60 protein-coding genes and 1 pseudogene (2 of these 61 cut by a window edge) are annotated in these 56,767 nt (G+C 41.8%); 37 read left to right on the top strand and 24 right to left on the bottom strand.

All coding sequences use genetic code 11. The features are described from left to right. From GQR89_RS02145 to GQR89_RS02135, 3 genes are all read right to left on the bottom strand, one after another. A protein-coding gene (locus GQR89_RS02145) for an aldehyde dehydrogenase family protein (RefSeq protein ID WP_158768536.1) crosses the window boundary here: on the bottom strand, nt 1–555 show its 5' portion. Its footprint begins 876 nt before the window's first position; the window shows 555 of its 1,431 coding nt (coding positions 1–555); the start codon lies at nt 553–555; its stop codon lies beyond the left edge, outside the window. 10 nt (nt 556–565) lie between these two features. Then, nucleotides 566–2,206 carry an acetolactate synthase large subunit gene (locus tag GQR89_RS02140; RefSeq protein WP_158768535.1) on the bottom strand — a complete coding sequence of 547 codons (1,641 nt, stop codon included), beginning with the start codon at nt 2,204–2,206 and terminating at the stop codon, nt 566–568. Between the two features lie 181 nt (nt 2,207–2,387). Then, nucleotides 2,388–3,782 carry an inorganic triphosphatase gene (locus GQR89_RS02135; RefSeq protein WP_158768534.1) on the bottom strand — a complete coding sequence of 465 codons (1,395 nt, stop codon included), beginning with the start codon at nt 3,780–3,782 and terminating at the stop codon, nt 2,388–2,390. A 157-nt stretch (nt 3,783–3,939) separates the two neighbouring features. On the opposite strand from GQR89_RS02135, the gene GQR89_RS02130 reads away from it, so the two are divergent. The 13 genes from GQR89_RS02130 (at nt 3,940) to rpoS (ending at nt 14,719) form a co-directional block, all read left to right on the top strand. After that, nucleotides 3,940–4,539 carry a TIGR04211 family SH3 domain-containing protein gene (locus GQR89_RS02130; RefSeq protein ID WP_158768533.1) on the top strand — a complete coding sequence of 200 codons (600 nt, stop codon included), beginning with the start codon at nt 3,940–3,942 and terminating at the stop codon, nt 4,537–4,539. Nucleotides 4,540–4,612: 73 nt separating this feature from the next. Continuing rightward, nucleotides 4,613–5,254, top strand: a complete 642-nt coding sequence (locus GQR89_RS02125; protein ID WP_158768532.1) for a LysE family translocator — start codon at nt 4,613–4,615, stop codon at nt 5,252–5,254. A 42-nt stretch (nt 5,255–5,296) separates the two neighbouring features. Beyond that, nucleotides 5,297–5,800 carry a DUF2062 domain-containing protein gene (locus tag GQR89_RS02120; protein ID WP_158768531.1) on the top strand — a complete coding sequence of 168 codons (504 nt, stop codon included), beginning with the start codon at nt 5,297–5,299 and terminating at the stop codon, nt 5,798–5,800. 2 nt (nt 5,801–5,802) lie between these two features. Next, the gene (locus GQR89_RS02115) at nt 5,803–7,566 is read left to right on the top strand and encodes a TIGR03545 family protein (RefSeq protein WP_158768530.1); all 1,764 of its coding nucleotides are present in this window, start codon (nt 5,803–5,805) and stop codon (nt 7,564–7,566) included. A 218-nt stretch (nt 7,567–7,784) separates the two neighbouring features. Beyond that, entirely contained in the window at nt 7,785–8,063 is a 279-nt protein-coding gene (ftsB, locus tag GQR89_RS02110; protein WP_158768529.1) for a cell division protein FtsB, read from the top strand. A gap of 6 nt (nt 8,064–8,069) precedes the next feature. Then, nucleotides 8,070–8,765: a 2-C-methyl-D-erythritol 4-phosphate cytidylyltransferase gene (ispD, locus tag GQR89_RS02105; RefSeq protein WP_158768528.1), complete on the top strand. Its 696-nt coding sequence runs from the start codon at nt 8,070–8,072 to the stop codon at nt 8,763–8,765. Beyond that, nucleotides 8,762–9,250: a 2-C-methyl-D-erythritol 2,4-cyclodiphosphate synthase gene (gene ispF, locus GQR89_RS02100; RefSeq protein WP_158768527.1), complete on the top strand. Its 489-nt coding sequence runs from the start codon at nt 8,762–8,764 to the stop codon at nt 9,248–9,250. Before ispD ends, ispF begins: the two co-directional genes overlap by 4 nt. Before the next feature lie 5 nt (nt 9,251–9,255). Next, a complete protein-coding gene (gene truD, locus GQR89_RS02095; protein ID WP_158768526.1) occupies nt 9,256–10,308 on the top strand; it encodes a tRNA pseudouridine(13) synthase TruD in 1,053 nt (350 codons plus the stop codon). Next, entirely contained in the window at nt 10,305–11,051 is a 747-nt protein-coding gene (gene surE, locus GQR89_RS02090) for a 5'/3'-nucleotidase SurE (protein ID WP_158768525.1), read from the top strand. The genes truD and surE overlap by 4 nt, the downstream gene beginning before the upstream one ends. Before the next feature lie 75 nt (nt 11,052–11,126). After that, nucleotides 11,127–11,765 carry a protein-L-isoaspartate(D-aspartate) O-methyltransferase gene (locus tag GQR89_RS02085; RefSeq protein WP_158768524.1) on the top strand — a complete coding sequence of 213 codons (639 nt, stop codon included), beginning with the start codon at nt 11,127–11,129 and terminating at the stop codon, nt 11,763–11,765. 82 nt (nt 11,766–11,847) lie between these two features. Continuing rightward, entirely contained in the window at nt 11,848–12,789 is a 942-nt protein-coding gene (locus GQR89_RS02080) for a DUF368 domain-containing protein (protein ID WP_304611186.1), read from the top strand. Nucleotides 12,790–12,856: 67 nt separating this feature from the next. Next, nucleotides 12,857–13,675 (top strand): peptidoglycan DD-metalloendopeptidase family protein, encoded by an 819-nt coding sequence (locus GQR89_RS02075; protein WP_158768523.1) that lies wholly within the window; start codon nt 12,857–12,859, stop codon nt 13,673–13,675. 66 nt (nt 13,676–13,741) lie between these two features. After that, nucleotides 13,742–14,719, top strand: a complete 978-nt coding sequence (rpoS, locus tag GQR89_RS02070; RefSeq protein WP_158768522.1) for an RNA polymerase sigma factor RpoS — start codon at nt 13,742–13,744, stop codon at nt 14,717–14,719. 87 nt (nt 14,720–14,806) lie between these two features. Here rpoS and GQR89_RS02065 read toward each other — a convergent pair whose 3' ends face one another. Both GQR89_RS02065 and GQR89_RS02060 read right to left on the bottom strand, forming a co-directional pair. After that, nucleotides 14,807–15,184: a hypothetical protein gene (locus GQR89_RS02065; protein WP_158768521.1), complete on the bottom strand. Its 378-nt coding sequence runs from the start codon at nt 15,182–15,184 to the stop codon at nt 14,807–14,809. A gap of 15 nt (nt 15,185–15,199) precedes the next feature. Then, nucleotides 15,200–15,382, bottom strand: coding sequence for a phosphohydrolase (locus tag GQR89_RS02060; protein ID WP_158768520.1), 183 nt, complete (start codon nt 15,380–15,382; stop codon nt 15,200–15,202). 305 nt (nt 15,383–15,687) lie between these two features. Between GQR89_RS02060 and GQR89_RS02055 the strand changes: the two genes are divergently transcribed. Beyond that, on the top strand, nt 15,688–16,461 hold the full coding sequence (locus GQR89_RS02055) for a BPSS1780 family membrane protein (RefSeq protein WP_158768519.1): 774 nt from the start codon (nt 15,688–15,690) through the stop codon (nt 16,459–16,461). Nucleotides 16,462–16,605: 144 nt separating this feature from the next. Here the strand turns inward: GQR89_RS02055 and GQR89_RS02050 are convergent, their stop codons facing one another. Further along, entirely contained in the window at nt 16,606–17,001 is a 396-nt protein-coding gene (locus GQR89_RS02050) for a DUF3718 domain-containing protein (RefSeq protein ID WP_158768518.1), read from the bottom strand. Nucleotides 17,002–17,232: 231 nt separating this feature from the next. On the opposite strand from GQR89_RS02050, the gene GQR89_RS02045 reads away from it, so the two are divergent. Next, nucleotides 17,233–17,565: a PBPRA1643 family SWIM/SEC-C metal-binding motif protein gene (locus GQR89_RS02045; RefSeq protein ID WP_158768517.1), complete on the top strand. Its 333-nt coding sequence runs from the start codon at nt 17,233–17,235 to the stop codon at nt 17,563–17,565. Between the two features lie 56 nt (nt 17,566–17,621). On the opposite strand, the gene GQR89_RS02040 is transcribed toward GQR89_RS02045, so the two are convergent. After that, nucleotides 17,622–18,374: a phosphatase gene (locus GQR89_RS02040; RefSeq protein WP_158768516.1), complete on the bottom strand. Its 753-nt coding sequence runs from the start codon at nt 18,372–18,374 to the stop codon at nt 17,622–17,624. A gap of 339 nt (nt 18,375–18,713) precedes the next feature. Here GQR89_RS02040 and GQR89_RS02035 point away from each other — a divergent pair, with 339 nt between their 5' ends. From GQR89_RS02035 to GQR89_RS02025, 3 genes are all read left to right on the top strand, one after another. Next, on the top strand, nt 18,714–19,151 hold the full coding sequence (locus tag GQR89_RS02035; protein ID WP_158772103.1) for a nucleoside deaminase: 438 nt from the start codon (nt 18,714–18,716) through the stop codon (nt 19,149–19,151). A 126-nt stretch (nt 19,152–19,277) separates the two neighbouring features. Next, nucleotides 19,278–19,742, top strand: coding sequence for a hypothetical protein (locus tag GQR89_RS02030; RefSeq protein ID WP_158768515.1), 465 nt, complete (start codon nt 19,278–19,280; stop codon nt 19,740–19,742). A gap of 1 nt (nt 19,743) precedes the next feature. Further along, the gene (locus tag GQR89_RS02025) at nt 19,744–19,956 is read left to right on the top strand and encodes a helix-turn-helix transcriptional regulator (protein ID WP_158768514.1); all 213 of its coding nucleotides are present in this window, start codon (nt 19,744–19,746) and stop codon (nt 19,954–19,956) included. A gap of 142 nt (nt 19,957–20,098) precedes the next feature. On the opposite strand, the gene GQR89_RS02020 is transcribed toward GQR89_RS02025, so the two are convergent. Beyond that, complete coding sequence (locus GQR89_RS02020; RefSeq protein ID WP_158768513.1) at nt 20,099–21,658, bottom strand: bifunctional GNAT family N-acetyltransferase/carbon-nitrogen hydrolase family protein; 1,560 nt, start codon at nt 21,656–21,658, stop codon at nt 20,099–20,101. Nucleotides 21,659–22,141: 483 nt separating this feature from the next. Between GQR89_RS02020 and speA the strand changes: the two genes are divergently transcribed. Next, nucleotides 22,142–24,064, top strand: coding sequence for a biosynthetic arginine decarboxylase (gene speA, locus GQR89_RS02015; RefSeq protein WP_158768512.1), 1,923 nt, complete (start codon nt 22,142–22,144; stop codon nt 24,062–24,064). A 92-nt stretch (nt 24,065–24,156) separates the two neighbouring features. Here the strand turns inward: speA and GQR89_RS02010 are convergent, their stop codons facing one another. Continuing rightward, on the bottom strand, nt 24,157–25,302 hold the full coding sequence (locus GQR89_RS02010; protein ID WP_158768511.1) for a serine hydrolase: 1,146 nt from the start codon (nt 25,300–25,302) through the stop codon (nt 24,157–24,159). A 224-nt stretch (nt 25,303–25,526) separates the two neighbouring features. On the opposite strand from GQR89_RS02010, the gene GQR89_RS02005 reads away from it, so the two are divergent. Genes GQR89_RS02005 through GQR89_RS01995 form a run of 3 tightly spaced genes read left to right on the top strand, consistent with a single transcriptional unit; the run spans nt 25,527 to nt 28,306 of the window. Next, the gene (locus GQR89_RS02005; protein WP_158768510.1) at nt 25,527–26,900 is read left to right on the top strand and encodes an AlkA N-terminal domain-containing protein; all 1,374 of its coding nucleotides are present in this window, start codon (nt 25,527–25,529) and stop codon (nt 26,898–26,900) included. Continuing rightward, nucleotides 26,900–27,397: a methylated-DNA--[protein]-cysteine S-methyltransferase gene (locus GQR89_RS02000; protein WP_158768509.1), complete on the top strand. Its 498-nt coding sequence runs from the start codon at nt 26,900–26,902 to the stop codon at nt 27,395–27,397. The genes GQR89_RS02005 and GQR89_RS02000 overlap by 1 nt, the downstream gene beginning before the upstream one ends. A gap of 18 nt (nt 27,398–27,415) precedes the next feature. Then, nucleotides 27,416–28,306 carry a DMT family transporter gene (locus tag GQR89_RS01995; protein WP_158768508.1) on the top strand — a complete coding sequence of 297 codons (891 nt, stop codon included), beginning with the start codon at nt 27,416–27,418 and terminating at the stop codon, nt 28,304–28,306. Nucleotides 28,307–28,324: 18 nt separating this feature from the next. Here the strand turns inward: GQR89_RS01995 and GQR89_RS01990 are convergent, their stop codons facing one another. Next, entirely contained in the window at nt 28,325–29,749 is a 1,425-nt protein-coding gene (locus tag GQR89_RS01990; RefSeq protein WP_158768507.1) for a diguanylate cyclase, read from the bottom strand. A gap of 397 nt (nt 29,750–30,146) precedes the next feature. On the opposite strand from GQR89_RS01990, the gene glmU reads away from it, so the two are divergent. The 5 genes from glmU to GQR89_RS01965 all read left to right on the top strand — a co-directional run bounded on the left by glmU (nt 30,147) and on the right by GQR89_RS01965 (nt 35,584). Beyond that, nucleotides 30,147–31,505 (top strand): bifunctional UDP-N-acetylglucosamine diphosphorylase/glucosamine-1-phosphate N-acetyltransferase GlmU, encoded by a 1,359-nt coding sequence (glmU, locus tag GQR89_RS01985; RefSeq protein WP_158768506.1) that lies wholly within the window; start codon nt 30,147–30,149, stop codon nt 31,503–31,505. Between the two features lie 308 nt (nt 31,506–31,813). Then, nucleotides 31,814–32,593 carry a DeoR/GlpR family DNA-binding transcription regulator gene (locus GQR89_RS01980; protein WP_158768505.1) on the top strand — a complete coding sequence of 260 codons (780 nt, stop codon included), beginning with the start codon at nt 31,814–31,816 and terminating at the stop codon, nt 32,591–32,593. A gap of 3 nt (nt 32,594–32,596) precedes the next feature. Next, on the top strand, nt 32,597–34,429 hold the full coding sequence (glmS, locus tag GQR89_RS01975; protein ID WP_158768504.1) for a glutamine--fructose-6-phosphate transaminase (isomerizing): 1,833 nt from the start codon (nt 32,597–32,599) through the stop codon (nt 34,427–34,429). 261 nt (nt 34,430–34,690) lie between these two features. Continuing rightward, nucleotides 34,691–35,056: an MbcA/ParS/Xre antitoxin family protein gene (locus GQR89_RS21680; protein WP_158768503.1), complete on the top strand. Its 366-nt coding sequence runs from the start codon at nt 34,691–34,693 to the stop codon at nt 35,054–35,056. Nucleotides 35,057–35,215: 159 nt separating this feature from the next. After that, nucleotides 35,216–35,584, top strand: coding sequence for a hypothetical protein (locus GQR89_RS01965; RefSeq protein ID WP_158768502.1), 369 nt, complete (start codon nt 35,216–35,218; stop codon nt 35,582–35,584). Nucleotides 35,585–35,883: 299 nt separating this feature from the next. Here GQR89_RS01965 and GQR89_RS01960 read toward each other — a convergent pair whose 3' ends face one another. The 4 genes from GQR89_RS01960 to GQR89_RS01945 all read right to left on the bottom strand — a co-directional run bounded on the left by GQR89_RS01960 (nt 35,884) and on the right by GQR89_RS01945 (nt 39,467). After that, entirely contained in the window at nt 35,884–36,948 is a 1,065-nt protein-coding gene (locus GQR89_RS01960) for a hypothetical protein (protein WP_158768501.1), read from the bottom strand. A gap of 115 nt (nt 36,949–37,063) precedes the next feature. Next, the gene (locus GQR89_RS01955) at nt 37,064–37,369 is read right to left on the bottom strand and encodes a hypothetical protein (RefSeq protein WP_158768500.1); all 306 of its coding nucleotides are present in this window, start codon (nt 37,367–37,369) and stop codon (nt 37,064–37,066) included. An 89-nt stretch (nt 37,370–37,458) separates the two neighbouring features. Beyond that, nucleotides 37,459–37,752: a hypothetical protein gene (locus GQR89_RS01950; protein ID WP_158768499.1), complete on the bottom strand. Its 294-nt coding sequence runs from the start codon at nt 37,750–37,752 to the stop codon at nt 37,459–37,461. A gap of 725 nt (nt 37,753–38,477) precedes the next feature. Further along, entirely contained in the window at nt 38,478–39,467 is a 990-nt protein-coding gene (locus GQR89_RS01945; RefSeq protein WP_158768498.1) for an AraC family transcriptional regulator, read from the bottom strand. Between the two features lie 156 nt (nt 39,468–39,623). Here GQR89_RS01945 and GQR89_RS01940 point away from each other — a divergent pair, with 156 nt between their 5' ends. Further along, nucleotides 39,624–40,517 carry a TauD/TfdA family dioxygenase gene (locus GQR89_RS01940; RefSeq protein ID WP_158768497.1) on the top strand — a complete coding sequence of 298 codons (894 nt, stop codon included), beginning with the start codon at nt 39,624–39,626 and terminating at the stop codon, nt 40,515–40,517. 489 nt (nt 40,518–41,006) lie between these two features. Here GQR89_RS01940 and GQR89_RS01935 read toward each other — a convergent pair whose 3' ends face one another. From GQR89_RS01935 to GQR89_RS01930, 3 genes are all read right to left on the bottom strand, one after another. Further along, entirely contained in the window at nt 41,007–41,906 is a 900-nt protein-coding gene (locus GQR89_RS01935; RefSeq protein ID WP_158768496.1) for an SDR family oxidoreductase, read from the bottom strand. Between the two features lie 61 nt (nt 41,907–41,967). Then, a complete protein-coding gene (locus GQR89_RS21255; protein ID WP_199271363.1) occupies nt 41,968–42,144 on the bottom strand; it encodes a hypothetical protein in 177 nt (58 codons plus the stop codon). A gap of 403 nt (nt 42,145–42,547) precedes the next feature. Then, nucleotides 42,548–42,778: a hypothetical protein gene (locus tag GQR89_RS01930; RefSeq protein ID WP_158768495.1), complete on the bottom strand. Its 231-nt coding sequence runs from the start codon at nt 42,776–42,778 to the stop codon at nt 42,548–42,550. Between the two features lie 238 nt (nt 42,779–43,016). Between GQR89_RS01930 and GQR89_RS21420 the strand changes: the two genes are divergently transcribed. Continuing rightward, complete coding sequence (locus GQR89_RS21420; protein WP_233269053.1) at nt 43,017–43,334, top strand: hypothetical protein; 318 nt, start codon at nt 43,017–43,019, stop codon at nt 43,332–43,334. A gap of 54 nt (nt 43,335–43,388) precedes the next feature. Further along, complete coding sequence (locus GQR89_RS21415; protein WP_233269052.1) at nt 43,389–43,868, top strand: hypothetical protein; 480 nt, start codon at nt 43,389–43,391, stop codon at nt 43,866–43,868. Between the two features lie 29 nt (nt 43,869–43,897). Here GQR89_RS21415 and GQR89_RS01920 read toward each other — a convergent pair whose 3' ends face one another. Both GQR89_RS01920 and GQR89_RS01915 read right to left on the bottom strand, forming a co-directional pair. Next, the gene (locus GQR89_RS01920) at nt 43,898–44,422 is read right to left on the bottom strand and encodes a DUF421 domain-containing protein (protein WP_158768494.1); all 525 of its coding nucleotides are present in this window, start codon (nt 44,420–44,422) and stop codon (nt 43,898–43,900) included. 81 nt (nt 44,423–44,503) lie between these two features. Then, nucleotides 44,504–45,532: an AI-2E family transporter gene (locus GQR89_RS01915; RefSeq protein WP_158768493.1), complete on the bottom strand. Its 1,029-nt coding sequence runs from the start codon at nt 45,530–45,532 to the stop codon at nt 44,504–44,506. A 221-nt stretch (nt 45,533–45,753) separates the two neighbouring features. On the opposite strand from GQR89_RS01915, the pseudogene GQR89_RS21675 reads away from it, so the two are divergent. After that, nucleotides 45,754–45,894, top strand: a pseudogene (locus tag GQR89_RS21675) (transposase); the annotation flags it as partial. A gap of 364 nt (nt 45,895–46,258) precedes the next feature. Next, nucleotides 46,259–46,756: a hypothetical protein gene (locus tag GQR89_RS01910; protein ID WP_158768492.1), complete on the top strand. Its 498-nt coding sequence runs from the start codon at nt 46,259–46,261 to the stop codon at nt 46,754–46,756. Nucleotides 46,757–47,198: 442 nt separating this feature from the next. On the opposite strand, the gene map is transcribed toward GQR89_RS01910, so the two are convergent. The 4 genes from map to GQR89_RS01890 all read right to left on the bottom strand — a co-directional run bounded on the left by map (nt 47,199) and on the right by GQR89_RS01890 (nt 49,719). Then, on the bottom strand, nt 47,199–47,975 hold the full coding sequence (map, locus tag GQR89_RS01905) for a type I methionyl aminopeptidase (RefSeq protein WP_158768491.1): 777 nt from the start codon (nt 47,973–47,975) through the stop codon (nt 47,199–47,201). A 1-nt stretch (nt 47,976) separates the two neighbouring features. Then, nucleotides 47,977–48,183, bottom strand: coding sequence for a ParD-like family protein (locus GQR89_RS01900; RefSeq protein WP_158768490.1), 207 nt, complete (start codon nt 48,181–48,183; stop codon nt 47,977–47,979). Nucleotides 48,184–48,526: 343 nt separating this feature from the next. Then, nucleotides 48,527–48,982 (bottom strand): cupin domain-containing protein, encoded by a 456-nt coding sequence (locus tag GQR89_RS01895; RefSeq protein ID WP_158768489.1) that lies wholly within the window; start codon nt 48,980–48,982, stop codon nt 48,527–48,529. Continuing rightward, entirely contained in the window at nt 48,979–49,719 is a 741-nt protein-coding gene (locus GQR89_RS01890; RefSeq protein ID WP_158768488.1) for an SDR family NAD(P)-dependent oxidoreductase, read from the bottom strand. The genes GQR89_RS01895 and GQR89_RS01890 overlap by 4 nt, the downstream gene beginning before the upstream one ends. Before the next feature lie 103 nt (nt 49,720–49,822). On the opposite strand from GQR89_RS01890, the gene GQR89_RS01885 reads away from it, so the two are divergent. The 4 genes from GQR89_RS01885 to GQR89_RS01870 all read left to right on the top strand — a co-directional run bounded on the left by GQR89_RS01885 (nt 49,823) and on the right by GQR89_RS01870 (nt 55,703). Continuing rightward, entirely contained in the window at nt 49,823–50,392 is a 570-nt protein-coding gene (locus GQR89_RS01885) for a helix-turn-helix domain-containing protein (RefSeq protein WP_158768487.1), read from the top strand. Between the two features lie 432 nt (nt 50,393–50,824). Next, on the top strand, nt 50,825–51,256 hold the full coding sequence (locus GQR89_RS01880; RefSeq protein WP_158768486.1) for a universal stress protein: 432 nt from the start codon (nt 50,825–50,827) through the stop codon (nt 51,254–51,256). 705 nt (nt 51,257–51,961) lie between these two features. Continuing rightward, nucleotides 51,962–52,666 (top strand): DUF445 family protein, encoded by a 705-nt coding sequence (locus GQR89_RS01875; RefSeq protein ID WP_158768485.1) that lies wholly within the window; start codon nt 51,962–51,964, stop codon nt 52,664–52,666. Between the two features lie 514 nt (nt 52,667–53,180). Next, nucleotides 53,181–55,703 (top strand): response regulator, encoded by a 2,523-nt coding sequence (locus tag GQR89_RS01870; protein WP_158768484.1) that lies wholly within the window; start codon nt 53,181–53,183, stop codon nt 55,701–55,703. A gap of 20 nt (nt 55,704–55,723) precedes the next feature. Here the strand turns inward: GQR89_RS01870 and GQR89_RS01865 are convergent, their stop codons facing one another. Next, nucleotides 55,724–56,611 (bottom strand): LysR family transcriptional regulator, encoded by an 888-nt coding sequence (locus GQR89_RS01865; protein WP_158768483.1) that lies wholly within the window; start codon nt 56,609–56,611, stop codon nt 55,724–55,726. A 97-nt stretch (nt 56,612–56,708) separates the two neighbouring features. On the opposite strand from GQR89_RS01865, the gene GQR89_RS21670 reads away from it, so the two are divergent. Further along, nucleotides 56,709–56,767 carry the 5' end (the start) of a hypothetical protein gene (locus tag GQR89_RS21670; protein ID WP_158768482.1) on the top strand. Its footprint extends 106 nt past the window's final position, so 59 of the gene's 165 nt are visible here — the first part of the coding sequence; the start codon lies at nt 56,709–56,711; its stop codon lies off the right edge, out of view.

Here is a 56,767-nt window from a genome sequence, read left to right as displayed (position 1 = left end):
ACCTAATGGTGTACGACTTGCGGGCTTCATCACAAAAGCACAACCGACAGCTAAGGCCGGCGCGATTTTATGAGCCGCTAAATTCAGTGGGAAATTAAACGGTGAAATAAATGAACATGGGCCAATGGGTACACGCTTATACTTACCTTGATACCCTTTTGCACGAGGGGTAATTTCTAGATTAAGCACTTCACCTTTCATGCGCACAGACTCTTCTGCAGCAATTCTAAAGGTGTCGATTAAGCGTGTCACTTCGCCTCTAGCATCTTTAATGGGCTTACCTGCTTCAATACACAATGCGTGGGCTAGCTCATCAAAGCGTTCTTCAAAGCGCTTTACGCAGTGATTAAGTATGGCTTGTCTTTCATAAGGCGCCATTTTATTGAGCAATGGCTGGGCTTTCTCAGCAGCCGCAATGGCTTTATCAATAACGGCGGCGTCAGCCAATGCGGCATAAGTCGCTACTTCACCCGTATACTTATTGGTGATCTTCAGATCGCGATTCGCGTATACGGCTTTACTCGCCAAATAATAGGGATATTCTTTCGCTAACATGCTGTTTTCCTTATAGTTGCTGACTACGTTCGCGGATCGTCTCGTTCAACGTCTTGTCATTTAGGCTATAGTCGACCGGCACATCGATAACGTGTACACCGGGCTCTGCCAAGCAGGCTTTTACAAGAGGCAAAATTTCATCGGCCGCTTCAATTCTCCAACCTTTGGCGCCATAGCTTTCTGCGTACTTTACAAAATCAGGGTTGCCATAATCTAAACCGTAATTCGCAAATTGCATGTTGGCTTGTTTCCACTTGATCATGCCATACGCATCATCTCTTAAGATGACGACGACTATGTGCAATTTCAAGCGCACAGCCGTTTCTAACTCTTGGCTGTTCATCATAAACCCACCATCGCCACATACAGTCAACACCGGCTTGTCTGGGTGAACCATTTTAGCGGCCATCGCGGAAGGTAAACCTGCGCCCATGGTTGCCAGCGCGTTGTCCAGTAACAAGGTGTTTGTCAACGCTGCAGGATAATTGCGTGCAAACCAAATTTTATATACGCCGTTATCTAATGTGACTATGCCATCTCTAGGCATCGCTTCACGTATATCGCGCACAAAACGCTCGGGTAACACAGGAAAACGATCGTCATTTTCACTTTCCGCTTTATGCTCTAAAAATGCTTGATGTGCTTTTTTGAAAAAACTAAATTCCCATGCACTTTGTTTCTGAATTTGTTCTTTAATCTGCCAAATACTGTTAGCAATATCACCCACCACTTCAAGTTGCGGGAAGTAAACTGGATCGACAGCTGCGGTTTCAAAGTTAATATGAATGACTTCTCGACCACCGTGCTGCATGAAAAATGGTGGCTTCTCTACGACATCATGGCCAACATTGATAATAAGGTCAGAGCTGTCGATGATTCGATGCACGAAATCACCGGATGAAAGCGCGGTATTACCCATAAATAACTCATGGGATTCGTCAAGCACGCCTTTACCCATTTGGGTCGTCACATACGGAATACCTGTTTTTTCAACAAATTCCTTTAACATTTTTGACGTGAGTTTGCGATTCGCCGCCGCTCCAATAAGCAGCAACGGTGAACGGGCACCTTCAATCATCTCAATGGCTTTGTTAATCGCTTTATACTCTGCAATGGGACGTCGAGAAATACTTGGCTTAAGCAATTGAGCTTGGGTGTTTTCTGCAGCGATATCTTCAGGCAATTCAATGTGGGTCGCACCTGGACGTTCTTCATGAGCAAGTCGAAACGCTTCACGCACAACTGAAGGAATACGGTCACCACTAACAACTTGCGTAGTGTATTTAGTGATTGAACGCATCATATCGACCACATCAATCACCTGAAAGCGCCCTTGCTTGCTGGTCTTCACTGGCTTTTGCCCAGTGATCATTAGCATGGGCATAGCACCTAGCTGAGCGTAAGCACCTGGCGTAACAAGGTTGGTAGCACCAGGACCGAGCGTTGATAAACACACGCCTACTTTTCCGGTCAATCGTCCATATGTTGCAGCCATAAAGCCAGCACCTTGCTCATGGCGGGTTAATATCAATTTAATGTCTGAGTCTCGTAGAGATTCCAATAAATCCAGGTTTTCTTCACCAGGGATCCCAAAAATGTATTCAACACCTTCCGCCTCTAGGGCTTTAACGAATAAATCTGACGCTTTCATTTAATCTCCACGTTGTTGTTATGCGCATTCAGCGCGCCGGTTTTCACCGTTGTTCTTGATAATTATCTAACGTTTACTGTGCCAACCGACGAGCAATTAATCAGCTAAGCTTTTGCTATGTTGTCTAGCATGCCATTTAACAAAAAAGATTAAAGTACGAAAAATCGATTACTTAAATCGATTAATTCTTAGCACACCAAATAAGCACTCTTTCTGTTACTTCTGGTTGCAACACTATCGTACCCTGCTGAAGCAACTTAGTAAGGCCAGTGCGAAAACTACTTTCATCTTCCTGGCGAAGTACTGGCCATGGGTCATCATTGTGATTTATATCAATAGGTAATTTCAGGTCTACCAACAGGACCTTGAAAAGCGCCAACTTATTGCGTGCGCTCGCTAACCCATCATCAAAACACTCGAGTGCTTCATCTACAAAGTAGCTCAAAGACTTATCACAGGCTTTAGGCGCTTTTGACTCCTCTAGTAGCAACGCGCCAATGCCCAGTTGTAACTGCATATTTTGTTTATCATTAAGCAAGGCATTCATCGTAGACAGTAACGTAGCAGTTGAAGCCAATGTTGCCAGTTTTTCCTTGAGTTCTGATGCGTGAGGCGCACCGACAAGGAACGGGTTTTCTTCGTCGCTTAGCGCCTGCGCGCAAAGGCTTAAATCGACATTTTCATACTGCCCTATCAACGACCTTAGTTGATGGCCTAACGTTAAAATTTGTTGCTTTTTGGCCGGGCTGAATTGATTTTCAAATAGGTTTAACGTTTCCTCAGCCAATAACATACCCGCTTTAATCGTACGCCAATCATTAACGTTTTGGCTTTGATAAAACGCATCTTCACCACCTTGCCAAACCTCAAGAGACTGCTCGAGTGCAGCGATCGCACCTTGAGCCGTCGACATATTTGTGTTCATGTTGAAATTTGCTGGCGATTGGTAGCATTGCAGTGCCGCGTTATCTGCCAAGCGGTAGCCCCTAGCCGCCTTTGACTGCATACCAAAGCGTAAAGGAGTGATACAAACAAGTTGCTGGGCAATTTCAAAGAGTATTGCTGGGTCACCCTTTTTCAATTCGAGCTCGACTTCACATATATCAACACTTCGGCCATTCGCGCTAATGGTCCCTTGGTCGAATACCAACTCAACTTGAGCATCATCTGAAAATGTAATAAGAAAGGTATGGCGCAAAAAATCAGTGGAAAACATGAGATATAAATCGTTTTCTAGTGCAATTAGATCTACCGAAGCAGGCCAAATTCGTGGATCAAATAAATCTAACTTCAAGTCAGGACTAGGCAACGGTACATTATATTCTGGACGCTGGTGCATGCCCGCCACTACAATGCCCTTGGTTTTTACCGTTTGTTCAAATTCACCATTGCAACCTCGGATACGTAGGCCTATGTCATGTTTACGCAATGTTCGTTGAGGTGTTTCGAAGTAATCATTGCGCAGTTGCTTCCCAGCAGAATCAGTGTAATTTAGTTTACTTTGCGCTAACCAAGATAAAATATCTTGATATGCGCTTGGGGTTGCAAGCAACTTTAATTCAATTTCTATGTCCATAGTGATTGTCATTTAATTTTTAAAAAAGTACCTTACCTTTCCCTTTTGTACAGTACAACGCAAAGGTCAAGGTGTAAGACTAATCCGGTTCACCTATTGCCTTTCCCATAGCTAGGCCATAAGATCGAGCCAGACATTCAGAGACTATATATTTATTATGCTAAAGCGATTTTTGATCAGTGTTACCTGCGCCTTATTTTTGTTGCCTACTATTCAAGCAAGTGCTCAACAATCACAGGGTGAGACGCAATATATTTCAGATGATTTATTTACTTTTATACATTCAGGACCAGGTAGAAATTACCGTATTCTGGGCTCTATCATCGCAGGATCTGAAGTTACAGTTCTGCGCACCGACAGTGAAAGCAACTATGTTGAAATTGTCGATGACAAAGACCGCACAGGTTGGGTTGATGGTGAGTTTGTTAGTAAACAAAAAAGTTTACGTGAATTAGTGCCTGGATTACAGCAGCAACTGGCTGATGCAACCCAAAGTACCTCTGCTCAACAAAATGAAAACGATAGTTTGCGCCAGCAATTTTCTGAGCTTCAATCCCAGAACAATAGACTGACGAAGCAATTAAAAACTCTTGAAGAGCAAAATGCCGACTTTAGTCAGAAACTAGACGCAGCCGATCAAACAGCGAAAATGCAATGGTTCACACGTGGTGGTATTGTGGCACTCATTAGTTTGATTTTAGGTGTGATCGTGGCTTACTTGCCTAAAAAACGCCGAAAAAGCGATACTTGGATGTAATGTTTAGGATATTCCTCATTACTTATAAAGCCGCCCCAAGGCGGCTTTTTGTTTTTATTCCAAGGAAGTCACCATGCCATCTTTAGATATATTGTTATCGTTTTCCGTTGCAGCGCTGTTACTCAGCTTATCTCCAGGCCCCTCAAATCTGTACATCATGGCTCGCAGTATTAGTCAGGGGCATCAAGCAGGCATCGCTGCCGCAGGTGGAATGGCGGTAGGCTCTTTTGTATATGTACTGGCGACTGCATTTGGCCTAGCAGCAATTTTTATTTATTCTCCACTGGCGTTTATGTTGCTCAAACTCGCAGGTGCGGCATACTTACTTTACCTTGGTTGGTTATATCTGTTTAGTCACAAACACCGAGATGAAAACAAACCTAAAATAACAGTGATGTCGATCCCGCGCATTTTTGCGCAAAGTATTTTGGTTGAACTCACCAACCCAAAAACAGCATTATTCTTCATTGCATTTTTGCCCCAGTTCATCAAAGAGGATTCGGGCTCTGTTATTGGACAATTTGCGGTACTGGGCATTATGTATGCGCTTATCGCGTTTATTTGTGACGTATCTGTGGCTATGCTTGCTGGAAAATTGGGCAAATGGTTAAACCAACACCCTGCCTTTGAAATATGGCAAAACCGCTTTAGTGGCGGGTTGTTATTGTCGCTTGGTAGTTACATTGCAATTGACGAACTAGTTAGTGGTACATAACATTATTTTTATTTAAATTACTCTTAATACAAGGACTTACCCATGCAACTATTGGCCAAGCTTTTAAAAGCATTGAACTCGGACGACAGTCCTTGGCAACTTGCTTTTGGCGTAATGTTAGGGATGATTATGGGCTTAACCCCATTTCTCGGCTTACACAGCGTGTTCATTTTATTTATCGTACTTTTTTTACGGGTTAACCTCAGCACCTTCCTACTCGCTTATGCACTGTTTTCTGGCTTCACGCTGCTGCTGAATCCTATGATGGCAGATATAGGCGAATCCTTGCTGACATCACCAGGCCTAACGGGTTTGTGGACTAGTTTGTATAATTCGACATTTGGTCAACTTACCCAATTTTATCATACACTTACCTTAGGAAGCTTACTGTTCAGCCTAATTTTGGCACCTTTTATTCTAATATTGAGTAAAGTTTTAGTCGTTCAATATCGCGTACGCTTCATGCAATGGATAAATAAGTTGAAGATTGTTCAGTTCCTTAAAGGTAGCCGTATCTACCAAATCTACCAGACGCTAGGAGAGTAAACATGCAGAAACTTATTCGTTGGCCTGGACTCATCGCATTTTTCGTTATTACTGGGCTTATAGCCGCTATCGCTATCCTATTTTTAGATTTTTGGATTAAATTAGCCGCAGAAAAAAGTTTAGAATCAACCACCGGTGCCGAGGTCAATATTGCCCAAGTCACGCATACATTTTCTCCTTTTGGTGTCACGCTAAGCGGCATTCAGTTAACAGATCCCGCAACGCCAACTCAGAACCAAGTTCAAGCACAAGAGATTACTGCGCAAATCGAATTAACGCCTTTGTTGTTACGTAAAATAATCATTGATGATTTAACGATCAGTGGGGTGCAGTTTGCCCAGCCTAGAGAATCTGAAGGCGCGGTTTATCGCACTGCCACTACTGCGATAAAAGAAGAGTTACAAGAAGCGTTTGATCCAAAAAATCTTCCCAGTGTAGATGAAATACTTGCTAATTCGCCGTTAAAAACCACTAAAGCGGTTGAGCAAACTCAAGCCGCTTATAAAAAACACAGCGATATACTCAAAAGCAAATACACCCAACTGCCCAGTAAAGACACCTTAGAAAATTATAAGAAACGTGTAGAAGCTATTACTAATACAGATTATAAAAATCCGCTGGAACTCGCTAAAGCAAAAGAAGAGTTTGATGCCCTGCGCGAAGAAATTAAAAGTGATAAAGCCAAGCTTACCGAGTTTAAAGATGCGGCAAACGCAGCTAAAAGCGAGATGGCACCGACGTTAGCTGAACTAAAATCAGCGCCCGGGGAAGATTACGCTCAACTACAGGGGTTGATTGCCGGTGATGAAGGAGCAATCAAAGACGTAACAACCATGGTTTTTGGAGAAAAAGCAGGAGAATTTAGTCAATACGTACTCGGTGCATATGATTTAGCTGCTCCTATGCTGAGTAAAAGCAAAGAAGAACTCGCTGAAGAGCAAGCATATAATGGCCGCTGGATAGCATTTGATGACACAGCTGCGCTGCCAGATTTTTTAGTACGCAATGCTGATATATCTATCAAATGGCAGAGTGAAAACGTGCTGAGCGTATGGCACGACATTACTAATCAGCACGACAAAATCGGGCGTCCTACCACGTTCAAAGTTGACTCAAGTGCGAGCAAGTTGTGGCAGTCCCTTAAATTAAACGGCGATTTTTGGCTAAACGATACAGGTGTAAAAGCCAACCAAGATTGGAATTTACGTGGTCTGGCACTGTCTGATGTTTCGTTGTTAGACCAAGATAAGCTGTCTTCAAAATTACTTAAAGGATTGTTATCAAGCTCAGGCAAAGCCAGTATCAATCAGAACGTTGTTTCGGGCACAGGTAATGCCGCCCTTAGTCAATTACAGTTAACAGCAACCGGTAGTAATAATCTTACCAGCGTTATTGCTGAAACGCTTTCAGGCCTGTCTAACCTAACCATTAACTCCGATATTGGCGGTACATTAGGCGATATCAATTTAAGCTTTAGCTCTGATTTAGATAAACAATTAGCTACGGCTATGCTATCGAATTTGACTGGCGACCAGAACAGTAAGCTTGCTGAACTTAAGCAAAAACTCAATGCTAAAATCGAAGGGCCATTAGGCGCTACCGATTCAGAGATGAGCCAATGGTTAGACTGGGAAAAGCTCGCTGATGGCGACTTAAGCAGTATGCAAAGCATGCTTGATAGCAAGCTGAATAGTGTGGTAGACAACAAGAAAAACGAGTTAACCGACAAGTTAAAAGATAAGCTAAAAGGTAAGTTTTTTAATTAGTTTTAAACCGGCGTCTTTCGACATTTTTCGGTTTTAGGTTAATGACTAAATTCGGTAAAAAATTGTAAGGCCAGTTTTTGTTAACTGGCCTTTTTATATTGTTCGCTCATTGCCTGCTTCGCTTACAAGCAGTGTTTCACTAGCCGCGGTAACAAAACCTCGGCATAATACCTGCCAAAGATTTAATTAACCTCAGCCAACACAAGGAGCCGACAAAAATGAAAGTAGTGCCCATACTCCTTTTCGCTTTGTTGGCAGCACTACAATATCGCTTATGGTTTGGTAAAAATAGTATTCCAGAATACGTCGCTATGGAGCAGTCTGTCGCTGACCAAGCCGAGCAAAACGCTGAATTACTGCAACGTAATAATCTACTCAAAGCAGATATTAAAGATCTCAAAGTTGGTCTTGAGGCAGTAGAAGAAAGAGCGCGAAACGAGCTCGGCCTGATCAAACAAGGTGAAACCTTCTACCGTATTTTACCTAGCGAAGATTAAACATAGATGTCACTTCTCCCCCAATACACCGTAGTTGTGCCCGCAGCAGGCATTGGTCAAAGAATGAAGGCCGACAGACCCAAGCAGTACTTAACCATAGCTGGCAAAACAATTTTAGAGCACACCCTAGAGAATTTGTACGCCCATCCGCAGGTTAAGCATCTCGTGGTCGCGCTAAACCCACAAGATAACTATTTTTCAAGTTTAGCCATCGCTAGTCAACCTTGGATCACGCAAGTCGATGGCGGTGATGAGCGCGCCGAATCAGTCCTTGCAGGGCTAAGTACTATTGAAAATGAAGAATGGGTATTGGTGCACGATGCTGCTCGTCCTTGTTTAGCCCACGATGATTTAACCAAGTTGTTAGCGGTCGCGCAGTATTCAAAACACGGCGCGATACTCGCTTGCCGCGTACGCGATACCATGAAGCGGGGTGATGCTTCGCAAAATATATTACTGACTGAGAGCCGAGATAATTTATGGCATGCTTTGACGCCGCAATTCTTCCCCTTAATGACACTGCGCGATGCGCTGCGTAATGCGGCACAACAGGGTGTGCAGATCACAGATGAAGCCTCTGCAATAGAATGGGCTCAAGGCACAGTAAAGTTGATTGAAGGGCGCGCGAGTAACATCAAAGTAACCCAACCAGAGGATTTACAATTGGCGGAATTTTACTTACAACACAAGGCAAGTTTATGACTATGCGCATAGGTCACGGTTACGACGTACACAAATTTGGTGACAACGGCCCTATCACTATTTGCGGCGTTAAAATTGACTACGAGCAAGGTCTGCTAGCGCACTCTGATGGTGACGTCGCTCTGCATGCGCTATGCGACGCGTTGTTAGGCGCGCTCGCTCTAGGTGATATAGGCAAACATTTCCCGGATACGGATGCAGAATTTAAGGGTGCTGATAGCAGAGCGTTATTACTTCATGTAATGAAATTAGTGAATCAACAAGGTTATCAAATTGGCAATATTGATTTAACCATAGTGGCTCAAGCCCCTAAAATGTCGCCTCACATCTTAACGATGCGCGAAAACATCGCGCATGATGTTAGTGCTCAGTTGAATCAAGTCAATGTAAAAGCAACCACGACTGAAAAGTTAGGCTTTGCAGGACGCAAAGAAGGCATTGCCTGTTACGCGGTTGTGCTTTTAAGCACAAACGATACGGTATAACTTAAATGCAAATTGATAATTGGCGATATCTACACAGCACACCAGAAACCACTGGTATATTCAAGCAACAGCCCAAAGACTTTATCGTGCAAGAAATTCTTGGCTACGAACCTATAGGCGAAGGCGAACATATTTATTTATGGGTACGTAAAGAAGAGCTAAACACCGCATATTTAGCCGAACAAATAGCTAAGTTCGCTCAATTACCCCTACGTGCCGTAACTTACGCCGGGCGAAAAGACAAACACTCTGTGAGTGAGCAGTGGTTTGGCGTACACAAACCCGGCAAAGCAGAGTATGACTGGTCTGCCTTAAACGTGCCCGGCGCAAAGGTACTCAAAGCAATAAGGCATAATAAGAAACTCCGTACCGGTGCTTTAAAAGGCAATAAATTCACCATTTTACTACGTGACATCACCAAGCCTGATGGCATGGCCGAACGGATTGAACAGATATGTAAAACCGGTGTACCTAACTATTATGGTCCGCAACGCTTTGGTGACAGCCGTTACGATCCCAAAGGGAGTAATCTGGTTCTCGCGGAAAAAATGATTAACGGCGAAGCAATACGTAATCGCAATAAACGCTCGATGGCTATTTCCGCCTTACGCTCTTGGCTATTCAACGAAGTACTAAGTGAGCGCATTAAATCAGGCTATTTCGACACGCCTCTTGAAGGTGATGTAATGTCTTTAGCGGGCAACCACAGTTACTTCGTTAGCGAAACCATAGACGGCGATGTTAAGCGTCGTTTAGCTGAGCAAGATATCTATTTATCTGCGCCACTGTGGGGAAAGGGAGAGCTTGCCTCAACGGGAGCGGCTTTAGTTTTCGAAAAAAATGTCGTCATTAAACATCCCAAAGTGACAGAAACACTGGTCTCCTTGGGCTTAGAGCAAGAAAGGCGCCCCATTGTTTTATACCCACATAATCTTACCTGGGCATTGGAACAGAACAACTTACGTATTACCTTCGATTTGCCAGCCGGTACATTTGCCACTTCGGTGTTACGTGAAATATTAACTGTCGTCACAACTGAATTGGCGCCTGCAGAATGAGAATTCTACTGAGCAATGATGATGGCGTATTCGCCCAAGGCTTAGCTGAATTATATCGCCAATTAAGCCCAGAGCATGAGATAACCGTCATCGCCCCAGATCGCAACTGTAGTGGCGCTAGTAATGCGTTATCTTTATTGCAACCCTTACGCATAGAACAGATGGAAAGTGGCTTCTACGCAGTTAATGGAACCCCTTCGGATTGCGTACATCTGGGAGTGAACAGCTTTCTTGAGCAAGACCCCGAACTTGTTATATCCGGCATTAACCACGGCGCAAACTTAGGTGACGATGTTATTTATTCTGGCACTGTAGCAGCCGCAACCGAAGGCAGGTATATGGGATTACCCGCAATTGCGGTGTCGCTTTGTGCACACACCAGTGATAACTTTGCCGGTGCAGCTAAACTAGTTAGCCGTATTGTAAGACATTTACAAGCGCATCCGCTGCCGACTGATCAGATTTTAAACGTTAATATTCCTGATTTACCCTATGCGCAAATTAAGGGTATAAAAGTCACGCGCCAAGGTAGACGACACCGCGCTAAAACAATGATCAAAGATGTTGACCCTAGAGGTAAGCAGATTTACTGGTATGGTACGGTGGGCGACGAACAAGATGCAGGTCCAGGAACTGATTTTCACGCCATTAGCGAAGGCTATTGCTCAGTGACGCCTTTATCTGTGGATATGACCGCTCATCAATCTCTTGAGGATGTGCGACAATGGATAACAAAAATATAATAATTAGTAACGGCATAAGTACTTTATTGCTATTCACCATTTGGCCTTAATCACACACGTTGGATAAACAGTTACATGAGAGTTTCTTCACGCAAAGGGGAAAGCCTAGCCCATCTGTTAAAACAAGAAGGCATCCATAATGCTTCGGTTCTTAATGCAGTGGCCTGCATCCCTCGAGAATTATTCTTGCCTGATGCTTTACGTCATAAAGCCTATCAGAATACTGCTTTGCCAATCGGTCAGGGTCAGACGATTTCGCAACCGTATATAGTAGCAAAAATGACAGAGTTATTGCTGGCATCAAGTAATGCCCCCAAGGCTGTGCTTGAAATCGGCACCGGCTCAGGTTACCAAACCGCCATATTGGCTCAGCTCTTCGATAAAGTATTTAGCGTTGAACGAATAAAAAGTCTGCAATTTCAAGCTAAACGCAGAATGAACCAATTGGATTTGCACAATGTCTCTATGAAGCACGGTGATGGTTGGCAAGGTTGGGCAAGCAAAGGCCCATTCGATGCGATTATTGTTACAGCAGCAGCGAGTCAAGTGCCCAGTAAATTAGTTGAGCAACTCAACGATGGCGGACGCTTAATTATCCCCGTTGGCGAACAAAGCCAGCAATTACATTGCATCACTCGTGAGGGTGAAGGCTTTAGTGAAAAAATAATTGAAGCGGTACGCTTCGTACCACTTGTCGCTGGAGATATCATTTGAATGCCCTGCTCCAGTCTGGCGACATAGCCCAAGCCAATCCGTCTTGGGTATTTTTAACAAATCATTTATGGGCTGAAAAATAATGCAACTTAAACGAACATGGCGCGACTACCTAGCGTTGGTATCAAAGGGCATAATAATGGGCGCCGCAGATGCGGTTCCTGGTGTGTCGGGTGGCACTATTGCATTTATTACGGGTATTTATGAAGAGCTGATATATTCGTTAAAACAATGTGGTCCTGAAGCATTGAAGGTTCTTTTTCGCCAAGGCTTAGGCGCCATGTGGCGACATATCAATGGCACATTCCTCATTACCCTACTGTTTGGTATTTTACTGAGTATCTTGACTGTTTCCAGGATCGTATTATTCTGGCTCGACACTTACCCCGTTATGTTATGGTCGTTTTTCTTTGGTTTAATATTGGCCGCAATATGGTCACTGATCCGCCATATCGAACAATGGAAATTCAATACCGTCGCTTTCTTTCTGTTGGGCACCCTTGCTGCTTATTTAATTACTATGATTACTCCAAGCGTCATTCCGCCAACCAACCTATTTATATTTTTATCCGGTATGTTAGCCATTTGCGCCATGATATTACCCGGTATATCAGGGAGCTTTATCCTATTGCTACTGGGGATGTATACCCCCATTTTAAGCGCCGTGAAAAATCTCGAATTAGCAACTTTGGGACTTTTTGCCGTGGGTTGTGTTGCTGGACTATTAAGTTTCTCCCGCGTTTTAAACTGGATGTTTAGCGCTCATCGCACGCTTACATTGGCTCTGTTGGGTGGTTTTATGCTCGGATCACTTAATAAAGTTTGGCCTTGGAAATATACGCTTGAATCAACGGTTAATAGTCACGGCAAAATTATCCCTCTCGTGCAAGAGAATATCTTACCTGGCACTTTTGAAGTCTTAACCAGTGAGCCTTCTTACTTATGGTACGCCATAGCATTAACTATTTTTGGTGCTGGTAGTGTGTTGTTACTAGAAAAAATAGGTTCAGCATCCAGGGAGTGATCTTGTTAACCTTATTTGTGACGTTACATTTCGTTATCTTTTGTCATCATCAAGGCAAAAGTTACCAATGAAAAACGCCTACTTACTGTTGGTGCTTTTACTTTGTCTGCAGTTAGTGGCTTGTTCGGGTCGCAAGTCTCCGGCGCCTGTAGCCGAGCTGTATCAAGGGAAAACATTTCGTGATGTTAAAAAATCATCCTATAATTCTCATATTTATATCGTTGAAAAAGGAGATACGCTCTTCACAATATCGTGGAAAAGCGGTCAGGATTATCGCGATATTGCTAAATTCAACAATATACGACCTCCGTATAATATCTTCCCAGGCCAGCGCCTAACGCTCAAAAAACCACCAGTGTCAATCGTAAAAAAGTCTAATAAACATACTGGTCAGAGCTCGAAATCAAAAACAAATCAAGTAGTTGACCCCCCTAAGAAGCAGGCGTATGGTGATTCTAACGCCACTGTTAAGAAAGGGGTTGTTACCTCTTCCAGCAGTGAGTTTCCGAGTAAAATTACGGCTTGGCTGTGGCCAACTAAAAATAGTGTTGCAAGTGGTTTTTCTAACACCGAACATGGCAACAAAGGCTTAGATTTTAGCGGAACCTTAGGGTCACCTATTTTGGCGGCCGCTGCTGGCAAAGTTGTTTACACAGGGGATGCCCTGCGTGGATATGGAAAACTGATTATAGTGAAGCATTCGGACTCATTTTTAAGTGCTTATGCGCACAACGACAGTATTCTAGTGAAAGAGCAACAGTGGGTTAGGGCAGGACAAAAAATTGCGACTATGGGAAATAGTGGTTCCGATTCAGTCAAACTTCATTTTGAAGTGCGCTACAAGGGACAATCTATAGATCCGCTACGCTATCTGCCTAAACGATAATAACAATAAATAAATATAAAGTTTCAGGAGATGTTTAGGAATAAGTTATAGCTAAGGAGTCACCCCATGCGTCAGCAAAAAAGCAATACCATAGAATTAGATGTAGTTGATGATATAGAACAAGCTGTTGAAAAAGAATTAGTCAAAGCAGAATCAAAAGACAAATTTAAAGATATTGTCTCAAATAAAGAAGCCCCCAGTAAAAACCTCGATGCTACCCAATTGTATTTAGGCGAAATTGGCTTTTCTCCACTACTTACAGCGGATGAAGAGAAATACTTTTCACGCCGAGCTCTAAAAGGCGACGAAGCCTCCAGACAACGAATGATCGTCAGTAACTTGCGCTTAGTGGTTAAAATCGCGCGACGTTATAACAACCGTGGTTTAGCTCTACTTGATTTAGTTGAAGAAGGTAATTTAGGCCTCATACGTGCTGTTGAAAAATTCGATCCTGAGCGTGGCTTCCGTTTCTCAACCTATGCCACCTGGTGGATCCGCCAGACCATAGAACGTGCAATCATGAATCAAACGCGCACCATACGTTTGCCTATACACGTGGTAAAAGAACTTAATGTGTATTTACGCACTGCCCGCGAATTGGCACAAAAGCTAGATCACGAACCCACTGCTGAAGAAATTGCAGAGGCCGTGCAAAAGCCAGTTGCAGATGTGAATAAAATGCTACGTTTGAATGAACGCATTACGTCGGTCGACACCCCTATTGGTAGCGAAAACGATAATGTCTTACTCGATATCATCGCCGACGACAAAGGCCATGATCCGGAAGAAGACCTACAAGACAAAAATATAAAATTAAGTATAGTCGGCTGGCTAGAAGACCTAAACCCCAAACAACGTGAAGTGCTAGCGAGACGATTTGGCTTATTAGGATACGAACCTTCAACACTAGAAGACGTAGGCGTAGAAATTGGTTTGACACGAGAACGCGTCAGACAGATTCAAGTTGAATCACTGCGCAGATTAAAGGATATGTTAGGTCACAAAGGCTTGAATTTAGAGTCTTTATTTAATCAACTTGCTTAAATAAAACACGTTTTAAAAAAAATGCCGCTCAATAATGAAAGCGGCATTTTTGTATGGATTTTAGCTTCCTAAAGCGCAAAACTGCTATTAACAGTCAGTGTCTTCAGAACCCATTTTCGCTTTTGCATCTTCACAAGCATCTTCTAATGCATTACCAGCATCAGTCTTCATTTCGCTTGCTTTGTCTTTAGCATCTTCGTAGGCATCTTTTGATGTTTCTTTAGCATCTTCATAAGCGTCTGCACTTTCTTCTTTGGCATCTTCATAAGCATCGGCAGTAGATTCTTTAGCGTCTTCATACATGTCTTTGCTTTTTTCGCCAGCAGATTCCATTTTATCTTTGCTTGTTTGCACAGCTGAATCTACTTTCTCACCTGTTGTTGCTTCTTTGTTATCACTACATGCGGCAAGAGATAATGAGGCAACAAATATCACCATGGCTGTTTTAGTAAATGTATTTTTCATTTTAGTTCCTTGTATTTACGCTGCTCGAATATTCAAGCGATTGAGTATTACTTTTATTAAGGTATTAACCATGAATAAAATTAACCCGAAGTAACAAACTACTTTGCCAAGACCATGCACTACCCCTTCAAGCATAGCCACATTTCGCAATGTTAAAAGTGCGGTCAAAGCACACACTATGATGACGAAGAAATACATGATTGTCTCCTGTAATTTTTAACGAATATTTCCATCCAAGTAAGCATCAAACGCCCATTTGGAAAATTCATTCAATTTGATAATATCCTTTAACCAACCTAATGCGATTATCATGCCAAGTCATAAGCGATTGAAATTTCGGGTCTTTAACTAAAAATGTAATGCTAACCGCGTGTAAATGTGGGACATTGGCAACACTGAGTTACAACATTAAGCGTGGTTATTTCTTGTTCTTGCCTATTCACTTTGTCAGGATACATATCTAATCATTCTCTTTTCGAAAACAACTACGAGTAAAGTTCAGTATGCCGTCGTCTCCCTACTCTCCTTCATCGCCTGACGGCGGTGCCTATCGCCTAGTATTCCCCAAAGTATGTAAAACACGCGATGTCGTCACTTGGCTCAGGGAAGGTAAGCAACAATTTAAACGCGCGCCGGGCCCGTGGGTAACCTGCATGCTAATTTGGTTTGCCTTTTCGCTGTTGATGTCATTTATTCCCATTATTGGGCAAATTTTAAGTGGTTTATTAAACTATGTATTTATCGCGGGTTTGATGTTGGGATGTTACGAAGCACATCAAGGAGGAACATTTACCAGTCAGTATATGTTTGCAGGCTTTAAACACAATGTATCGAAGTTAGTTGGGCTTGGCGTTGTCAGTATGGTGGTTTCAGGTGGAATAATGTGGCTGGCACTTGGAGATATGTATCCGGCGATGCTCAGTGGAGACCTAGAGACTATACCAGCGGATATAGATATAGAGGGTCTGTTATTATCTATTTTGATAGCTAGCCTGTTACTTATTCCGTTAATGATGGGCTTATGGTTCGCTCCGGTCTTAATCATTAGACATGATTTATCTATCTTTGCTGCGTTACGATTAAGCTTTGTCGCCTGCTTTATAAATACTCTACCATTCTTTTGGTACGGCTTAATTTTAATCCCTATGTTGTTATTTGGAATGTTTACGCTGGGTTTGGGGTTACTGATTGTGTTACCCGTGATTATGATCAGCATATACGCGTCTTATGTGCAGATATTTTTAGAACCAGTTGTTGTCACCACACCTGTGGATTAAACAAATTCTGCTCATAAGACAGCAACCAAATCATTCAATACGTCATTCCTATCGACGTCAATAACGCCAGAGATAAAAAAGCGACAATAAAAAAGTCGCTTTTTTATTGTCTAATGTTTCATCTTAAAATATGTTGAGATAAGGTTAGATGCGTTCGTTTAACACATTAGCTATGGGTGATGACATTAGCTGACGCTCTGATACCCAAGCCCGCAAGGTCTTACCATCGCTTTCAGGTGTATTGAGTAAACTTTTTGGCATCTTCTTTATCATCAACTCCCCCGTTTCGAGTGCATTATTCAAAAAAGCAATACGGATTAGACTTTCACCATCACAGCTAATACCTGTGTAGTAATCTTGCAATTTCAGACGGTAATCGCTCTCTACCTTTTTCATTTTTTTGCGCAATTCCCCCTTATCATCTGCTTTAACTATCGTACAAATATTTTGCAAATCTTCGTTTACGTCTGCATGTGCTGATAAAGAAAATACGCAGCAAGACATAATAATAACAGCGGTGGTTTTAGCAATTTTCAACATGGTGGATCCTTGAATAAATATGAGTCGGTCTCTGATGTCGCGGATTAGACAGTAATATGATTGCCTAATAAATAACCAACAAAATACCTAGGTGTAGTTTTTTATACCTTTAATGGCAATACTTGGAGAGGGTAAATCTGCTTACCTAATAATAAATTAAGAATTGATAGGGACTTAGAGAAAAGGCTGCTAGTATCTGCGCCCATTTTTTCAACGTTTATAGGAATAAAAATGTCTAAACTTTTCTTTAAAGGCCGCATAGATCCGCGGGAGAAATATCAACACTTTGGTTATAACACCCAACGTAAAACAAAATTAGGCAGTAAAAATGCGCCTCTTATATTGAGCGTACAAACACAGGAAAGACAGCTCGAACTTGAAACTGTTCTCAAACAACACAATTTTTATGGCGAGATAATTGTCGATTCAGCCAAATCAGAAAATACCATACAACTTGATACGTTATTAAGCCTACCTGGAACCCAAACATCTGAAAAAACGCCTAACCGCAATGATCCTTGTATATGCGGAAGTGGCAAAAAATTCAAAAAATGTTGTGGATAAGGTCAGCACCTTAGCTGACCTTTCGGTCTTTTTATCTTTCAAATGGAAATCTAACGTTAGAGTGTCTTCAACCAATCCTTAAGTTCCACTGCCACAGGCTTATTGTGTTGCGCTAGAAACGCTGTGAAACTATGGGCATCTCTATTAACAATACGGTGCATCGGAAAACCCACTTCGTTCGCACAAGCCATACTTAACGCGTCATTTCCCACATCGTAAGCAACATGAGCATCGCTGGCAAAAACAATCTTCCAGTCAAGCTGATCGGTTACCTCAAGTACCTTTTTACAGTTTGGCGCACTCCCTGAGCGAGAGCCCTTGAACGAGCTATTATTCACTTCTAATACTACATTGTTGTCTTTTGCTGCTCGAACAACCTCTGCAATATCTATAGGGAAATTCGGATTGCCCGGATGGCCGATTATCTGAATATCGCCTGTTTCGATGGTCGCAATCATGGCCTTAGTATTCTGCGCTTTACTGGCTGGAGCAAAAACCGGTTCATGAAAACTTGCAATAGCAAAATCAAGAAAAGGATGAAGACCATTGGGAATATCATGGCCGCCATCTACTGGCATAATATTCGCCTCAATTGCACGTAATATAGCGACGCCGTCAACTAGCCGAGGTAACACATGACGATTTCCGAAATGCCATGGATGTGGAGAATCTGGCATAGTGGGCCCATGCTCAGTCAACGAAAACATCTGCATACCCTTGAGTTTTGCTTGTACCGCATATTCTTGTACTGTGCTATACGCATGAGTGCTTGCAACGGTATGTGAATGCGTATCAACCAATAATGTCATTCTGTTCTCCTGTATTTTATTTAATGATAACAACAGCCCATGACACTTTTTTTAAATCATGATTTAGTAATCGATAGCGGCAAAATTAAGCTACCAATTATCGCTAAATACAGAACTAAAATATAAACGAAAATAAGCAGTTCAGCTCAGCGAAGATACTAGCATAATATTTATACAGTCTTAGCCTGAAAACAAATTCCGATAATGTCTAGTTAAATGAGGAATATCGCTCATAAATCAATAGCCACGAACAGAAAATCCATCAAACACGGTTGTGAGCTTGATGCTTATTAGGCGATAATATTCTTTCGCACTAGCAAAAATAATGAGGACTGTATGATAGACAAATTTATGCAAGCTGCCATCGATGAAGCAAAAATTGGGCTTGAAGAAGGGGGAATCCCCATTGGTTCTGTATTAGTTTACAAAGGTGAAATTATAGGTAGAGGTCACAACAAGCGCGTACAAAGTGGCAGCCCTATTCTACATGGCGAAATGGATGCACTGAATAACGCAGGTCGTCAACCAGCTAGCGTATACCAAGCGTCAACCTTATACACAACTTTGTCACCTTGTAGCATGTGCAGTGGCACAATATTACTTTATGGTATTCCGAAACTTGTTATTGGCGAAAATCAGACATTCCAAGGAGAAGAAGCGCTACTGACGGCTCGCGGTGTAGCCATAGACGTGGTTCACAGCGAAGCTTGCATCTCACTGATGAATGATTTTATTCGCGATAAACCAGAATTGTGGAACGAAGACATAGGTGAGTAAAAGCGACTTTGAGAGTAAAATAATAATCACTATGCTTTAAATACCACTCATAAAGTTAAATATAATTTACATTACGAGAATTGTATTCTATATTTTTTACATATTAATTTATGGGATCGTAATCGTATGTCGTTTAAAGAGAAAAGTATTTGGGTGTCACTGGTTACAACTGTATTTATCTTTAGTTATTATTTTATAAGTTTACAAAGTTTGGCTGACCTGCCTGTCAATGAGACAAAACAAATTGCGGGTGAGTTACTTTTAAAAGCCATTATTATGATGATAATAGTTGAGATTATTTTTCATATTATCATTGCAATTTTCAATCCTGATGACGCTCAACAAAAAGCAGATGAGCGTGATAAACTTTATCAACTAAAAGCGAATAGCATTGGTTATTCCTTCTTAATTTTAGGTGTGATGATTTCCTTAGGACACATTTTATTGAACGAATTTCTCGCCCCAACTGACACATCAGAAGTCATCCAAGTATTTCCACTTTTGACGGCCCATATCTTACTGTTCAGTTTTATTATTTCCGAGTTGGCACGTTTTACGAGTCAATTATTTTTTTATAGAAAAGGTGCCTAGAGTGGCAAATGTACCCATCAAAAATAAGGTTCGAGAATTACGATTTTTTGCTGATGAAATGACGCAGAAAGAGTTAGCAGAATTGGTTGGTGTAACACGCCAAACAATTATGGCTATTGAAAAAAGTAAGTATTCACCAACGCTTGAAGTGGCCTTTAAAATTGCAGAGGTATTTGGTCAATCTATTGAAGAAGTATTTCAATACGAAGGTTAATAAAATCTTTTGTTAGTAATTACTAACAATGATATTTTTTATACATTTATAGCTAACAATAAAACATATAATATAGTCAGCACAGGAAATATTACTATCCTATGCTGACGAAAAAGTTAAATAAATAGTAAATACTTACTTACTATTCACCCTTCCATTTTACTTCATATAGGTCACGTCGGCGATCCAGATAGTTACGTACTGAACCTTCGTTTTTGAGCTGTTTCAATTTATCAAAATCAAGGTCAACTATCAGCGTCATCTCAGTATTAGGAGTGGTTTCAGATACGATCGCATCATGAGGAAACGAGAAATCAGAAGGCGAAAAAACAGCAGTCTGACCATACTGAATATCAACATTATCGACCTTAGGTAAGTTACCCACACTACCAGCAATTGCCACATAACATTCGTTCTCGATAGCTCTTGCTTGCGAACATCTACGTACCCGTAAATAACCATTTTTGGTATCCGTCCAGAAGGGTACAAATAGGATCTGAACATCTTGTTCAGCAAGTAATCTACCCAGTTCAGGGAACTCCACATCGTAGCAAATTAGAATGCCCACCTTGCCAAAATCGGTGTCAAAGGCTTGTAGTTTATTGCCCCCTTGCATGATCCAATCTTTCTTCTCATGTGGTGTCAGATGCAATTTATATTGGCTTTCTACTCGCCCATCTCGGTGACAAAAATAACTCACATTGTACAATTCATCATCTTCGATAACAGGTACCGAACCAGCAATGACATTAATATTGTAAGACACCGCCAAACGCGAAATTTCTGTGAGTATTTCATCGGTATAGGTTGCCAAATTCCATATAGCATCTATCGAAGAATCGGCGTGTTTAATACCCATCAAAGGGGCGTTAAAAAACTCGGGGAAAAGTGCCACATCACACTTGTAGTCTGACAACGCATCAACAAAGTATTCTACCTGTTGAAGTAATTCAGGAATATCGTTGAAGTAACGCATTTGCCACTGAATACAACCGATGCGCGCCGAGTTGCGTTGGCTAGCCAATGGGCCTGGCTCTTCTGCATCGTAATAGATGTTATGCCATTGCAGAAGCGTGGCATATCCTCGAGAGGCTCTATCTTCAGGGAAGTACGCTTTAAGTAATTGTTTTACTTCAAAGCCATTTGATAACTGAAAGGTTAAAATAGGATCGTGTAGGTCTTTGGACTTAACTAACTCGACATATTCGTAAGGTGACATCTGTGCTGCATGCTTGGCGTAATTTGGAATACGACCACCGGCTACAATCGATTTCAAATTTAGATTTCGACATACATCTTTACGAGCCTCGTATAAACGGCGTCCTAAACGCAATCCACGATATTCAGGGGATACAAATAAATCGATCCCGTATAATACATCTCCTTTGGGGTCGTGCGTCGACATATACGCATCACCCGTTATATCATCGTAGGTATGTTTATCACCAAATTTTTCATAATCAATAATAACTGATATGGCGGCCGCGACGACTTTGCCTTTATCTTCAATACAGATCTGTCCTTCAGGAAAAACATTCAACTGTGATTGAAAATTTTTCAAAGGCCAAGCGCCGCCAACTTGCGCATATACAATGTCCATCAACTCTTTTACATCTGCATAATCATCAATGGTTAAGTGGCGTAATTCTAATATATGTTCAGGGTCATCGACCGATGGTGTAGTGCTGTTGTTATCATGCATAAGCGTACCGTTTGGCTCCGTTTTAATAGGGTTTGTTCACGAGTAACAACCTGTACCAGCGCAGGTGTTTCGTCAAGCAATGATTGTTCTTCAGGGATGTTTTACTTGGATAATTAGCAGCGAGTCAGTTTTCAACTTTGCGCTTTTAATCGCGAGTATAGATGTAGAATTTAATAAATATACCCTTAGACCAGCAAAATACGCGCCATCCACCTTAAATCGAGAATGTTGCAATGGTTTAATGTATTTCGCTGATGAGATATGCTCGTCTGGATCTAAAGCTGAAGGTCACAGCTATAAGTATCAAAGGGTAAATTTTGTGAGAACGTTTATGCCTTTTTGTAACGGGAAATAACATCCTGTGATTGACCAGTTATTCGACAATTAAAGATTTCACTAAACTATCTTCGCCACCATAGCGCTGAAGATATTTGTTCACTATAATGCGCGACTTTAAGGTCCCGCAATTAGGTATTTAAGGTAATGGCAGAACAAACTGATTGGACAATCGATGACGCAGAGCGCGTTTACGGCGTAAAGCGTTGGGGTGCAGGTTACTTCGAGATCGGCGCTAACGGTAATTTACATATTACCCCTGATCTCGCTAATAAAAATATGCGTATCGACTTTCAATCTGTCATCGACGAGATTAAGCAAGAAGGTATTCAATTTCCCGTTGTTGTGCGTTTTCACGATATATTGCGTTCACAAGTTGCGGCACTCAATAAAACCTTTATCAATACCATCGAAGAAGCCCAGTACAAGGGTAAATACATGGGTGTTTATCCGGTTAAAGTCAATCAGATGCGTGAAGTCGTTGAAGAGATAGTAGATGCAGGTGCTCCTTTCAATTACGGTTTAGAAGCTGGCTCTAAGGCTGAGCTCATCACTGTTATGGCTTACAACACCAACATTAATTCGCTGACTATTTTGAATGGCTATAAAGACGCTGAATTTATGCGCTTAGCACTGCTTGGCCGTAAATTGGGTCGCGAAATGATTGTGGTTATCGAGAAATACTCAGAGTTGAGCTTACTAGTTAACGCAGCCAAGCAGCTAGATGTTATGCCTATCATCGGACTGCGCTCTAAAATGACGGTTAAAGGCCGTGGCAAATGGGAAAGCTCCGGCGGTGATCGCGCTAAATTTGGTTTGACCACCAGCGAAATGATTTGCGCTGCTCGCTACTTAGAAAGTGAAGGTATGGGTGATTGCTTAAAGTTGCTACATTTCCATATCGGTAGTCAGTTAACCGATATTCGTGCAGTAAAAGAAGCCATTAGTGAAGGCGGCCGTATTTACGCTGAATTACATCGCATGGGATTCAAATTAGAATATGTTGATGTCGGTGGTGGTTTAGGTATCGACTACGACGGCAGTAAATCAACTAACGACTCATCTCGCAATTACACCATGGATGAATACGTCGCCGATGTCGTTTATGGTATGCGTGAAGTGTGTGATTTAGAAAATGTACCTCACCCTACCCTCGTAAGCGAAAGTGGCCGCGCCATAACCGCTCATCACAGTTGTGTGGTTGCGCAAGTCGTCGGTGAAATCCGCGCCAATAGCGCTGAGTTACCCACAGACGAACTGCCCACAGATCATATTCTGTTAGGCAACATTCGTGAGTTAGCAGAAAGTGTTGATACACAAAACAATCTGCAGGAGATTTTTAATGACGCCTCACAATGGAAAGAGCAAGCCATTGGTGCATTCAAATTGCGGGTTATTACTCTCGAAGAATTGGCTAAAATTGAAACATTGTACTGGCAGATTATGGTGAAATTACAGCATCGCTTAAAAAATGCTGATTTTGTGCCAGAGGAACTGCAAGAACTCGATTATAATTTATCATCACAATACCTATGTAATTTTTCAGTGTTTCAGTCCGCTGCAGATACTTGGGCTATTGACCAAGTATTGCCCGTGGTGCCGATTTCACGCATGAATGAAGAACCCACAGTAAACTGTTCCCTAGTTGACATTACCTGTGATAGCGACGGCAAACTTGATCAATTCGTTGTAGAACATGGCATATCTGATGTACTGCCAATGCCGCCTCTTAAAAAGGGTGAAGACTATTATTTAGGTTTGTTCTTAACGGGCGCTTACCAAGATGTTATGGGCGACATGCACAACCTTTTTGGTCGTCTTAACGAGGTTCACATTTTTGGTGATGATGATGACCCTGAAGATTTCTACATCGAAGAGGTTGTTAAAGGCTCTTCGGTGCAAGATGTATTGTCTATCATGCAATACAATCCGGATGCCATGGCGCAATCGATGAAACGAATGATTGATCAGCATATTTCAAGTGGCGATATGAAACCACGAGAAGCCGTGAAGTGGACCGACTTTTACGAAGACTGCTTAAAAGGTTATACCTACTTAAAAACCAACTAAGGGTTGATCAACACATAATAAAAAGCCCCGTTTATATCGTTAAACGGGGCTTTTTTTATACTTAAAAAATATACTCCGTTAAGTTGCAGCTATTATGGTTTAACGCTACCGCTTAGTAATTTTTGCTTCTCATCGTATTGTTCAAAATAACTGGCCCAAAAATCGGCAGTAAAATCATTAATAAGGTTCGACTCCGCATTCATCAGCATAAAATATCCGACTTTCTGATCCGGCGCAAAAGACACAACAGCTCGATAACCTTTTACCCAGCCACCATGGTAATTCAATTTATGGCCATCAAAATCGTACACACGCCAACCAAGTCCATAGTGCGCATCTTTCAAATAGCGTTTCCACAAGCGACGATGCATTTCGCGCTTAGTTTTGACTCTGGGCTGCGTTACCTGATCAATAATTTGCGGTCCAATAATATTTGGTTTTTCGCCTAATAATGCCCCTACCCACTTAACCATATCAGCACCATTAGCGTTAACTCCGGCCGCCGGTGAATAACGATAATAATCATCACTAACCGCTACGCTGCGCCACTTATTTTTGGCTATTGCAACATGTGGCTTAGCCCAAGAGGAAGAGGCCTCAAGCCCTTTTCGTCCCACGCTTGAGCCTTTCATATTAAGCGGTAGCAACACTTCATCTTCTAATTGTTGCCGGTAAGACGTATTGTTTTCTTCAAAATATTCTTCTATCACACCGAACAGAGTATTTTGATAGGTGTAACATTCACCCGGCGTACACAAAGGCTTTAGCGCAGTTAACATATTTAACACACGTTTTACCGGATAATTGGCCTCAATTAGGTTGTCATAAGCATTCGGTGAAAAGCCACTAGATTGGCCAATCACATGGGCTAACTGTAAATTATTAGTGTTCTCAAAACTGAATTCATTGGTCATATTTGTCACTGGCGTTTGCCAACTAAGCTTGTTTTCTTCGACCATCTTCGCCATTAAGATAGACGTAAACGTTTTAGACACTGAAGCTAAACGAAATACGGTATCTGGCGTGATAGCCGATCCGTTACTAGCTGTTTTGCCCGACACCACCATTTTTGCCGGCTTACCCTCTTCAATCAAGGCAAACAAATATCCAGGCACTCGTTGTTTTGCCGTCTTGCCCTTCACGCGTTTTGCAAAGTCATCAAGCCACTCTTCACCCCACGCTTGGGAACAAACAAGGCTAGAAACGACCATACCCAACAATAAAAAATATTTAAACACGTGAAATGGTTAGCTCCAAAATAGCGATAAAAAACATAGTAACTTCCTTTTACTGACTATAGGTAAAACGGCCGCGTATTATCAGCTGTATTAGCCTTAAAATTCAACAAGCAATTACGCACCCTCTATGTGAGCGACTATTTTGCTTTGAGTTCCGCTTTCGACGCATAATAATGGCTCAGCGGATTATTATTAGTCCATGACTTAACACATTCGGTTCACTCATGCTCACGACACAACATTTTCAGCAAGCTAGATTATCCCGAGATCCTCGCTTCGATGGACGTTTTTTTATTGCGGTCAAATCAACCGGAATATTTTGTCGTCCAATTTGCCCGGCCAAACTCCCTCTAGAAGAAAATGTCGAGTACTTCACGTTGGCGCCACAGGCAATGCTCGCGGGGTATCGCCCCTGCTTACGTTGTCGGCCTGACAGCGCACCTCATTCTCACGCATGGAATGGCGTCGATACCACGGTCACTCGAGCCATGGCACTCCTTAATAAAAATTTGCACCTTAATATGAGCCAAATTGCCGCAAAACTTGGAATAAGCGATCGCTACTTGCGTCAGTTATTTATACGCCATATCGGGCTCAGCCCGAAGCAATATCAGCTATATGAACAAATTTTGTTTGCCAAGCAGTTACTTCAGCATACACAACTTCCGGTAGATCATGTTGCCGATGCAGCAGGGTTCAACGACGCCAGACGCTTACAATACAACATGCAACGTGTAATGCGTCGCACACCGAAAGAATTGCGCATAAAACCAACTGACCTACTGCAACCCATTGTAATTCCTCTTGCTTATCGCCCGCCTTACAATTGGCCCCAATTACGAGACTTTCTGGCTCGCCGTGCGATAAAAGATTGCGAATGGCTCGATAACACCAGCTATTCTCGCAGCATCCTACTCAATGGCAGCCGCGGATATTTTCACGCTCAACATCAACCTGATAAGCATCGTTTTATCGTGACCTTGAGTCTAGATAATTTGCATATGCTCAAGCCCGCACTGCACAATATAAGACGAATACTGGATTTAGATGCCGATAGCATGACCATAGATAAGCAGCTTATTCAAAGTGGTTTAAGCGAAGAGCACATCGCTCCGGGTATGCGGATCCCTGGTGTGTGGGATACCTTTGAAGCGGGCTGCCGAGCTATATTAGGGCAGCAAATATCCGTTACTGCGGCCATCAATCTGGTGACAAAACTGGTGGCTGTACTTGGCCAGCTTATTCCGCTGGCCCCAGAGAAAAGCCCCTTGATCAGACGATATTTTCCTACTGCCGAGGCAATCGCTAATAGTGACCTTAGTTTCTTAGGTATGCCAAATAGCCGCCGGGAGACCCTTCGTCGTTTTGCCTCATTTTATCAGCAACACCCCGATGCGCCTCCAGATGAATGGCTATCACTAAAAGGCATTGGTCCGTGGACGGTAGCTTATGCTAATTTGCGCGGGCAATCTCAGGCTGACATTTGGTTAAGCAGCGATTTAGTCATCAAAAAACAATTACTATTACATAGTATTGAAGCCGATAAAGCTTGCCCTTGGCGCAGCTATTTAACGTTTACCTTATGGAGTCTTGCCTGATGATCCCCCCCAAAGATTGTAATCAATCATATGACTATTTATCGACCGCAACGGGTCTATTAAAAATAAGTGCTAACGATTTAGGTATCAGCGCCATTACGTACGTTGAGCAGCAAGATCAGAAACCAAGCCACCACCCTATATTACGTAAGGCCAAGCAGCAACTGAGCGAATACTTCAATAACGAACGGGAAGTGTTCGATTTACCCTTAGCGCCAACAGGAACGGTATTTCAGTGTAAAGTTTGGCAATTGTTATGCGATATTCCCTACGGGCAAACCTGCAGTTATGGGGATATTGCTAAGCGCTTAGACAATCCTAAAGCGGTACGAGCAGTTGGCAGTGCCAATGGTAAAAATCCCATATCCATTATTGTCCCTTGCCATAGAGTAATCGGTGCTAACGGCACACTTACCGGATACGCAGGCGGCTTAAAACGCAAAGCCTATTTACTGCAATTGGAAAACTCACTATTTAGTGCACGTCATACTAAATAAGCGCAATAAGGAACATTTATGCAAGCGCGTCATTTTATTGAGCTGATTTTTCTCGCCGGTATCTGGGGTGCCGCTTTTATTTTCACTCGTACTGCAACGCCTGAGTTTGGCCCTATTAGCTTGATCACTATGCGCGCAGGTATTGCCAGTCTTATATTGCTGCCCTTTGTTTGTAATCGCCTCGCTTTGGCGCAAATAACCAAACATTGGCAAGGGATCCTTATCGTCGGACTGACCAACACCGCCATCCCTTTTTGCCTTTTCAGCTATAGTCTATTGCACATTGGGGCTGGTTACGCTTCTGTTATGAATGCCACCGCTCCGATGTTTGGCGCACTTATCGGTCTACTATGGTTAAAACAGCGTATATCAGGTTTAGCCGTTGTGGGGTTAGTCATTGGCTTTATGGGGGTGGCCATACTCAGTGCAGCTCAAGCGGCTGCGTTCAACGCACTCGCTGTTCTACCCACGCTTGCCACGCTTGGCGCCACTGCGCTATATGGTTATGCTGGCTGCTTCACAAAGCAGTATTTAAGTGATGTAAGCCCGATGGCTTTGGCCGCGGGCAGTTTATTTGCTGCGACTTTATGTTTACTGCCTTTAAACATTTGGTTTATGCCCAGCTCTTTACCCTCGTCCAGCAGCTGGATCGATGCCATTGCCTTAGGGAGTTTATGTACTGCTTTAGCCTATTTATTATATTTTCGTTTAATAGCCAATGTAGGACCAAGCAATGCTTTAATGGTTGCATACTTGATCCCAGCATTTGGCATTATGTGGGGAATTATTTTGTTAGGTGAAACGTTCACTATGTTAATGTGGGCAGGCGTTGTGTTAGTAATAAGTGGCGTAGTGTTAGCCACTGGCATTATTGAAAGACGCAGGTTAAAAATTAAACCTGCTCTTTAAATGCGTACTTGAGTGCGTTTAATGCTCCGCAATAAGCTGTAAGCGCACCACATTTCGCCCTTCTCGCTTAGCGGCAAAAAGCGCGTCGTCTGCGGCGGCAATCACCTCATTAATAGTCCGAGGAATAGCGGTGAACGAAACACCAAAGCTTGCAGTCATTTGAATGGACATACTGCCCGTGGTAATCGTCATATTGGCTAAACGATTACGCACCGTTTCTGCCACGTCAACCGCTTCATGAGGCCCGGTATTCGGCAGTAGTAATAAGAACTCCTCACCGCCCCAACGCCCCAGTATGTCTTGCTTTCTTAACTCCAACTGCAACATCGAAGCAATCTGACGCAAAACGATATCACCCGCTTTGCGACCGTGGGTTTCATTGATTGATTTAAAATTGTCTAGGTTAATTAAGACCAAACTCACAGATGATTTCTCATACATAAAGCCATCAAACATCAGTGACATACTTGCGCGGTTAGGCAGTTCAGTTAATACGTCAATCTGACGGGTTTTTTGCATGTCTTTTTTGAAGTAATACAACAAATTGTAAATAATCAAAAATAAGCCAAAAATAAGCACTAACAAGGTGACAATACTAAAAATAAAGCCACGGCTGATCTCAGTTTGACGAGACTCAAGGGGCGTCATCAAGTATAAAGTCCAATCAAACGGTTGAATATTCAATTCTGCTATTAAAAAATCATAACCATTTATTTTCACCAATAGGTTATTCAACGAGCCTTGCTGATCTTCTTCTGACAAATCTTTAAACCAAGGTAAATTGGTCAAATTAGTAAACTCTGAATTCGCTGCTACCAACTTGGGGTCCGATGACAACGTAATATTTCTGTCTTGATCGGCAAAAATAAAGTCGTAACCATAGGTTTCTTTATAGCGCGCAAAAATATCTAAAAAGCTGCGCAGGCTTTTACCCACACCAAAAAAACCAAGAAAACGTTGGTTCTCGTCAAAGACTTTTAAATCAATATAGAAGTGGGTATCTTCCCATTTTCCAATATCGGCAATTTCGTTCTGCGCTGAATCTTTGTATTTGAAATACCAACTTACGTCACCTTCTACCAGCTCAGTAGTGGTGCCATCAGAATAATACTGGCGTCTATTTTTTTCGCTCGCGATAAAAAAATTCATGCCAAATTCGCGGTGTAATCGTTTAAGACTGGCAAACACAGCATCTTCATCAATAGACTGTGCTCCCATTAAATCTTGTAATTCTTTGGCTTTTACGAGAGTTTCAGATATATGCAGTGGTTTCATCAGTTGCTGAACAATCAGCTCTAATGCGGGAGAGTGGGATTGTTGTTGAGCACGGCTTTGCTCTGCAACGATTTTAGATACACTAAAATGTACCAACGTCACTATAGATATAACGACAACGACAAATAGCAGTAAGATACTGCGATGTAAGGTCCGAAAAATATTCACAAACTACCCTGTATAAAATAAACTAAAAAACGGCTTAACTGCTTATTAGTGCACCCAGTTATTCATTAACTCCGGTGCGACTAATTAATTGCTCTCGTTAAACCAAAGACCTTTTTTTACGCAAATTATTTCATAAAAAACAACATATACACTAAGTTTTATATATTGTTCGCCACATAATCTGCTGACAATACGGTTAGGTCGGTAAATTTACCTTAATAACTCTATTATAAGCAAGCGACCAAAATAAGGACATTGTACTTTGGTTGCAAAGTTATTGTTTGGTTGCATCAATTAATAAATATTTTTACGTCACTTACCTGATAAAAGATCGAGCACTGGTAGTTTTTTCCCGCATCAGTAAAATACCCTCACTTCATTAGATTCAGGATACTTCATGTCATTTTCAGTAGTAATACTCGCAGCAGGCAAAGGGACGCGTATGAAGTCTTCAATGCCTAAGGTTTTACACCCAATTGGCGCCAAGCCAATGGTTCAACGGATTATTGATACCGTAAATCAGTTGGGGGCTAATTCTATCAACTTGGTCTATGGCCATCAGGCTGAGCAACTGCAATCTGCCCTTGGGCACAACGCGTTAAACTGGTGTTTACAGGCAGAGCAGCTTGGTACCGGTCACGCAGTGCAACAAACAGTACCTTATATCAATGATAACGAAGATGTACTTATTTTGGTTGGAGACGCGCCGCTTATAAAAGCCAATACTCTGCATAATTTATTACAAACAAAAGCCCAGGCCGATGTTGCGCTGCTGACGGTTAACGTTGCTGACCCAACAGGAATGGGCCGTATTATTCGTCAAGGCGATCAAGTGACGGCTATCGTTGAACATAAAGACGCCAGTGATGCCCAGCGTCAAATCAATGAGATTAATACCGGCATGATGGTATTAAATGGTAAAGATCTAAAACGCTGGTTAGCAAATTTGAACAGCAACAATGCTCAAGGCGAATTTTATTTAACCGACGTGATTGAAATGGCTGCCAACGAAGGCAAAATCATTAAAGCGGCGCAGCCTACCAGTGAAGTAGAAGTGGAAGGCATTAATAATCGTAAGCAACTCGCTGCCATAGAGCGCGCCTTCCAATTTGAACAGGCCGAAGAACTCATGATGCAAGGTGTGAGCTTACTCGACCCCCACCGTTTTGATTTACGTGGTGATATTATCGTCGGACAAGACATCGTCATTGACGTCAACGTGGTAATCGAAGGCACAGTGAAAATTGGTTCTAATGTGACAATAGGCCCTAACTGTATTCTAAGAGACTGTGAAATTGCCGATGGCGTCACTATCGAGGCTAACAGCATGTTAGATCAAGCCGTAGTCGGCGAAAATTGCTCTGTGGGACCTTATGCACGCCTGCGTCCCGGCACGGTTATGCATGAAAACGCCCGAGTCGGTAATTTCGTTGAGATGAAAAAAACGACATTGGGTAAAGGCTCGAAAGCTAACCACTTATCGTACTTAGGCGACACAACAGTAGGGATTGGTGCCAACATCGGTGCAGGCACCATTACTTGTAACTACGATGGGGTTAATAAATCAAAAACGATTATCGGTGACGGTGCGTTTATTGGTTCGAATAGCGCATTGGTGGCACCAGTTCAAATTGGTAATCAAGCAACCGTTGGTGCTGGTTCAGTGATAACTAAAACAGTAGCTGATGAAGAGTTGGCCATCGCTCGAGCCAAGCAACGTAATATTAGTGGATGGCAGCGTCCAACCAAGCCCTAAGGATTATTAGCGCTTAAGGCATTGCTGATAGCAACAAAACTAAACAACAAAGAAGGCTCTACTATATCAATAGAGCCTTTTTTATTATTGGTGAATCAACCACCATTTATTCAGCATGGTCACTGGTGAAGTTACAAACATGTAAGTCATTTAAAACCTTATCTGTTGACTTGAATATCCTTCGATTTAACACCGCGGCAACCAAAGCCACGTATTTACTGTATGTTTGCCTAATAACTAAGTATTCGCTTTAATAGAGACAAAATAATCCCTTTATCTTTCGTTTCGAAAGATATATATTTCGAATTATGCAAAAACGAAACACTCAACAACGCCGACGCGCAATTATCGACCGCCTACATGAGCACCGTGAAGTCATGGTCGATGAGTTGGCAAAGCTGCTTACTACTTCTGAGGTCACGATCCGCAAGGATCTGACTGAGCTCGAAAATAATGGTTTGCTACTGCGTAAATTTGGTGGTGCAGTGCCCTTGCCCCAAGGCTCGTCTGAGCTTTCCAGCGAAAAACTTTCAGCACGCAAAATTGCTATCGCTAAAGTCGCGGCCACACTTATCAAAGATCACAACCGTATTATTATTGATAGCGGAAGCACTACAGCGGCACTTATCCCTGAACTTGCGAGCAAAATTGGTTTAGTCGTGATGACAAACTCATTACATGTGGCGAATTCACTATTAGAAAGCGAAAATGAACCCAAAGTGTTAATGACGGGTGGCACTTGGGATCCACAGTCACATGCGTTTCAAGGGAAAATGGCAGAGCAAGTATTACGAGCCTACAATTTTGACCAAGCATTTATTGGGGCCGCCGGCTTGGATCTACAAAAAGGCACAACTACCTTCAATGAACTGACTCAACTGAGTCAAGTGATGGCTGAAGTGTCTAACGACGTGATCGTGTTGGCTGAATCAGAAAAGTTACAACGTAAAATACCCAATGTTGAATTGCCATGGCTGGCAATATCGATACTGGTTACTGATGACTTGATCGCTGACAGCGACAAAAAACATATTGAAAAACAGGGCGTGAAGGTAATTTGCGCACAAACTAAAAGAATTGGAGCATAACCTATGTGTGGGATAGTCGGCGCGATTGCAGAGCGTAACGTAGTAGAAATATTGCTAGAAGGTTTAAAACGTTTGGAATACCGTGGATACGACTCTGCTGGTGTTGCCTTACTCGATACCGAAGGCAATCTAACCCGAGTCCGACGCACCGGTAAAGTTAAAGAATTAGCCGATGCTTTGCACAATAATCCCGTCAAAGGCAGCGTGGGCATTGCCCACACCCGCTGGGCAACACACGGTGGTGTAACCGAAGCGAATGCCCATCCGCATTTTTCCAGCGAACGTATCGCTGTGGTACACAATGGCATCATTGAAAATTACCAGCACCTGCGCACTGAACTTTCGGCTCAAGGCTACGGTTTTAGCTCAGATACCGACACTGAGTCGATTGCTCACCAAGTGCATTACGAATTGGACCAAGGCGTTGATTTGCTGCAAGCGGTTCGCACCGCAGTAAGTAAATTCAAAGGCGCATATGGCACGGTAATTATCGATAAGCATGAACCTGATCGCATGATCGTTGCACGCTCTGGCAGTCCGCTGGTTATCGGTTTTGGTATCGGAGAAAACTTTATTGCCTCAGACCAAATGGCACTATTACCCGTCACGCGTCGTTTTATGTACCTTGAAGAAGGCGATGTAGCAGAAGTCACCCGTACCAGTGTCACGGTTTTTAACCAAAGCGGTCAGATAGTAGAGCGCGATATTGTCGAGTCTGATATTGAGCACGATGCAGGAGACAAAGCCGGTTATCGTCATTACATGTTAAAAGAAATCCATGAACAGCCAACGGTTGTGCGCAACTGTTTACAGGGCCGTTTAGGTGAACACGACATCAGCCCGAATATTTTTGGTCAAGGAGCCGATGAAGTTTTAGCGAACATAAAGCACGTGCAAATCGTCGCCTGTGGCACCAGTTATCACTCAGGCATGACGGCCAAATATTGGTTAGAGCAATATGCCAACGTATCATGCAATGTTGAAATCGCCTCTGAATTTCGCTACCGCAAATCCTTTGTTCACCCAAAGAGCTTGTTGGTTACCATATCTCAATCGGGTGAAACCGCCGATACACTGGCCGCATTACGCTTAGCAAAAAGCTTAGGCTATACCTCAAGCTTAGCTATTTGTAATGTACCTGGCTCATCATTAGTGCGCGAGTCTGACCTTGCCTTTATGACTCTGGCAGGGGCCGAGATTGGCGTTGCATCAACGAAAGCGTTCACCACTCAGCTCACCGGCTTCTTAATGCTGACATTAGCCTTAGGTAAACATAACGGTATGAGCGACGTTGACCATAAAGCAATTGTTGATGGGCTACACAGTCTACCAAGCAAATTAGAGGAAACCTTAAGTCTGACGCAAGGCATTAAGGACCTAGCCGAAGAGTTCGCAGACAAGCAACACAGTTTGTTCTTAGGCCGTGGCGATCAATACCCTATCGCGATGGAAGGCGCGTTAAAACTTAAAGAGATTTCCTATATTCACGCCGAAGCGTATGCGTCAGGCGAGCTTAAACATGGCCCATTAGCGCTGATTGACGATGAGATGCCCGTCATTGTTGTGGCCCCCAATAACGAGTTACTCGAAAAGCTGAAATCCAACGTTGAAGAAGTGCGCGCTCGAGGCGGCATCATGTATGTATTTGCTGATAAAGAAGCCCACTTTAAAAGCGATAAGACCATGCGCGTAATCAATGTGCCTCATTGTGCGGCGGCGATAGCACCGATTATTTACACATTGCCATTACAGTTGCTGTCTTATTATGTCGCCATAATCAAAGGCACTGATGTTGACCAACCACGAAACCTCGCAAAGAGCGTAACGGTTGAGTGAGAATTGGTAGATAGTGTAGGCATATTGTGCGATCGAATTAAAGTTTGAAACTTGGAATTAAAGTTTGGAACTTGGAATTAAAGTTTGGAACTGGCTCACTTGAGCTGGTTTCAACCCATTTTGATTAAAATACACCGATGTTTCGTTTATTAGAAAAATACAATTTAGATCGAAGTTGTCATTATATACTCAACGCTTGCCTGTGAATGTGAGCGCTCATTATCTGATTAGCCTGAGAGAAACGCCCTGCGAGAGGTTTATATGAGCATCGATACGGCCCCAAAAGCGATAATTGACTATAGCTTTACGTCTCAGTCGATTAGAAAGTTAGCGGCTGACTACGGTATATCACTCAAAACACTTGCCAGTATCATTGGGTGCACTTCGACGAAGATTTACAGTAAACCTATCAGGCTTCATACAGGACCGGCGCAACGCCTTTTGCAACTAACCGATTTAATGTACCTAGCGACGAACTACTTTGGCTCGGTAAGTAGGGCAAAAAAATGGTTCGTTGAATACAATTTGGGTTTAGACGCCAAACCGCTCCAGTTATGCCAAACGGAGGAAGGTATCAAGAGAGTCGAAAACTCTATTTTTAGACTTGCGACTGGAATGACGGCCTGATTACTAAGGTAGTCAGGTGCCTGTAAACTTCGAGCATTGAGATCAAGAAAAAAACTAAGCTGTTTCTGGATTACGTGTGACGATTCAATCTTTAAACTTGCTATCAAATTACTGAATGATAAGTGACCGAGAATATGTAAGATAACCTGGAACAGACCGATGGATAAGAATGGTAAGGTTGCTGTCATCGTAGGTATAAACACATTGCTTGATCGATGGGGCTTAACAGCGTCAGAAAAGACCGCAATTCTTGGTTTCGCATCAGATGCGGACCTTGACTGCTTCATTAACTCACCTTCAACCCTGAACTTATCTCCGGCCCTGGAACAACGTTTATCACTCATCCTCAATATTCACGCAGAGCTCAGGCTCATTTTCTCTAACCCAATGAACGTTTACGGTTTCATGACCATGATAAATAACAATTCACCATTTCTGGGGAAGAAGCCGATTGAGCTAGCATCTCAAAGTTTAGAAGGTCTTAATGCTGTTTATAAAGCTATATCGTTTATGGGTGGCGGTCACTAACTTAGACAATAATTAGGCAACGTCTCGTGAGAGAGCGATTGTTCCTGTGTGAATCTATCATGATTTCAAGCAAAGCAGGTCTATCAGCTGTAGTAGTGTGATTACCAAGGGATAGTGTCGGTCTAATTACCAAGCGACTTTGTCGCAACGACATCAGCAGTTGAAGTTTGTTTTGACAATCTGACAGTCTCAAATGAGCGATAAGCGGTCATTAACGCCTTGCTAAGCGGAAAATAATGGTTGGCTATAATCGCGAAGCGATGGCCAACTGTTATTTTTCCGTTTAAGCAACTTGTTAGCTACTTTAATTTTGATGTAACTGAATCGAGAATCTTTAATAGCTCTGAGCTTTTTTGCTGTTCAATTTTGGATCTTTCAATCTCTACCGTAGATTGACCTTTTTCTAAGACAAAGTTTCTCTCTGTTTTTATCAAGTTATCTACAACTTTTTCAGTAATTTCGTTATTTCCAGATTCTATAGAAAGCCTTAAACCTAGATATTTACTTTCAATATTTGTAATTTCATTTTGAAAATATTTAATCTCTGACAAGCTTTGTTTGTATAATTTCAAAAAAAAGTAAGCAAACACCTCAATTAAAATAACAAGGGAGAGCCTAGGTACAAAATGAGACGCAATCTCTATTGCATTTGTCATTAGGGGCGCTTCAAAAACTGAGTATCCAAGTATTCCTAGGCCAGTAAGAGTTGTAAAGATACCTAGGATAAGATTAACATTTCCTCTTTTTGCTAAGTTTTGAACCTCTCCCTCTAAACGAGAAGAAATTTGAGTAAATACTTCTTCTTGCCCTTTTGAACGAAGCTGCTCATTAATTACTGAAACTAAGCTCTTTTGATAATCATCCAAGGCTTCTGATTCAAGCTTAGCTTGAATTTTATCTAGAATTTCTGCTTTATCCGACTCGCCGAACAATTCACCAGTAACCGAGCCACTTTGAATTTGTTTGATAATTTTTTCAAAGCGAGTTCTAAGATCATTGTTTTGCTTTTCTATTTCTCGGTTTCTATGGCGGAGGTTATTAAATTCTTCCTTGAAGTCATTTGGTAAAGACGTTTCAAAAAACTCTCTATTTCTTGAACTAACGGGCTGTAAATACATGAAAAAAGCTAGGACGGTGGCTACGCCAATAAACCCATATGACAAAAGTTTGTATGATTCTGGAAAATCAAAAAATTTCCCTGTGATTATAAAAACAGGAGCTAAAAGAGAGATTATTACGAGAGTGACTCTACGTTGTCTTTGTTTTTTCTCTTCGTAATATCGCATTTCTAAAAGACGCTCATTCTCCATCCTTGCTTTGCGAAATAAAAGCTCTTTCTCTATATCTTTATAGTTATCGTCCATAAGTTTTCCGTGTGCTAGTAGCTAACGCTTTTTATAAATGGCGCGCGATTTTTGCGCGTCCAGTGAAGGCCGTTGTTTGGCCGTAACGATATTTAATAAACTTGTTATACGTTTATTACACCACTACATGAACTTCTCTAGCACCTGCACCAAGCGCAATTTCACGGAGGACTCGATCTTCTATTTCAGATAAACCACCTTCGAGATACTCATGAGGTTGAATAATAATTTTAGGCGCGCGCTTAAAAAAGCCAATTGCACCGAATTCTTTAACCGCATTTTTGAGACAGCTTTCTGCTACAAAAAATTTACCGATAAGTAGCCTAGTGGTTGTAAAAGGCTCTTTAGAATGAAACGTCATTTTACGACCTTCAGAACTTAGCACCATCTTGTTCGAATATATATCTACTTTGATTTCCATATCACCTCAATCTGAAAAACGTATAACGCCCCAAGCAGGGGATTTTATGAGCGTTGTTCAGCGAGTAAAATTCCCGCTGACTTGGCTTGTTAGGTGCTGCTTGGCAAATCAAATTCTTTATCATACTTTTTGTGATACTCATTAATTTGCTCAACCACTCGGTTTACTCTTTCGTATGATGCGTTTTCCTCGAAGTACAAGATGTACTTACCTGAGACATCTTCATTCGTTGAGAAAGAATACTCAACATCAAATATTTCGATAAACACGTCTTCGATGTAATCGCGATGCTCGAAATCGATTAGCTCAACAAAAGCTCCCCAAGTAGGGTGCTGACCAACATTGAGCTCAGAAAGAATATATCGAAACTCTTCAAGCATCATGGGCACCTAACGCTTATTATCGAGCATGTCGTATATGTAACTTCTCGATTCGGTAGTTTTTTTCGTCATTTTAAGTTCTTACCTTCTGATTTTATTCAGTATTTTTACTATCGTACGAGTAAAACCACTCGAAGTTGCAAAAGCAAAAGGAGACCTCGGTTTAACGAGACTTTTCTGCTTCCTATTAAAAACCATGTGAAAAATATTTTCCATAGTTAAATTAATAACTTAGCGTTTTTAAGAAAAACAAAGCGAGACCAACCAAAACTACATAATAGGAAGCGACATGGGCATTATTCACTAAATCCGATTATACCTGTTTTTTTATACAGGGCATTTAAATACGAGATAATTGGCAAGTCAGGGAATTTGTAATCCGTTTAAATGAGATCTTATGGTGCATAAAAAGCTAATGCCGAATGTCCGCAATTGGCACTGAGGCGACGGGCAACTTTGAGCCTAAAAACAGACGGTTGAGCGTTTAATCTGACGGTGAAGTTCGCTTCAAAATAGGATCTACAAGTGGCTGTTGCCGAACGATTCAAAATAGCAGATTATAGTTATTAAAGCTTGGAAGACTTTCTTAGGTTTCCAAGTAAAAAGTGTCTACAGAGCCAGGGGAAGATCACCGTTCTTTTATCATACGCTGAGACTCTTTAGCCAATTATCAGCTATGAAAAGTCCGCTCCATTTCAAAGCGGCTAAACGAGGTGAAACGACCATGTTTAGAGAAAGCGTTTTGGGCTAACGCCTATACGTGCTTTAAACACTCTGGAGAAGCTAGCCGTCTCAGTGTACCCCACTTGTCTAGCTATCTCTTCGACCGAAAGGCCGCTCTTTAATAACAATTGAGCCCTTTCCATCTTTGAAGAGAGTAATAACTCCCGAAAGCTCGTTCCTTCTTTTGACAAATTTCTTCTGAGTTGGCGACTGCTAATATTTAAACTGTGGGCTACTTGCTCAAAATTTACCGACAAACCGTATTCTTCTATCAAATCGATGACACGTCCAAGAAAGGTTTGTGAACGCTCGAGTTTTGCGAGAACTTCGTCACAATACCGTTCGCTGGCCAAGCGAATTTTTCTATTGGGTTGTGGTAACGCTCGCTTTTGTATCTCAGTGTCGAAAGAAATTTGATTAAAGGGTGCATCAAAGCACACATCGGCCCTAAAATATGCATCATAAGCCTTAGTGGGTCTGGTTGATCTCATCGAGATTGATCTGACAGACACTGGCGCTTGTAAAAGGCTGGAAAATAATGACATACAAGCAGCTAATCCCCGCTCCTGGCAAAATCGCTGACAGTCTTCCGGAACAGAACTGTCATTGACTCTAATACAAAATTCCTGCTCGGTCGATGCCAATTCGTAGCGACTAAATGACAAGCCAAACCAGCGATAACGCTCAGTAAGCTGTAGCGCTTGTTCCAAAGTGTCACAGGCTGCCATCGCTTGGCCGAGCACACCCATGGCCGAGGTATTATAGTGGCGCGCAACTATAAGGCCGAGTTCTTCATCCGTACCGCGAAATCTTTGGATGTTACGGATTAGTGTCAATTCTTGCCATGACTGTATGCTTGCTAGAGGCTCATCTAGAGAAGAGGGATCGATAGCGGTGCCGACTAGGCAGTCCGTCAAGTTCATTCCAAATTCTAGGCCTATTTTTATCAAAATCGATGCACCAGTGGTGTCTCTTAATCCTTGCCAATCAATCACACTAGCCAGCCCTATAACGGAAAATGGTGAGATGAAAGTCGTTAAACTAGCGATCTTGTCCGAAACTGTCAAATTTCGGCCATTTCCACACTGGCGTCTGTGTCTTTTTTGTTCAAGACTAAGCACCTATAACAACCGTTCTGGAGATTATTCCTTATGATTATCGCACCCAATGCAGCAACCAACAGACCATCGGCTCAATATAAACACATTGATGTTCGCCCCTTGACGGGAGCTTTGGGTGCAGAAATCTTTAACGTAAACGTTACGCAGCTAAGTGCGTCCGAAATAGCGGAAATAAAACAGGCACTATCTGATCACTTAGTCGTATTTTTCAGGGATCAGGAATTGAGTATTGAAGATCAGGAAACCTTCACCTTACATTTCGGCGATTACGGAATAGACCCGTTTGTGCCGGGTTTGGAAGACCATCCGCATGTATTGCGGCTTGTTAAGGAGGCGGATGAATCTACCGGTTACGTTTTTGGTGGGGCTTGGCATAGTGATTGGTCGTTTCAAGCAGCCCCTCCTTCGTACACTATTTTATATGGTTACGATATTCCGCCTTATGGTGGAGATACGATGTTTGCTAACCTCTACCAAGCTTATGAAATGTTATCCCCAGAGATGCGGCGCATATGCGAGTCGCTGCAAGTGACTCATAGCGCTCGCCAAGGTTATGCTCCGAGTATGGCCGGTGTTCACGACTTGTACGAAAATATGGAAGTCATTGCGAGTGAAGAAGCGTTGAACATTACTGTTCATCCCATGGTGTGCCGTCATCCTGTGACCAGTCGTAAACTGTTGTTCTTAACCGGCGTATACAGTATTGGTATTGAAGGAATGCATCAAGATGAGGCCGACACCTTACTAAATTTTCTAAAAAAACAGATAGAACACCCAGTTAATACCTGCCGCTTTCGGTGGCAGAAAGGTTCTATTGCTATGTGGGATAACCGCTGTGCCCTACACCTTCCCATGGGTGACTACCACGGTATGCGCAGGGAAATGTATCGAACGACCGTAGCAGGTAGCGTCCCCAAAAAGTAAAACTGGGGTCAGGCAGCTTAAAAGTTTTACGCCAGTGAGTTTGAGTTTTTGCACTCATTACGCACACATTCATTATGAAAGTCTTTTCGCTGATGCTTACTCTCCCACGATATATTAGACACCGCATAGTTAGATTAATGAGTTAGCATTGTTTCGCACCAATCAGTTTCAAACATTAATACCGCATATTTTAGTAAGGATTGAAGTTTAGGTTTCGATAGTTTCAAACTTTATGCAAGTGACAGAAAATTGGCCTACACAAAACCATGGGGGTTACGCAGTTTCAGTTACAAACTTGGAATTAATGTTTGGAACTTGGAATTAAAGTTTGGAACTGGAGTGGTATTCAAATAATGTCGGAACTTCTCAAATAATGTTGGAAAGTGATCTGTTCTGGCCAATTTTTCTTTGATAGCGGTATGAGACTTGAATCCCTGCTATATCATTGCAGATGCCCATACCGCCATGCTCTGATGAATATTAAAATCGTTAAGGTAGATGTTGGCCACCTGTCACACCCATGATTTCAGCTGTTACGTAACTTGATTCTTGCGAAGCCAAATACACGTAGACTGGGGCTAATTCAGCAGGTTGCCCTGGCCTGCCAATCGGAACATTCTCACCAAATTTTGGTAATTTTTTAGCTGGTTGTCCTCCACTTTGCTGCAGAGGTGTCCAAATGGGACCTGGAGCAACACCATTAACCCGGATGCCTTTATCAATCAGCATTTTTGCTAAGCCTTTAGTGAAACTGGTGATCGCACCTTTAGTTGACGCGTAATCAAGTAGCCCAGCGGAAGGCTGATAACTCTGAATTGATGTACTATTAATAATGCTTGCACCTGGCGGCATATGTTCAACCGCAGCTTTGGTTATCCAAAACATACCAAACACGTTAGTCGCGTAAGTTTGACAGAATTGTTCGGTGCTTAAATCTTCTAGGTTAGCGACAAACTGTTGTTTTCCTGCATTGTTTACCAATATATCGATTGAATCGAGATTTTCTACGCTCTGAGTTACCAAACTTTTACAGAAGTCTTCATCAGATATATCCCCTGGGATACCGTAAGCGTTACAGCCGCTCGCCCTTAAAATCTCCAGCGTATCGCTTGCGTCCTCTTCTTCACTTGGCAAATAGTTAATTACGACATCCGCCCCTTCTCTTGCAAAAGCAATGGCAACGGCTCTTCCAATGCCAGAGTCCCCTCCCGTTATTAATGCTTTTCGGTCTTTTAATCTATTACTTCCAAGATAGGTGTCTTCACCATGATCCGCTTTTGGCTGTAATATTTCATCTAAGCCGGGGTCAGGTTGATCGCTGTCTTTTTCAGTATCGCTCATTTGATATTGGCTTCTAGGATCTTGCATCGTATATTGATTGTTTTTCATTATCAAAAACTCCTTCAAACACTGTGTTTGTTATAGGTGATTAGGATCTATTCGAAAGTGATTAACGGCTTGATAATCGCTCCGAGTCACGATCTTGCAATCTGTTTCTAGGATTATTAGGTGTTGGTTTATGTAATGAGCGGATAGTACGATTGAGCTTACGAAATGTACCGTCTACATAACGTTCGATGGGCTCAATATCGACGTGAAGATTATATCTATCTTGGAATGTTTTCACTTTGCATCTCCTTCTATAGTTTAAGGTCTACAACTGTTCATATGTTTTGCATATCACTTTGAAAACAGCAATTGATGTGCCAAATGACTTGATTTGTAGTGAAAGCATTATGAAATAACGATTTTAGTGGTTCATTAGCATCCTAGCTAAATATTGAAAAAATTCGTTCGGGAGACTCCTTGTCAATAATGCTTAATGATGAGGAAAAAATTACACATTCATTCCCATCGCTAAGTTATAAATAAGCATTTTACAGGGTAGAGGTTTTGCGATTTGTGGCATAAATCACATGAGGAAAGTGATGCTAATACTGACGAACTTGTAAGCGTGCAGCGGTACGGATGATGAGCACCACAGACGCACCACTGCACTAATTGCACTTATTGCACTTATTGCACTAATACTAGTGGTGTGATTTGCTTCTTAAAATGGAGGTAATTAGTAACCCTCCTAATACTGCTAGTCCAGTGGTTTTAATCGGATTAGCCTTAACATAGGTGCTGACCCCATTTACCGTACTCACAGCTTTCTGGCGCTGATTGGAAACCGCTTTGTATAACTTGCGCTTTTCCGCTTCGCTTATGGTGTCTGCAAATGTTTCTGAAATACTATTTTTATCGAATTGATTACTCATAATGTCCTCCTAGTTATTATTTAATTTGCCGTATTAACAACGCAAACCGTATGCCACTTAGGCGTAACAACCAATTATGTCTCTTAGCGTAATGTGTTATGTATCGCGTTTATTGTGATGGCAAGAGCAATCAATGAACAAGCACAAAGCCTGTTGTTGATTCGCTTTTTTTCGTTAAAGTAAAAGATAAAGGTGGTCATATTATTGTGTGCAGAACAGAAGACTTAAGGTGAAAGACATGGCAATTACTGTTGAAGATTCAATACACGAACCTAAAGGCAATCCGTTAGAGAAAATTAATGCACAATTCCATCGCCTTTACCAAGTTGAGAAAGCAAAAGCTGTTACCAGCATTAATGATGGTGAGGTTATGTTAATTTGCCGTATTGATAGCAGACTTATCGTTAAAGAAGGGAGTAGAGTTAAAGAATATGTGATAAATGATGAACACTACCAGAGCCTCAAAGCGATGAGTCATGCAACTTTAGCGGTATACTATCAACTAAGACATTCAGTAGATGAAACCACAGTTTATCAGGTTAAAAAGTGGGTTTAACAAATTCGAAAGCAGGCCCTTACCTTACTGGGTGGCAAAGTAGCCGATATAACCATGAAACTGCTAGAACAAATCGAACATTCAAATGAGCTTTCCCACAGTGCAATGAGCATGTATCAACAAGAGCTTGAGGCTATTTATGCTAAATTGATGACCGAAGCCGTTAATGATGAAATAGACAACCTTGTAAGTAACCTCGAAAGGAGCTGCAGTAAAGCCGATTATCCTAGCTCTAAAATTTTTATGATCGTCTTCGGTGGGCACCAACCCAGATACAAGGCACTAGCGCTGCAAATTTTTAAAAAGTGGTTCGCTGGAAATAAGGATCATATCTCAAACTGTGAACATCACGTGCGTTATTGCGAAGCGGGTAAGTCATTAGATGACGCTGTGGACTTGGTAGCGACAGCAATAGTCGATAGAGAATTAGCTAAATCAACTATGGGTTACTCGGAAGCGCTTAATAGAGATGTGTTGAGTGCCGTAGCGGAAAAAGCCATTAAAGAGTATTGGGTTAAAAACCATTTACGTTAGCAAACTAGTAGACTACTAATTGTCTACTTCTACTCCCCCTTCACCATTCTAACACCTTGCAATATTTCATCAGAGCAGCTGTCGCCATGGATGACAGAAATGTCGCCAGTGGTTTCAAGTACGACAGCGCGAACTTGTGCAAGGTCTAAAACATTTGCTTCTCGAAGCTTCGCAATGAGGTCAGTTTCTGCAACACGAGTGGCTTTTAAGGCTGCATGCAATATGACCCCATCTTTCATGAGTAAAGCTGGCTGATTTTGCATTATAGACTCGAACGTTTTTGATTTTTTACGGATAGTTGCAGTTGTATATTGGACGGTGAAGAGCATCGCCATAGATAGTATTGTCTGCATAAAACTAGTCCAATCGGTTGATTGGCTTGCTCCTGCCAGTAAAGAGCCAATGGCGACCGTCATAACAAAATCAAAGTTGGTCATCTTAGAAAACGATCTCAAACCATTTACTCGCACCAGCAAGACGACCCAGAACATAGCAATTCCCGTTAACGTCACTGCTCGCAAGAAAAGGTCCACTAGTGGATCGCTAACAAACATGTCTATCTCCTTAATAACGTGCGATTTGTGTCATGCAAATTTATCGCCCAAGAAACTAAATGTAATATGCTAACTATTACCTTAATCGGTATAACCCTGAAGGCGTTTTACGTAAAGTTGGTTTGTAACAACAATGAGTAAGACGGTAAGTGGTGCAGCTAGTAACACACCGGCCATTCCCACCATGCTAGCTAACAACACTTGAACCAACAGAACCAAAGCGGGGGGTAAGCTTGCAATCTCCGCTTGGAGTATTGGTGTCAGGACGTAACTTTCCACAGTTTGTATTCCCATATACAAAATAGAAACGTATAACAATGTATCAATACCGGTAAGAATGCTCACTAGGGCTGCGGGAATAAATGCTAATAGCGGCCCAAGGTTAGGAATGAAAGACAGGAGAGCCGCGATGATCCCTAGTATTAACGCTAAATCTATCCCCAAAGCCCACAGTCCAATAGTTGTAAACAGACCAACCATAACCATTGATGCTAATTTAGCAAGTAACCAACCTGCTAGAGCTGTCTCACAGCTCACTAGAAGATCTCGCGCTTTTTGCTGATGCTGTGGAGGGACTAAACTAAGGCTTCCGTTGACATACCATTTAGGGTTTATAGATAAGAATAACGCCAAAATGATAGCAAAAACAAAGTTCCCCAAGCCGTTTATTGTTGTTGATAACAAGCCAGAGGCAGCATTCATTACTGTACTCATCTTTGGATCATAGTTGGTAATTTTGTCTAAATTATCGCTAAACTTTCCGATTGAGCTGAATTCTGTGAATTGTCCTCGAACGTACTCTAGTGCTTCAGGCATTCTATCGACCAATTCATTCGCCTGAGTAGATATTTTGGGAGCAGCGTAAGTCATTAAAAGTCCTAACAGCAATACAGGAGCAAGCATGGAAATAGGAAGCCATACTTTAGTCGTGATATTTGTCTTTTTCGCCAACCATCGAGCTGAGCCGGAAAACATTACGGCAATCAATATTCCCCCAAAGGCAATAAGGAAAATTTTGCTGTTTTCTATTATCAACCATGTAAACAGTACTACTGCAATGATCGTAACAGCCTGAACGAATGTGCGCTTTGCGACTAACTTTAAATTCATTTAGTCTCCCAATGTCTTAAGATGTGTTGCTTCAATAGAAAATCACATTACGTGTAAGTCACGCTTGAGAATGATTTTATTACCTAGCTAGAGTTATTAATATCAAGCCTAGTCAGCAAAGACCAAGCCAATTTGAAAAGAAGTTGAATTACATTGAAGTGGGCCAACAAATCCGGGCACTCTAATTGAGCGATGATTCTCAAAACCGTAGTTCGCTATAAATGCACGAAAAATACGTAAAAGAATTTAAGTTAGATGCGATCAGCATAGTACTTGAGTAGCAATTTACACGAGCTGAAAACACCCGCAGTATGGAAGTAAGTCCTAATTCAATTACTCGCTTAATCAAAGAGCATGAAAAGGTGCGATTAAAATGGCTAAATTACAAAAAGTAGATGGACTGGGTTGTCATATAGATGTTGACCGCGTCATAGCGTACCAAAGTACAGTCAATGGGTAAGCTCCTGTATTACCCAAGGACACTTCATAGAATATGTGCATCACCATGACAATCAGTGGTTATGGGCACTTTTTTACACGATTTAGCATATTAAACAGGTAATTTATTCCCATCGCTGAAAGCGCTAGTTTTTATGATGAATTCGCGTTGGCCTTATTTTACGCCCGCTTGAGCCAAATATAATACTACCTAAATTAATGGCTCAAAGGTTGCTGTATCAAGGCGTGAGTCAAGAGCAATAACGCTCTCAACCAAAGGAGATAGCTATGAGTGATGTGATTACAGGTCTATTCAAAAACCCCGCCGAAGCGAGTGCAGCCATAACCATGCTAGAACACAAAGGGTTCAGCGATGCGAATATTTCGTTAGTGGCAAACGACTCAATTTCCAAAGACAGTTTCGCCCTTACTGATCATTCTAAATTACCAGAAGGAGTTGCTATAGGTGCTTCATCGGGTGGTATATTGGCGGCGGTTGTTGGTGGCCTTGCTGCTGTTGGAGTAGTCGCGACAGGAGGTGTTGGTGTATTAGCTAGCGGTCCATTAGTTGCCGCTTTAGCTGCTGGCGGAGCCGGAGCGGCTGCAGGAGGCATTATTGGTGGAGCCATAGGCCTAGCGATCCCTGAGCATGAAGTGAAATTTTACGAAGACGCGATTGAAGAAGGTTCTGTATTAGTCGGAGTTCACTATGATAACAGTGATCAAAAAGACGTAATAAAAGAAACGTTTAAGCACTTTGACGACGTGAAAGTAGCCAGCGCGTAACAAAACAGAATAAGGCGTGGTGAGCTTAGTTCACCACGTCGCACTATTGTAATTCTTAAGTGGTTTGATCTTCCCCCGACTCTCTAGACACCGCATATTTAGATTGATGAGTTTTCACTGTTTAGTGCCAATCAGTTTCAAACATTAATACCACACATTTTAGTGCGGATTGAAGTGCAGGTTTCGATAGTTTCAAACTTTATGGAAGTGATAGAAAACGACCTACACAAAACCGTGAGGTTTACGCATTTTCAGTTGCAAACCATAATTACGAACCCGCTTTTAGCGGGTTTTGTCTTGTGCGGGTCTATTAAAGTATTAGGTTTTAAGCATAGTTACTATGCTATTAATCAGGCGGGTTATAGTAGAAAGCGTTCATCAGGAACATATACCCTTATGTCCGTTTTGAGCGAGAAGCCCGCATAGTCGAAACATGCTTTTACTAAATTAGAGCAGATTCTTCATCCCGAAGTGTTAGGACTTCATAACCTGTTTGGGTCACTAAGATTGTATGTTCCCACTGCGAAGAGAGCTTTCTATCCGCGGTGATAACCGTCCATCCATCCTTTTTGGTCTTCGTTTTTGCCCTACCTTGATTGATCATAGGCTCAATGGTAAAGGTCATTCCTTCTAACAAACATACTCCCGTTCCCGTCTTTCCATAGTGCAGAACTTGAGGGTCTTCATGCATTTCTCGACCTATGCCATGCCCACAATATTCTTTCACAACAGAGTACCCTTCCTTCTCTGCTAAACTTTGTATAGCCGCACCTATATCGCCTAATGTTGCACCGGGTTTAACTTTTCTAATACCTGCCCACATAGCTTCATACGTTTTATCCACCAGTCGTTTTGCCAGTGGACTTGCATCACTCATGATATACATTTTGCTTGAATCTGTGATGAAACCATTCTTCTCTAAGGTAATGTCTAGATTAACGATATCTTTTCGTTTCAGCTTATAATTGTCGTTTGGTACACCATGACAAACGACCTCATTTACTGATGAGTTTAAAGCGAATTTGTAGCCGTATTGGCCAACACTCGCTGGTCTTGCATTTAATGTATTACGTATATAATCGTCAACTTGATTATTAATAGCTAAGGTTGAAACGCCTTCTTTTACAAAACTATCCAACATTTTAAACACTTGAGCCAAAAGTTTTCCTGACTCACGCATTAACTCAATTTCTTCTGAATTTTTAATGTTTATTTGCATACTACTTCACAATTTTTAGCGATGTTTCGATAGTGGATTTAGCGAGTTCATTCGCAATAAGTTCTTGGAAAGTAGCGGTAGGATTTAGCTCAGCTAAACGTCCCATTTTAATCCAGAATTCAGCTTGGGCGTTTATAGAGCGAGACATTACTTGACAGCTTTGACGAACGTGATCGTGAACTTCATCGGAGATCTTAATTATTCCCATGATAAACATACCATATATAAAACATATACGAAGTGTATACACTCGTGTAACTCTTTACAATAGTTTAGAACTATCATAGACATGAGGTTTTGCTAAAAAAGGTGATTGAGGTTACAAATTCCACTGATGCCTTTCTGCTAATTTGAAGCAGACTTGTTATCGCTCGGCAATGCCTGCAATTGGCACAAACTTCTCAGTCAGGTTTAACCCTCAACTGAACGCTTTTAGGCTCGAAGCTGCCTGATTCAATTCCCTTGTGACTGCTCTGCCCAAGATAGCTGTCATTCATCTTGTACTCGCTTTTACTAATAGTTTACTCAAAAAATTAAGTACAAAGACAGAATCAGTCGTCTTTAATTGCGTCTTTATAAATTGCTAGTGGACTAGTTGAGGGTCCTAAATAAAACACTATAATTTCAACTTCTGTTAAACCCTCATTTTTCGCACTATGCCAGCTATTCACCAACTCAATAATCGTATCGCCCTCATTGAGAGTAATAGTTTGTCCACCATCTGATGTAAGGCTTAGCTGTCCTCTTACTAAATAGCCAAAGTTAATCAAGTCATGCTTGTGAGTTGCAATACTTGTTTTCGATGGGATTACAACTTTTATAATAGTAATTTCTGGACGCTTATCGAGATATTTGGGTAGCGTTCCAGAATCCCAACTCATAGAACTCTTCTGTAAAATTGAAAACTCTATTTGAGCTGGCTTTTGGGGCTTTATCGATTCACTGTAAGTTGCTGTTGAAAACAAGCAACTTACAGTGAAAAAGAAAGAAACGAAAATAGTCTTCATATCTGCGCTAAGCCTCCGTCAACTTGAAGGTCTACACCATTAATAAAACTTGCTTCGTCCGAGCATATGAAACAAATCGAATTAGCTATCTCTTTTGATGTAGCAAGGCGTCCAAGTGGCGTATTGGCTTTAACATGACTGATGACATCCTTCAAAACATCATCCTCATATCCAAATTTTTCTAAAATAGGTGTTTCTGTAACACCGGGAGATAAACAATTTACTCGTATACCCTTTGAACCTAGCTCTTGTGAGAAAGAACGAGTCAGTGAGCGAACAGCCGCCTTAGTCGCGCCATAAATAGCCCATGGTCCGCTACCCCGATTCGATTGAATTGAACCTATAAGTGCAATTGAAGCCCCATCACCTAGGAGGGGGAGCGATTTTTGCACTGTGAAGAACAGGCCTTTAACATTGATATCAAATGAAGCTTCGAAACTTTTTTCTGTAACATTTGTCAATTCTTCAGTTACAGCAATACCTGCATTAGCAATCAGAATATCAATCTTGATGTCCCGGCTAGACAGCGCACTGTAAAACGTTTCTAACTCATGAACCTTGCTGACATCGCAACGATGAACATGTAAAGATTCAGAATATTCAGCATTTAAATTTATTAAAACGTCTACGTTTCTAGAAATTGCATATACATGGTGACCTAAAGACAAATATTTCTTAGTTGTTTCCAACCCTATACCCGAATTAGCACCAGTAATGACTACATTAAGTTGCTTCATTTTAAAACCCGTTTTCTTTAACAAGGCTCAAACATATCCAATTTGTATTAATTTGTATTTCATATAGTGTGATATTTCCAATATAACGGATATGGCTGATGTAATGACAAAAGAAGACAAAGACAAATTTGAGTATATAGGTGTGTTTATTCGCAACTACAGGCAAGCAAATGGCTTAAGCCTACAAACTCTGGCTAACCTGTCCGGAGTGAGCCGTTCGATGATTTCTCAAATCGAGTCTTCAACTACGAGTCCGACACTGATGGTATTGCAAAAATTAGCTTCTTCAATGGATATTGATTTGAGAGATCTAGTTCAGCCTCCTGATCAAGGAGAGTCGATTTCCGTTAACGTTCCGAATGAAGCTAACAAAATTAGCAAACCAGATAGTCCGTTTGTTTGTCACTTACTGCAAAAGCATCAAAAACAAACATGCACAGAAATCTATCACTTTTATTTTCGTTTTACTGGAAGAACGGCTTTTGCTGCCAATATTAAAGGCTCCACAAAAAGTATTTGGTTAGATTCCGGATCTTTAACGCTTCAATTGTCCTCAAAGAAAATGATTATTAGAGAGAAGGAACTAGTTACCTTTGCGGCGAGCACTCCCCACAGGTTCGAAAGCGAGTTGAAAAACGGATTAGCGAAGGGGAGTTTTTTTGTAGTTTACTAACGAGTAGCATTTGCTAAGGAATAATTTACTGGGATAAGAACTACGAACAAAATTGAATGCTCTACGACCGCTTTTAGGCTCTAAGCTGCCTGTCACCAAAACCCTTCTCTATTTCTGCTAATGGCACTAACCAGACTAGCTGCTTTGAGCTTTCACCGAATGGTCAGCCCCAGTTATTCTAAATATTGAGTATCTTGGAAAAGAAACAACAACACCCAAAGTCATAAGGCACGCAATCGCAGCCTAATCAACAAACATAAGGTGTTCGGTTTATTTAACTTTAGGTGTCTAGATTGTTGTTGAATTGATTATGATCACTAAAAGACTTTTTAATACTGACTATACTCAATCCGCTGAGATGGCGTCGAGTCTGTTTTAGTGAAGCTTGTAATGTCATTGAAAAACACTTTTTATATTGTGAAGGAGAGTAATATGCGAACACGTAATATTTTATGGCCTACAGATTTTTCCGATACTGCATCACATGCTTTGCAATATGCCATTGAAATGGCGAATTTATATCAAGTGGGCATTCGTATTTTACACGTTGTCGAGCAGCCTTCAGGTGATGAGAATTATATGATCCTTGCGATAACGCCCCAAGAATTAGCAAAAAATATGGAAGACGCTGCGGCGAGTAAAATGCACGAATTATTAAGTCAATTGAATACTAATTTAAAGATTGAAACGGTTATTCGACATGGTGATGCCATCAATGAAATTTTGGCCGAGACTAACAGCGGTGACATTGGCATGGTGGTTATTGCTAGTCATGGAAGAACCGGACTTTCTCATTTTTTAAATGTTAACGTTGCAGAATCGATTATCAGAAAATCTGATTGCCCAGTGTTAGTAGTCAAATGAAATCGGCGTTTATTTCTTGTCTCGTTGTGGTTTTAGACGGGATAAAAGTGGACACCGAGTTGGATAAAAAATGAGCGCTTGGTAACGGTAGACTCGGGGCTTAACAGCGCAAAGGTGAAAGTTTAAAACTGGGAGCAGAGTCAACTTAAAACATCCATGGCAGTGAAGTTGAGTTTTTTGCACTCATTGTGCACACATCCATTGTGAAGTTCTTTAGCTATACCAGTATGTACTTTTTGGGCTTTTCCCTGTTGAATTGAGACAATAATGAAGGTCCGCAAGAGGTATAAAACACTAATTGCATAAAAAACCCTTACCGTCTGCCTTCTCAGTACTGCCGCTCTCGCGGCAGTCCAGTTGACGTTGAGGTGTTTGAATTTCGGGCTGTCTCAATTTCAAACGGCACGATATTAAGCAAAAATCTGCGGATACAAAATGATAGGTTCAGGTTGGATGCAGTTTCAAAATTTAATTCATTCGCACAGACTTTTTAAAAAACGCCAACTGCCCTTTCTAATATAAAGGTCGATATTTAGCCTCAACACACAGGCTTTAACTTACTGCAAAACCACGACATAAGTGTTGTGCCAAAAATCGATAATAAAAGCTGTTGTCACTTGGCCTAACACCTTGTTAGCATAGCGCCGATCTATCCCTAATTTGTGTATTTAGCGACCGTGTACGTCGCTATCATAAGGAGTGAACTTGAATAAAAGTATGCTAACCAATGCTGTTGCCTTGATATTGTTGATACTTGGCCTAGTGTTAGAAAATTCGATTATTACTACAGTGGGCATATTCGCTTTGTCTGGGGCAATCACGAACTGGCTCGCGATATATATGCTATTTGAAAGAGTCCCGTTACTTTACGGCTCAGGTGTTATCCCATTGCGCTTTGAGGATTTTAAAGCCGGTATACGCGATTTAATGATGACTCAATTTTTCACTGAGCAAAATATTGCTCGTTTTCTAAGTAGTGATAACCAACAACTTAAGCTGGACCTAGCACCAGTGCTGGAAAAGGTCGACTTAGAGCCAACATTTGATTCTTTGGTAGAGGTGATTAACGCGTCTTCTTTTGGCAGTATGTTGGGCATGTTTGGCGGGGCTGAAGCGCTTACTCCTCTTAAACAACCCTTCGTTGCAAAAATGAAAGAGTCGTTAATTGGTATCAGCCAAGACGAACGCTTTTTAAGCCTGTTAAGTAGTCAGCTTGAACAGCCAGATGTGATGCACGATGTGCAACAAAAAATTGAGTCTATTGTCGAGCAGCGTTTAAATGAATTGACCCCAAAAATGGTCAAAGAGATCATTCAAACCATGATTAAAAAACATTTAGGTTGGTTGGTCGTATGGGGCGGCGTGTTTGGTGGTCTAATTGGATTAATCACTATTTTATTAGTCGCTTAACCCAGCAATTTAACGTTATTTAGCCGTAAACATGCTTAATCAGTTTGCGGCGTACCTTGCCCAGCCTTTAGTCATAGTCGATTACCTTTCACAGTGCTGCGAAATTTCATATTCTACTTGGCTTTTATGTTCCCGCTCGTTACTGCTGTTTTAATAAGAAGCGGCAACAATAGGTATGTGAACAACTCGTGCTAGTTCGCTTGCCTGCTAAGCTAAAAAATAGTTAAATTAATTCTCACGCTCACTTGCAAATAATTCTCATTTAGATTAAATTAACCCTGCCTGTTTGATACTGAGTTTCACTGGTCCTGGCTTGGTGTCACATCCATGGCAGATATTTCAAAAGAAATATCTGCCTTTTTCCTTTTTTCTAAAAAAAACCCTTAAGTTAGACTAATTTACTACGCAATTATTGATATTTAGTCATCCGAGGAGTACGGTTCAGATATCGGTATTTTGAGGCAAATGAACTGCCCGAAGCTGAATTATTTTACGCTGAAGTGGATGACATGGAATGAAGTATCTTGCTAGTGGTAGAATGGCCAATGCCGTTTTTATATTGACGTTTGTAGTTGGAAGTATCATTGCACTACAACTTTTTAATACGGGCGTGTCAACTTATCGTGATCAAGAACTTGGTCATGCTCAACATCATCTTCAACAATTTGTTGCCCGGTACGATATTGCATTACAACAAACGATTTCGCGCAGTAGCAAACTATCTCAAGCGATCAGTAGCAACACGACTCTAGCCGAATCTGAGTTAAGAAATTTTATCCAACTGGTATACCCAAAACCGCAAGATGTTAGCGATATTTATTTGCTTAACTTTGCAAAAGCGAGTGATATTCAGATCCCTCGCTTTCATTTTTCACCTGAAATAGGTCTGTCATTGCCAGGCTCAATCGTTGGCGATGTCATCACCCCCTTTTTAGCTCAAGCACGCATTCGTAACGAAATAGTTGTCTCCCCTATTATTCCTTCGCCAACGGCCCAAGGGAAACTTCCAATATTTGTTATTGTTCAACCTATAGCTCGCCCAGCCAATCAGGACGAAAGAGCGTATTTGATCACAACGCACCGAGTCGCTTCTTTGACGCAAGCATTGCCTCAAGAGCTTTATAATGAGAATTACGCTTATGTTTTAGAAGATCATGAGCACAACCACTATGCTTATCCCGACGATAAAATGCTGGCGGATATTCCCATAAATGATACACAGCGGTCAGATATACCAAATTTAAATGTTCCGCTTAGCATTCTTGGACAGCAATGGCAGCTTTGGGTTTATCCACCAAATGCCAACTTACAGCCTGTCGATTGGTTTCATTATGTTTATTTGACGCTCGCTATTTTAGGTTGTTTGCTTGTCAGCTATTTATTACGCTCGGGTTTGATCCATCATAGGCAATTGCATCAACGCTTTTTGGATCAAGCTGAAGAATTGACCAATAAACAGGCACAACTCAGTCGCACTCAAGCAGCCTTGCTTGACAGTCAAAAGTCCGCAGAACGAGCACTAGGGGGCAAAACCCAGTTTATGACGACGCTGGGTCATCAAATACGCACGCCAGTAAACGGTATTATCGGCATGACCGATCTATGTATGCAGACCGAACTATCCCTTAAACAACAGGATTACTTACGTAAGATAAATGCATCCGCCCAACATTTGAATGCAGTATTGGGTGATTTATCAGATTACGCGCTACTGGAGTCAGGTGAGTTGCGATTAGTCGAGCTTCCATTTTCACTGCATGAAGTCGTTGATGGCTTGTACGCTATGCTGTCTAAAGAAGCACAAGACAAAGGTTTAGCATTTAATATTACTGTTCCCCATAATGTGCATTGCGATCTGATCGGCGATAGTCGACGACTTAGTGAAATCATGCTCAATTTGTGCATTAATGCTATTGAGCATACTACCAGCGGGCATATCCATCTGATTATGAGTGCTGAGCAAGACCAACCTACCTCGTCAATTAACAGCGAATATCAACTCACCTTTATGGTGACCGACACAGGTTCTGGCATCGGCAATGATGACATATCTAGACTGTTCAATAAGGGTCAGCCACTAAGCAAACAGAAAAACGTTAATGGCGGCTTAGGGCTGTCTATTAGTCAAGCATTATGCAAGTTAATGGGTGGGGAAATTACCGTAAGTAGTCAGTTAGGTATCGGCAGCTGTTTTACAGCTCAAGTAAATTTGAAGCTGAATAATCTGATCATTACCGCACCAGATCACCCCAAAAAATTATCAAAACCTCAAAGGGTTATGGTTATCGACGATAACCCTATTTCTCTAACAATGCTCGAACACGCACTAACGAGCATGGGGGCGACCGTTAGCGGCTATCACTTCGCCAACGATGCCCTTGATGCATTAATTGAGGAAGACCAGCCAGACGTTATATTACTCGATTGGGTAATGCCACAAATGGGCGGCCTTGCATTTTTGACTCGCTTGCAGCACTTAGACAAAAAAATCACCAGTCGAATATTGGTTTTAACTGCTTATGATGGCAAAAGCATCACCCGCATGACCCAGCATTTCACCGTTGAACGTATTCTGAGCAAACCGTGCCGCAATGAAGAGTTGTTTCATATTATCGAGGGCAATGACACTATTCCCATGACCAACACGCTAGAATCCACTTTAGATGGACTGGTTGTAATAGTCGCCGAAGACAACATGATCAACCAAGAAATTATTTGTGAACTGTTAACACAAGAAGGTGCAACGGTGATCCCGGCCAATGACGGGCAGCATTGTATTGATGAACTAGCGCGCGCGGAGCATGTTGATATTATTTTAATGGATATCAACATGCCAATTATGGATGGGTTAGACGCCCTAAAAGTTATTCGCCAAGATCTCGCCATGAAGAGTTTACCTATTGTTGCCTTGACCGCGAATGTGCTTGAGCAAGATAAAGAGAAATATTTGCAGCAGGGCATGAACGAACATTTGGGCAAGCCTTACGATAGAGACCAAATTGTTGAGTGTATTTTACGGCTAACTCACAGAGACTAATGGTAAACGGCCCGTTACACTTAGTTGCGGGTCTGTTTAGCCATTTCAATAAACGCGTTCTGATATTCAGGGCGCGCTTCGCCAGCTCGAAAGCCCACATGAATATCTTTAAAAATGCCCTGTTGACCTAATCTGACCGGAACTATCGGTAAGTCTTTCTGGTGTTGTTCCACCAGCCATTTTGGCAAGGCAGAAACGCCGCGTCCAGCACTGACCATTTGTAACATGATTTCAGTCGTTTCAATGGTTCGATGCCTTTTGACCCCTGCCCCAGCTGGAGTTAAAAACTGACTGAAAATATCTAACCGACTCGCTTCAACTGGATAGGTAATCAGCACTTCGTTATTCAAATCTTGTGGCTTAGCAAAACGTTGGCTGGCTAAAGGGTGTCCATGCGCTACCACTAAAACATGTTCATAGTTAAATACGGGAAGATACTCTAAGCCCTTTTGAAATAATGGGTCAGGGGTGATTAACATATCGATATCATAACCAAGTAATGCACCTAGACCGCCGAACTGAAATGCTTGACGCACGTCCACGTCCACATCAGGGTACTGATTAAGAAATGGCGCGACGACTTTTAGTAACCATTGATAGCATGGATGACATTCCATGCCGATACGCAGCGAACCGCGTTGTCCTTGGGCAATTTGTTTAATCAACTGCTCACTATGCTCAAATTGCGGTAATACCCGGTTCGCTAAGTTTAATAAGCCTTGTCCCGCCTGTGTTAAGCGCAATCGGCGACCGTCTTTTTGCCATACTGGTGCCCCCAAATGCGCTTCTAGTTTTTTAATACCATGACTCAGCGCCGATTGCGTGAGATACAAGGCATTCGCAGCTTCAGTTAAGGTGCCATGTTTATCCACAGCATGAATAATGGCTAAGTGATGTCGTTCAAGCATTGGCTAATAAACCTATGAGTAAAATTCATGGAATACTAAAAATATAGCATTATTTTTACTGGGTTATTATGACTATTATCCGTTTATCGCACCTCAATTGAAGGGATATATAGCTAAACGACATAACTTAGAGTCCCCGCTAATTGGTAATAAACG

Source organism: Paraglaciecola sp. L1A13 (genome assembly GCF_009796745.1).
In the GTDB taxonomy this organism is placed as follows: domain Bacteria; phylum Pseudomonadota; class Gammaproteobacteria; order Enterobacterales; family Alteromonadaceae; genus Paraglaciecola.
Note: the sequence above shows the minus strand (reverse complement) of the source record. Positions and strands in the feature narration are given on the sequence as shown.

What these genes read in the sequence shown, in the direction of transcription:
- GQR89_RS02140 (WP_158768535.1), bottom strand. Translation starts at nt 2,206, where the DNA reads ATGAAAGCGTCAGATTTATTCGTTAAAGCCCTAGAGGCGGAAGGTGTT.
- GQR89_RS02135 (WP_158768534.1), bottom strand. Translation starts at nt 3,782, where the DNA reads ATGGACATAGAAATTGAATTAAAGTTGCTTGCAACCCCAAGCGCATAT.
- GQR89_RS02130 (WP_158768533.1), top strand. Translation starts at nt 3,940, where the DNA reads ATGCTAAAGCGATTTTTGATCAGTGTTACCTGCGCCTTATTTTTGTTG.
- GQR89_RS02125 (WP_158768532.1), top strand. Translation starts at nt 4,613, where the DNA reads ATGCCATCTTTAGATATATTGTTATCGTTTTCCGTTGCAGCGCTGTTA.
- GQR89_RS02120 (WP_158768531.1), top strand. Translation starts at nt 5,297, where the DNA reads ATGCAACTATTGGCCAAGCTTTTAAAAGCATTGAACTCGGACGACAGT.
- GQR89_RS02115 (WP_158768530.1), top strand. Translation starts at nt 5,803, where the DNA reads ATGCAGAAACTTATTCGTTGGCCTGGACTCATCGCATTTTTCGTTATT.
- ftsB (WP_158768529.1), top strand. Translation starts at nt 7,785, where the DNA reads ATGAAAGTAGTGCCCATACTCCTTTTCGCTTTGTTGGCAGCACTACAA.
- ispD (WP_158768528.1), top strand. Translation starts at nt 8,070, where the DNA reads ATGTCACTTCTCCCCCAATACACCGTAGTTGTGCCCGCAGCAGGCATT.
- ispF (WP_158768527.1), top strand. Translation starts at nt 8,762, where the DNA reads ATGACTATGCGCATAGGTCACGGTTACGACGTACACAAATTTGGTGAC.
- truD (WP_158768526.1), top strand. Translation starts at nt 9,256, where the DNA reads ATGCAAATTGATAATTGGCGATATCTACACAGCACACCAGAAACCACT.
- surE (WP_158768525.1), top strand. Translation starts at nt 10,305, where the DNA reads ATGAGAATTCTACTGAGCAATGATGATGGCGTATTCGCCCAAGGCTTA.
- GQR89_RS02085 (WP_158768524.1), top strand. Translation starts at nt 11,127, where the DNA reads ATGAGAGTTTCTTCACGCAAAGGGGAAAGCCTAGCCCATCTGTTAAAA.
- GQR89_RS02080 (WP_304611186.1), top strand. Translation starts at nt 11,848, where the DNA reads ATGCAACTTAAACGAACATGGCGCGACTACCTAGCGTTGGTATCAAAG.
- GQR89_RS02075 (WP_158768523.1), top strand. Translation starts at nt 12,857, where the DNA reads ATGAAAAACGCCTACTTACTGTTGGTGCTTTTACTTTGTCTGCAGTTA.
- rpoS (WP_158768522.1), top strand. Translation starts at nt 13,742, where the DNA reads ATGCGTCAGCAAAAAAGCAATACCATAGAATTAGATGTAGTTGATGAT.
- GQR89_RS02065 (WP_158768521.1), bottom strand. Translation starts at nt 15,184, where the DNA reads ATGAAAAATACATTTACTAAAACAGCCATGGTGATATTTGTTGCCTCA.
- GQR89_RS02060 (WP_158768520.1), bottom strand. Translation starts at nt 15,382, where the DNA reads ATGTATTTCTTCGTCATCATAGTGTGTGCTTTGACCGCACTTTTAACA.
- GQR89_RS02055 (WP_158768519.1), top strand. Translation starts at nt 15,688, where the DNA reads ATGCCGTCGTCTCCCTACTCTCCTTCATCGCCTGACGGCGGTGCCTAT.
- GQR89_RS02050 (WP_158768518.1), bottom strand. Translation starts at nt 17,001, where the DNA reads ATGTTGAAAATTGCTAAAACCACCGCTGTTATTATTATGTCTTGCTGC.
- GQR89_RS02045 (WP_158768517.1), top strand. Translation starts at nt 17,233, where the DNA reads ATGTCTAAACTTTTCTTTAAAGGCCGCATAGATCCGCGGGAGAAATAT.
- GQR89_RS02040 (WP_158768516.1), bottom strand. Translation starts at nt 18,374, where the DNA reads ATGACATTATTGGTTGATACGCATTCACATACCGTTGCAAGCACTCAT.
- GQR89_RS02030 (WP_158768515.1), top strand. Translation starts at nt 19,278, where the DNA reads ATGTCGTTTAAAGAGAAAAGTATTTGGGTGTCACTGGTTACAACTGTA.
- GQR89_RS02020 (WP_158768513.1), bottom strand. Translation starts at nt 21,658, where the DNA reads ATGCATGATAACAACAGCACTACACCATCGGTCGATGACCCTGAACAT.
- speA (WP_158768512.1), top strand. Translation starts at nt 22,142, where the DNA reads ATGGCAGAACAAACTGATTGGACAATCGATGACGCAGAGCGCGTTTAC.
- GQR89_RS02005 (WP_158768510.1), top strand. Translation starts at nt 25,527, where the DNA reads ATGCTCACGACACAACATTTTCAGCAAGCTAGATTATCCCGAGATCCT.
- GQR89_RS02000 (WP_158768509.1), top strand. Translation starts at nt 26,900, where the DNA reads ATGATCCCCCCCAAAGATTGTAATCAATCATATGACTATTTATCGACC.
- GQR89_RS01995 (WP_158768508.1), top strand. Translation starts at nt 27,416, where the DNA reads ATGCAAGCGCGTCATTTTATTGAGCTGATTTTTCTCGCCGGTATCTGG.
- glmU (WP_158768506.1), top strand. Translation starts at nt 30,147, where the DNA reads ATGTCATTTTCAGTAGTAATACTCGCAGCAGGCAAAGGGACGCGTATG.
- GQR89_RS01980 (WP_158768505.1), top strand. Translation starts at nt 31,814, where the DNA reads ATGCAAAAACGAAACACTCAACAACGCCGACGCGCAATTATCGACCGC.
- glmS (WP_158768504.1), top strand. Translation starts at nt 32,597, where the DNA reads ATGTGTGGGATAGTCGGCGCGATTGCAGAGCGTAACGTAGTAGAAATA.
- GQR89_RS21680 (WP_158768503.1), top strand. Translation starts at nt 34,691, where the DNA reads ATGAGCATCGATACGGCCCCAAAAGCGATAATTGACTATAGCTTTACG.
- GQR89_RS01965 (WP_158768502.1), top strand. Translation starts at nt 35,216, where the DNA reads ATGGATAAGAATGGTAAGGTTGCTGTCATCGTAGGTATAAACACATTG.
- GQR89_RS01960 (WP_158768501.1), bottom strand. Translation starts at nt 36,948, where the DNA reads ATGGACGATAACTATAAAGATATAGAGAAAGAGCTTTTATTTCGCAAA.
- GQR89_RS01955 (WP_158768500.1), bottom strand. Translation starts at nt 37,369, where the DNA reads ATGGAAATCAAAGTAGATATATATTCGAACAAGATGGTGCTAAGTTCT.
- GQR89_RS01950 (WP_158768499.1), bottom strand. Translation starts at nt 37,752, where the DNA reads ATGATGCTTGAAGAGTTTCGATATATTCTTTCTGAGCTCAATGTTGGT.
- GQR89_RS01940 (WP_158768497.1), top strand. Translation starts at nt 39,624, where the DNA reads ATGATTATCGCACCCAATGCAGCAACCAACAGACCATCGGCTCAATAT.
- GQR89_RS01935 (WP_158768496.1), bottom strand. Translation starts at nt 41,906, where the DNA reads ATGAAAAACAATCAATATACGATGCAAGATCCTAGAAGCCAATATCAA.
- GQR89_RS01930 (WP_158768495.1), bottom strand. Translation starts at nt 42,778, where the DNA reads ATGAGTAATCAATTCGATAAAAATAGTATTTCAGAAACATTTGCAGAC.
- GQR89_RS21420 (WP_233269053.1), top strand. Translation starts at nt 43,017, where the DNA reads ATGGCAATTACTGTTGAAGATTCAATACACGAACCTAAAGGCAATCCG.
- GQR89_RS21415 (WP_233269052.1), top strand. Translation starts at nt 43,389, where the DNA reads ATGAAACTGCTAGAACAAATCGAACATTCAAATGAGCTTTCCCACAGT.
- GQR89_RS01920 (WP_158768494.1), bottom strand. Translation starts at nt 44,422, where the DNA reads ATGTTTGTTAGCGATCCACTAGTGGACCTTTTCTTGCGAGCAGTGACG.
- GQR89_RS01915 (WP_158768493.1), bottom strand. Translation starts at nt 45,532, where the DNA reads ATGAATTTAAAGTTAGTCGCAAAGCGCACATTCGTTCAGGCTGTTACG.
- GQR89_RS01910 (WP_158768492.1), top strand. Translation starts at nt 46,259, where the DNA reads ATGAGTGATGTGATTACAGGTCTATTCAAAAACCCCGCCGAAGCGAGT.
- map (WP_158768491.1), bottom strand. Translation starts at nt 47,975, where the DNA reads ATGCAAATAAACATTAAAAATTCAGAAGAAATTGAGTTAATGCGTGAG.
- GQR89_RS01900 (WP_158768490.1), bottom strand. Translation starts at nt 48,183, where the DNA reads ATGGGAATAATTAAGATCTCCGATGAAGTTCACGATCACGTTCGTCAA.
- GQR89_RS01895 (WP_158768489.1), bottom strand. Translation starts at nt 48,982, where the DNA reads ATGAAGACTATTTTCGTTTCTTTCTTTTTCACTGTAAGTTGCTTGTTT.
- GQR89_RS01890 (WP_158768488.1), bottom strand. Translation starts at nt 49,719, where the DNA reads ATGAAGCAACTTAATGTAGTCATTACTGGTGCTAATTCGGGTATAGGG.
- GQR89_RS01885 (WP_158768487.1), top strand. Translation starts at nt 49,823, where the DNA reads ATGACAAAAGAAGACAAAGACAAATTTGAGTATATAGGTGTGTTTATT.
- GQR89_RS01880 (WP_158768486.1), top strand. Translation starts at nt 50,825, where the DNA reads ATGCGAACACGTAATATTTTATGGCCTACAGATTTTTCCGATACTGCA.
- GQR89_RS01870 (WP_158768484.1), top strand. Translation starts at nt 53,181, where the DNA reads ATGAAGTATCTTGCTAGTGGTAGAATGGCCAATGCCGTTTTTATATTG.
- GQR89_RS01865 (WP_158768483.1), bottom strand. Translation starts at nt 56,611, where the DNA reads ATGCTTGAACGACATCACTTAGCCATTATTCATGCTGTGGATAAACAT.